Source organism: Klebsiella sp. CN_Kp106, from assembly GCF_040064575.1.
GTDB classification, from domain to species: domain Bacteria; phylum Pseudomonadota; class Gammaproteobacteria; order Enterobacterales; family Enterobacteriaceae; genus Klebsiella; species Klebsiella michiganensis.
In genome coordinates this window covers 1-48,596 of record NZ_JBEAIG010000059.1, presented here as the reverse complement: position 1 = coordinate 48,596, position 48,596 = coordinate 1, and the positions used below count along the sequence as shown (strand labels likewise).

41 protein-coding genes, 1 tRNA gene and 1 pseudogene are annotated in these 48,596 nt (G+C 55.4%); 18 read left to right on the top strand and 25 right to left on the bottom strand.

Annotated elements, in window-relative coordinates; translation table 11 throughout:
* Positions 1 to 66: 66 nt before the first annotated feature.
* A complete protein-coding gene (locus ABLU96_RS20615) occupies positions 67 to 924 on the bottom strand; it encodes a MurR/RpiR family transcriptional regulator (protein ID WP_004098142.1) in 858 nt (285 codons plus the stop codon).
* Positions 925 to 1,075: 151 nt separating this feature from the next.
* Positions 1,076 to 2,989, bottom strand: coding sequence for a 5-dehydro-2-deoxygluconokinase (iolC, locus tag ABLU96_RS20610; protein WP_014837227.1), 1,914 nt, complete (start codon positions 2,987 to 2,989; stop codon positions 1,076 to 1,078).
* Positions 2,990 to 3,514: 525 nt separating this feature from the next.
* Between iolC and iolD the strand changes: the two genes are divergently transcribed.
* From iolD to ABLU96_RS20585, 5 genes are all read left to right on the top strand, one after another.
* Positions 3,515 to 5,455 carry a 3D-(3,5/4)-trihydroxycyclohexane-1,2-dione acylhydrolase (decyclizing) gene (gene iolD / locus ABLU96_RS20605; protein WP_014227682.1) on the top strand — a complete coding sequence of 647 codons (1,941 nt, stop codon included), beginning with the start codon at positions 3,515 to 3,517 and terminating at the stop codon, positions 5,453 to 5,455.
* 48 nt (positions 5,456 to 5,503) lie between these two features.
* Positions 5,504 to 6,517: a Gfo/Idh/MocA family oxidoreductase gene (locus ABLU96_RS20600; protein WP_004098145.1), complete on the top strand. Its 1,014-nt coding sequence runs from the start codon at positions 5,504 to 5,506 to the stop codon at positions 6,515 to 6,517.
* A gap of 41 nt (positions 6,518 to 6,558) precedes the next feature.
* Positions 6,559 to 7,443: a sugar phosphate isomerase/epimerase gene (locus tag ABLU96_RS20595; protein WP_004098146.1), complete on the top strand. Its 885-nt coding sequence runs from the start codon at positions 6,559 to 6,561 to the stop codon at positions 7,441 to 7,443.
* Positions 7,444 to 7,468: 25 nt separating this feature from the next.
* The gene (iolE, locus tag ABLU96_RS20590) at positions 7,469 to 8,368 is read left to right on the top strand and encodes a myo-inosose-2 dehydratase (protein WP_004098147.1); all 900 of its coding nucleotides are present in this window, start codon (positions 7,469 to 7,471) and stop codon (positions 8,366 to 8,368) included.
* Between the two features lie 168 nt (positions 8,369 to 8,536).
* On the top strand, positions 8,537 to 10,036 hold the full coding sequence (locus ABLU96_RS20585) for a sugar porter family MFS transporter (protein WP_014837228.1): 1,500 nt from the start codon (positions 8,537 to 8,539) through the stop codon (positions 10,034 to 10,036).
* Positions 10,037 to 10,212: 176 nt separating this feature from the next.
* On the opposite strand, the gene ABLU96_RS20580 is transcribed toward ABLU96_RS20585, so the two are convergent.
* The 6 genes from ABLU96_RS20580 to ABLU96_RS20555 all read right to left on the bottom strand — a co-directional run bounded on the left by ABLU96_RS20580 (position 10,213) and on the right by ABLU96_RS20555 (position 16,592).
* Positions 10,213 to 11,523 (bottom strand): ABC transporter substrate-binding protein, encoded by a 1,311-nt coding sequence (locus ABLU96_RS20580; RefSeq protein ID WP_032747685.1) that lies wholly within the window; start codon positions 11,521 to 11,523, stop codon positions 10,213 to 10,215.
* A 199-nt stretch (positions 11,524 to 11,722) separates the two neighbouring features.
* The gene (locus ABLU96_RS20575; protein WP_064405946.1) at positions 11,723 to 12,793 is read right to left on the bottom strand and encodes an ABC transporter ATP-binding protein; all 1,071 of its coding nucleotides are present in this window, start codon (positions 12,791 to 12,793) and stop codon (positions 11,723 to 11,725) included.
* Between the two features lie 5 nt (positions 12,794 to 12,798).
* Positions 12,799 to 13,623, bottom strand: a complete 825-nt coding sequence (locus tag ABLU96_RS20570; protein WP_025107467.1) for a phosphodiesterase — start codon at positions 13,621 to 13,623, stop codon at positions 12,799 to 12,801.
* 10 nt (positions 13,624 to 13,633) lie between these two features.
* The gene (locus ABLU96_RS20565; protein WP_004108826.1) at positions 13,634 to 14,521 is read right to left on the bottom strand and encodes a carbohydrate ABC transporter permease; all 888 of its coding nucleotides are present in this window, start codon (positions 14,519 to 14,521) and stop codon (positions 13,634 to 13,636) included.
* Positions 14,511 to 15,383 (bottom strand): sugar ABC transporter permease, encoded by an 873-nt coding sequence (locus ABLU96_RS20560; protein ID WP_014227687.1) that lies wholly within the window; start codon positions 15,381 to 15,383, stop codon positions 14,511 to 14,513. The genes ABLU96_RS20565 and ABLU96_RS20560 overlap by 11 nt, the downstream gene beginning before the upstream one ends.
* A 189-nt stretch (positions 15,384 to 15,572) precedes the next feature.
* Entirely contained in the window at positions 15,573 to 16,592 is a 1,020-nt protein-coding gene (locus ABLU96_RS20555) for an NAD(P)-dependent alcohol dehydrogenase (RefSeq protein ID WP_004108819.1), read from the bottom strand.
* A gap of 234 nt (positions 16,593 to 16,826) precedes the next feature.
* On the opposite strand from ABLU96_RS20555, the gene ABLU96_RS20550 reads away from it, so the two are divergent.
* Together ABLU96_RS20550 and ABLU96_RS20545 are read left to right on the top strand one after the other, a co-directional pair.
* Positions 16,827 to 16,911, top strand: a tRNA-Leu gene (locus ABLU96_RS20550).
* Positions 16,912 to 17,075: 164 nt separating this feature from the next.
* Positions 17,076 to 18,329, top strand: a complete 1,254-nt coding sequence (locus ABLU96_RS20545) for an integrase arm-type DNA-binding domain-containing protein (RefSeq protein ID WP_100681667.1) — start codon at positions 17,076 to 17,078, stop codon at positions 18,327 to 18,329.
* 51 nt (positions 18,330 to 18,380) lie between these two features.
* Here the strand turns inward: ABLU96_RS20545 and ABLU96_RS20540 are convergent, their stop codons facing one another.
* The 4 genes from ABLU96_RS20540 to ABLU96_RS20525 form a co-directional block, all read right to left on the bottom strand.
* Positions 18,381 to 20,915: an ATP-binding protein gene (locus ABLU96_RS20540; RefSeq protein ID WP_348862774.1), complete on the bottom strand. Its 2,535-nt coding sequence runs from the start codon at positions 20,913 to 20,915 to the stop codon at positions 18,381 to 18,383.
* Positions 20,916 to 21,573: 658 nt separating this feature from the next.
* Complete coding sequence (locus ABLU96_RS20535) at positions 21,574 to 22,140, bottom strand: phage polarity suppression protein (RefSeq protein ID WP_348862772.1); 567 nt, start codon at positions 22,138 to 22,140, stop codon at positions 21,574 to 21,576.
* 17 nt (positions 22,141 to 22,157) lie between these two features.
* Positions 22,158 to 22,403, bottom strand: a complete 246-nt coding sequence (locus tag ABLU96_RS20530) for an ogr/Delta-like zinc finger family protein (RefSeq protein ID WP_004136116.1) — start codon at positions 22,401 to 22,403, stop codon at positions 22,158 to 22,160.
* Positions 22,400 to 23,137 (bottom strand): glycoprotein 3, encoded by a 738-nt coding sequence (locus ABLU96_RS20525; protein WP_100681663.1) that lies wholly within the window; start codon positions 23,135 to 23,137, stop codon positions 22,400 to 22,402. Before ABLU96_RS20525 ends, ABLU96_RS20530 begins: the two co-directional genes overlap by 4 nt.
* Positions 23,138 to 23,675: 538 nt before the next feature.
* On the opposite strand from ABLU96_RS20525, the gene ABLU96_RS20520 reads away from it, so the two are divergent.
* From ABLU96_RS20520 to ABLU96_RS20490, 7 genes and pseudogenes are all read left to right on the top strand, one after another.
* A complete protein-coding gene (locus ABLU96_RS20520; protein ID WP_044613203.1) occupies positions 23,676 to 23,942 on the top strand; it encodes an AlpA family transcriptional regulator in 267 nt (88 codons plus the stop codon).
* Positions 23,939 to 24,277 (top strand): annotated as a pseudogene (locus ABLU96_RS20515) (ash family protein); the annotation flags it as partial. The gene ABLU96_RS20520 and the pseudogene ABLU96_RS20515, both read left to right, overlap by 4 nt.
* 24 nt (positions 24,278 to 24,301) lie before the next feature.
* The gene (locus tag ABLU96_RS20510; RefSeq protein ID WP_257964679.1) at positions 24,302 to 24,496 is read left to right on the top strand and encodes a host cell division inhibitor Icd-like protein; all 195 of its coding nucleotides are present in this window, start codon (positions 24,302 to 24,304) and stop codon (positions 24,494 to 24,496) included.
* Positions 24,493 to 24,720, top strand: coding sequence for a hypothetical protein (locus ABLU96_RS20505; protein WP_004098168.1), 228 nt, complete (start codon positions 24,493 to 24,495; stop codon positions 24,718 to 24,720). The genes ABLU96_RS20510 and ABLU96_RS20505 overlap by 4 nt, the downstream gene beginning before the upstream one ends.
* Positions 24,717 to 25,037: a DUF5375 domain-containing protein gene (locus ABLU96_RS20500; RefSeq protein ID WP_002889897.1), complete on the top strand. Its 321-nt coding sequence runs from the start codon at positions 24,717 to 24,719 to the stop codon at positions 25,035 to 25,037. The genes ABLU96_RS20505 and ABLU96_RS20500 overlap by 4 nt, the downstream gene beginning before the upstream one ends.
* Positions 25,038 to 25,050: 13 nt before the next feature.
* On the top strand, positions 25,051 to 27,393 hold the full coding sequence (locus ABLU96_RS20495) for a primase-like DNA-binding domain-containing protein (RefSeq protein ID WP_100681662.1): 2,343 nt from the start codon (positions 25,051 to 25,053) through the stop codon (positions 27,391 to 27,393).
* A 461-nt stretch (positions 27,394 to 27,854) separates the two neighbouring features.
* Positions 27,855 to 28,589, top strand: a complete 735-nt coding sequence (locus ABLU96_RS20490) for a hypothetical protein (RefSeq protein ID WP_074440718.1) — start codon at positions 27,855 to 27,857, stop codon at positions 28,587 to 28,589.
* Between the two features lie 658 nt (positions 28,590 to 29,247).
* Here ABLU96_RS20490 and ABLU96_RS20485 read toward each other — a convergent pair.
* The 4 genes from ABLU96_RS20485 to ABLU96_RS20470 all read right to left on the bottom strand — a co-directional run bounded on the left by ABLU96_RS20485 (position 29,248) and on the right by ABLU96_RS20470 (position 32,145).
* Positions 29,248 to 29,991, bottom strand: coding sequence for a hypothetical protein (locus ABLU96_RS20485; RefSeq protein ID WP_064406598.1), 744 nt, complete (start codon positions 29,989 to 29,991; stop codon positions 29,248 to 29,250).
* Positions 29,992 to 30,156: 165 nt separating this feature from the next.
* Positions 30,157 to 30,591, bottom strand: coding sequence for a VOC family protein (locus tag ABLU96_RS20480; protein WP_004098173.1), 435 nt, complete (start codon positions 30,589 to 30,591; stop codon positions 30,157 to 30,159).
* A gap of 146 nt (positions 30,592 to 30,737) precedes the next feature.
* On the bottom strand, positions 30,738 to 31,061 hold the full coding sequence (gene symE / locus ABLU96_RS20475; protein WP_233933048.1) for an endoribonuclease SymE: 324 nt from the start codon (positions 31,059 to 31,061) through the stop codon (positions 30,738 to 30,740).
* Between the two features lie 289 nt (positions 31,062 to 31,350).
* Positions 31,351 to 32,145 (bottom strand): DNA/RNA non-specific endonuclease, encoded by a 795-nt coding sequence (locus ABLU96_RS20470; protein ID WP_064406599.1) that lies wholly within the window; start codon positions 32,143 to 32,145, stop codon positions 31,351 to 31,353.
* Between the two features lie 384 nt (positions 32,146 to 32,529).
* Here ABLU96_RS20470 and ABLU96_RS20465 point away from each other — a divergent pair, with 384 nt between their 5' ends.
* Together ABLU96_RS20465 and ABLU96_RS20460 are read left to right on the top strand one after the other, a co-directional pair.
* Positions 32,530 to 33,561 (top strand): DUF1176 domain-containing protein, encoded by a 1,032-nt coding sequence (locus tag ABLU96_RS20465; protein WP_064406602.1) that lies wholly within the window; start codon positions 32,530 to 32,532, stop codon positions 33,559 to 33,561.
* A gap of 210 nt (positions 33,562 to 33,771) precedes the next feature.
* Positions 33,772 to 34,785: a LacI family DNA-binding transcriptional regulator gene (locus ABLU96_RS20460; RefSeq protein WP_004117622.1), complete on the top strand. Its 1,014-nt coding sequence runs from the start codon at positions 33,772 to 33,774 to the stop codon at positions 34,783 to 34,785.
* Between the two features lie 136 nt (positions 34,786 to 34,921).
* On the opposite strand, the gene ABLU96_RS20455 is transcribed toward ABLU96_RS20460, so the two are convergent.
* The 6 genes from ABLU96_RS20455 to ABLU96_RS20430 form a co-directional block, all read right to left on the bottom strand.
* Positions 34,922 to 35,353: a heme-binding protein gene (locus ABLU96_RS20455; RefSeq protein WP_064406604.1), complete on the bottom strand. Its 432-nt coding sequence runs from the start codon at positions 35,351 to 35,353 to the stop codon at positions 34,922 to 34,924.
* Complete coding sequence (locus ABLU96_RS20450; protein WP_042944200.1) at positions 35,340 to 36,251, bottom strand: dihydrodipicolinate synthase family protein; 912 nt, start codon at positions 36,249 to 36,251, stop codon at positions 35,340 to 35,342. Before ABLU96_RS20450 ends, ABLU96_RS20455 begins: the two co-directional genes overlap by 14 nt.
* A complete protein-coding gene (locus tag ABLU96_RS20445) occupies positions 36,245 to 37,072 on the bottom strand; it encodes an SDR family oxidoreductase (protein WP_016809991.1) in 828 nt (275 codons plus the stop codon). Before ABLU96_RS20445 ends, ABLU96_RS20450 begins: the two co-directional genes overlap by 7 nt.
* A gap of 23 nt (positions 37,073 to 37,095) precedes the next feature.
* Positions 37,096 to 38,199 carry a mandelate racemase/muconate lactonizing enzyme family protein gene (locus tag ABLU96_RS20440; protein WP_064406606.1) on the bottom strand — a complete coding sequence of 368 codons (1,104 nt, stop codon included), beginning with the start codon at positions 38,197 to 38,199 and terminating at the stop codon, positions 37,096 to 37,098.
* Positions 38,200 to 38,251: 52 nt separating this feature from the next.
* Complete coding sequence (locus ABLU96_RS20435; protein ID WP_233933049.1) at positions 38,252 to 39,703, bottom strand: MFS transporter; 1,452 nt, start codon at positions 39,701 to 39,703, stop codon at positions 38,252 to 38,254.
* A 144-nt stretch (positions 39,704 to 39,847) separates the two neighbouring features.
* Positions 39,848 to 41,497: a hypothetical protein gene (locus ABLU96_RS20430; protein ID WP_064406609.1), complete on the bottom strand. Its 1,650-nt coding sequence runs from the start codon at positions 41,495 to 41,497 to the stop codon at positions 39,848 to 39,850.
* 565 nt (positions 41,498 to 42,062) lie between these two features.
* On the opposite strand from ABLU96_RS20430, the gene ABLU96_RS20425 reads away from it, so the two are divergent.
* A complete protein-coding gene (locus ABLU96_RS20425; RefSeq protein ID WP_042944202.1) occupies positions 42,063 to 43,427 on the top strand; it encodes an MFS transporter in 1,365 nt (454 codons plus the stop codon).
* Between the two features lie 41 nt (positions 43,428 to 43,468).
* Here ABLU96_RS20425 and ABLU96_RS20420 read toward each other — a convergent pair whose 3' ends face one another.
* Both ABLU96_RS20420 and ABLU96_RS20415 read right to left on the bottom strand, forming a co-directional pair.
* A complete protein-coding gene (locus ABLU96_RS20420; RefSeq protein ID WP_046878216.1) occupies positions 43,469 to 44,812 on the bottom strand; it encodes an OprD family outer membrane porin in 1,344 nt (447 codons plus the stop codon).
* An 84-nt stretch (positions 44,813 to 44,896) separates the two neighbouring features.
* Positions 44,897 to 45,676, bottom strand: a complete 780-nt coding sequence (locus ABLU96_RS20415) for a histidine phosphatase family protein (protein ID WP_038422856.1) — start codon at positions 45,674 to 45,676, stop codon at positions 44,897 to 44,899.
* Between the two features lie 496 nt (positions 45,677 to 46,172).
* Between ABLU96_RS20415 and surE the strand changes: the two genes are divergently transcribed.
* Positions 46,173 to 47,048 carry a 5'/3'-nucleotidase SurE gene (gene surE, locus ABLU96_RS20410; protein ID WP_064406610.1) on the top strand — a complete coding sequence of 292 codons (876 nt, stop codon included), beginning with the start codon at positions 46,173 to 46,175 and terminating at the stop codon, positions 47,046 to 47,048.
* Between the two features lie 68 nt (positions 47,049 to 47,116).
* Here the strand turns inward: surE and ABLU96_RS20405 are convergent, their stop codons facing one another.
* Positions 47,117 to 48,241 (bottom strand): cupin domain-containing protein, encoded by a 1,125-nt coding sequence (locus tag ABLU96_RS20405; RefSeq protein WP_025107488.1) that lies wholly within the window; start codon positions 48,239 to 48,241, stop codon positions 47,117 to 47,119.
* Between the last annotated feature and the right edge of the window lie 355 nt (positions 48,242 to 48,596).

The window sequence follows — 48,596 nt, the reverse complement described above, 5'->3', positions numbered from 1 at the left end:
ACCGTCGTCTGCGGACAAGTAGCCCGGATAAGACGTTTACGTCGCCATCCGGGAGGCATGAAAAATTTAAGCCAGCTGCTTCGTCTCTGCATCTTTGCTGCTGTTCAGCGCCAGCGAGACCGCCAGCGTCTGGGCCAGGCACAGCGAGGCCACCTGCGAGCGGAAACCATCAACCTGCGCCTCGCGCACCACAAAGCAGACGTCGCTGAAGGCCGCCAGCGGGCTGACCTGGCTGTCGGTAATCGCTATCTGTCGTGCTTTACGCTGCGCGCCGAGCTCCACCAGTTCAACCACTTCCCGCGCATACGGAGAGAAGCTCACCGCCACCACGACATCTTTCGGCCCGACCAGGCTCAGCTGCTCGGTAAACATGCCGCCCAGACCGTCAATCAGGAACGCTTTACGGTCCAGATGGCGCAGGGCGTAGGTCAGATAGGAGGCGACGCTAAAGGAGCGGCGCAGGCCAATAACGTAGATATTCTCCGCTTCCGCCAGCAGCGCGACCGCGCGCTGCAGATCGTCGCCGGAGGTCTGCATCGCCAGCTGCTGCAGCGCCTGGGTATTGACCATGGTGAACATATTCAGGATTTCGGTCGGCGTTTCCGGCGGGGTTGCGTCATCCGTCGTGGTCTGGCGGAACAGACGCGCGCGCTCGGTATAGTTAGCCGTCTCTTCCATCAGATGCTGCTTGAACATCTGCTTCATTTCGTTGAAGCCGCTAAAACCAAAGGCGTTAGCGAAGCGGATTAGCGTGGAAGGGGGGACGTCAGCTTGTTGCGCGATAGAGGCCACGGTGTCGAAAGCCACGCTATTGCTGTTATCGAGAATATAGCGGGCTACCTGTTTCAGGCGTTTGCTTAACGTGTCGTAGCGACGCCTGATTTCATCCTGCAAGATGGTAAGTTGGGTCGGATTATTGGCCATAGATTGCGCTCTGAGAAAATGAAAGGAATATAATTTCCAGTGTATCAAATGAAGCGAATTTTTCATTTACTACGATGAAATACGCGATTCATTTCACGAAGATCCAGAAAAAAGCCCGCATCTTCTGAAGAGGATGCGGGCCTGGGCGGAATCAGCCGCGGGCTTCTCGCCAGTAGCCGATGAGCGTGAGGTAGTTGCGTTTCACTTCGTTAATCAGCGCCTCGTCGCTGAGCTCTCCCTGCATCCAGCGCCGTGAAGGCTGGCCAAAAATGGTGCGTCCTACGGCAAAACCTTTGATCATCGGATGCTTCGCCGCTTCGGCAAAACCGGCGCGCAGACGGTCCGAAGGGGCGTCCAGGCCGAGGATTAAGATCCCGCGGCACCAGCTATCTTCGCGCGCGATCAGTTTGCCAATCCTTTCCCATTCCGCGCTCGACAGCGGCGGCAGCTTCCACCAGTCCGGCTGGATGCCCAGCTGATAGAAGTGCTCCAGCATGTCGTGGTAGTGGCGTTCATCTTTATCCGGGCCGTTTTCCGGCAGGATGATTTCCAGCAGCAGCTCATGCCCGGACTTGTTGCACGCCTGCCAGACCTCCAGCAGCAGCGCATCCTGTTCGGCGCGCAGCTCGGCCGGATCGGCCGGATGATAGAAGACCAGGCATTTCACCACGTGCTCCAGCGGCCAGTCGATCAGCTGGGAACCGATGTTGCCATGTTCCAGACGCAGCGGGCGAGAGCTCGGCATTTCAATCGGTCGACCAATCCACCAGCCCTTGCCGGTGATGGCATTGAGCGAGCGCTGGCCGTAGGTGCCATCGGCGAGGATGCCGCTGCGACCGTCAAGACCGGCTTCGTCTGCGGCGGCTTCCGCGGCCGCCAGCAGCAGCAGCTTCAACTGCGGAATGCAGGATTCATCACGCCCGGTTTCCAGCGCCAGATCTGCCAGCTGTTTACGGTGGTCAAAGGCGAAAATGCACAGCTCCGGCCATGCCTGGCGGCGGCTGGTGACGCGATGGAGATGGTTGAGACGATCGTCGATATCCGGACGCGGCACCGATTCTGCCCGCGACAGATAGTCGTCAAGCTCGGCTTTGGTCGGCATTGCGGGTGCGCAGCCGTGGCGTGAAACCACCAGCGCGCCGCAGGCGTTAGCGTAGCGGCAGGCCTGCTCCCAGCCTTCATCGTTAAGCCAGCCGCGCAGCAGGCCGGACATAAAGGCATCGCCCGCGCCCAGGACGTTAAGCACGTCTACGCGTACGCCCTGCTGCAGCGGCACGCTATCCCAGCTGTCGGGAATAGCGCCTTCCAGCACCACGCAGCCCATCGGACCGCGCTTGCAAACCAGCGTCGCTTTCGTGGCGTTACGCACGTTTTTCAGCGCGGTCAGGGTATCGGTGCTGCCGCCGGCAATATGAAACTCCTCTTCTGTCCCCACCACTAAATCGAACAGATGCAGGACTTCCTGCAGCTGGCTGGTCACCTGGCCGGATTCAATGAAACGCGTTTCACCGTCGCCTAAAGACGTTAACCCCCAAAGCACCGGACGATAGTCGATATCCAGTGCGGTACGCAGGCCGTGGCGGCGGGCGTACTCCAGCGCCTTCAGCACCGCTTCGCGCGTGTTAGAGTGCGAAAGGTGGGTGCCGGTTACCGCCAGCGCCCGGGAAGAGGCGATGTACTCTTCCTTAATATCTTCTGGCGAAAGGGCCATGTCGGCGCAGTTATCGCGGTAAAAAATCAGCGGAAACGTCTCCTGATCTTTAATCCCCAGCATCACTAACGCCGTCAGGCGCTGCTTATCGGTGATCAGATATTCGGTATCGACGCCGGCGCGGCTCAGGGTTTCGCGTAGAAAACGACCATTATGCTCATCGCCCACGCGAGCGAGCATTGCCGATTTTAATCCCTGAATGGCGGTGCCGAAGGCGACGTTGCCGGAAGAGCCACCCAGGTATTTAGAAAAACTGGCGACATCTTCCAGCCTCGCGCCAATCTGCTGGGCATAGAGATCGACTGCCACCCGGCCAATACAGATGACGTCGAGTCGCTTTACTGCTGCATTCATAGCTAGGGTTTCCTTTTGCATTTCTGCTGTACGGAAGAGTCGGGATACCGACAGCGTCTCCGAAAACAGCCTGAGGGTTATTGGTTATCTCTAGTTTGAGAAATAAATATTTCATTTGCAAACTAGATCGAAATTAAAAAACCAAAAATGTGAGGGATATACCACTATGCCGCGCTGAGCCTCATTCTGCCTCGGATCCTGGGCTGCGGCTGAAAGTTGAACTAAAGCCCGCTTAGATGCGGTCTTTACCTATGATTTTTAAGGGGATATTAAGAGGTGGGCCGCGTAATTTGCGCGTTATCCCGTATACAGGATGCGAATGAAACAGGTGAAATGCATAGAGAGTTTGATCGCTCTCGCAAAATGAAATATTTCTTCTGTATTTCTATTTAATGAAAAAAATGTTTGCCTATAATCCAGAAGTATTCCAGTGACGTTAACGATTTCCCTGACTCATCGCTGTATCGCTGCGCAGGGCAAAACGCGAACCCACACGCAAATACTGAACAATAAGGATTGGGCAACATGGGCAAACTGAGACTGACAATGGCGCAGGCGCTGGTGAAGTTCCTGGATAACCAGTACCTGGAAGTCGATGGCGAAGAGCATAAGTTCGTCAAAGGCATCTTTGCTATCTTTGGCCACGGCAACGTGCTGGGAATGGGCCAGGCCCTTGAACAAGATAGCGGTGAAATGCGGGTCTATCAGGGGCGTAACGAGCAAGGGATGGCGCATGTCGCCACCGGTTTTGCCAGACAGTCCCTGCGTCGTCAGATTATTGCCTGCACCTCCTCCATTGGCCCCGGCGCGGCGAATATGATTACCGCTGCCGCCACCGCGACCGCCAACCGCATCCCGCTGCTGCTGCTACCGGGCGATGTGTTTGCGACCCGCCAGCCTGACCCGGTGCTGCAGCAAATCGAACAGAGCCACGATCTCAGCATTACCACTAACGACGCGTTTCGCGCGGTGAGTAAATACTGGGATCGCATCACCCGTCCGGAACAGCTGATGAGCGCCTGCATCAACGCCATGCGCGTGTTGACCGACCCGGCGGAAACCGGTGCGGTCACGCTCTGTTTGCCGCAGGATGTCCAGGGCGAAGCCTGGGATTATCCGGAATCCTTCTTTACCCGCCGGGTACACCGCCTTGATCGCCGTCCGGCCAGCGCCGCGCAGCTGGCGGATGCCGTGGCGGCGATTAAAGCCAGCCGTAAGCCGCTGATCGTCTGCGGCGGCGGGGTGAAATACTCCGGCGCCGGCGAGGCGTTGACCCGTTTTGCCGAGCGCTACGGCGTGCCGTTTGCCGAAACTCAGGCGGGTAAAGGCAGCGTTGTCTCTTCGCATCCGTATAACGTGGGCGGCGTCGGCGAAACCGGCTGCCTGGCGGCGAACCTGCTGGCGAAAGAGGCGGATCTGGTCATCGGTCTCGGCACGCGTTTCAGCGATTTCACCACCTCGTCAAAATGGATTTTCCAGCACCCGGGCGTGCGCTTCCTCAATATTAACGTCAGCAACTTCGACGCCTGGAAGCTGGATGGCATCCCGATGCTGGCGGATGCCCGCGAAGCCCTCACCGCCCTGGACGACGCCCTGTCCGGCGAATCCTGGCAGGCTGGCTGGGGCGAGCAGATTGAAAGCGTACAGAGCCGCCAGCTGAAAGAGACCCAGCGCGTTTACCAGGCGGTGTGGCAGGAAACCGCTTTCGTCCCGGAAATCGACGACCATCTGGATCGGGAATCGGTGTATCGCGAATTTCGTCAGATAACCGACTCCACCCTGACGCAAAGCAGCGTCCTTGGCGTACTCAACGAAACGCTGCCGGCGGATGCGGTGATTGTGGCGGCGGCGGGTAGCCTGCCGGGAGACCTGCAGCGCGTCTGGCGCAACCGGGCCACCAACACCTATCACGTGGAATACGGCTACTCCTGCATGGGGTACGAAGTCAGCGCCGCGCTGGGCGTGAAGTTAGCCCAACCGCAAAGCGAGGTCTATTCGCTGGTCGGCGACGGCTCGTTCATGATGCTGCACTCCGAGCTGGTGACCTCCCTGCAGGAGCGCGCGAAGATCAATATCGTGCTGCTCGACAACATGGCCAACGGCTGCATTAACAACCTGCAAATGGAGCACGGTATGGACAGCTTCGGCACCGAGTTCCGCTTCCGCTGCGCCGAATCGGGCCAGCTGCAGGGCGGCCTGGTGCCGGTAGATTTCGCCACCGTCGCTGCCGGCTACGGCTGCAAAACCTGGCGCGTCACGACGCTAGAAGAACTACGCCACGCGCTGGACGCCGCGCGCCGCGAAACCGTCAGCACCCTGATAGACATTAAAGTGCTGCCGAAAACCATGGTGCACAAATACGGCAGCTGGTGGAACGTCGGCGTCGCGCAGTCTGCGCTCTCCGAGCGGATCCGCAAGGTGGCGCAAATGATCAATGAAAAACGCGCTCAGGCGCGGGATTACTAAAACAGAACACAAACCCTGAACCCTACAAATCTCGGGAGAAAACCAACTATGTCACTCAAATTAGGTGTCATCGGTGCCGGCGCTATCGGTAAAGAGCATATCCGTCGTTGCACTCAGGTACTGCAGGGAGCCACGGTAGTGGCGGTTTCGGATATCAACGAAGAGAACGCCCGCGCCGCGGTTGCGCTGCCGGGCGTACATGCCGAAGTGTACGCCGACGGTCATGACGTGATTAAGGCCAGCGACGTGGACGCTATTCTGGTCACCTCATGGGACCCCACCCACGAAGAGTACACCCTGGCCGCCATCGCCGCCGGGAAGCCGGTGTTCTGCGAGAAGCCGCTGGCGATGAGCGCGGAAGGCTGCCGCCGCATCGTTGATGCGGAAATGAAGGCCGGTCGCCGCCTGGTGCAGGTTGGATTTATGCGCCCTTACGACGAAGGCTATCTGGCGCTCAAAAAAGTGATCGATGACGGCGACATCGGCGCGCCGCTGATGCTGCGCTGCGCGCACCGCAACCAGTCGGTGGGCGAGGATTACATCACCAACATGGCGATCACCAACACCCTGATTCACGAACTGGACGTTCTGCGCTGGCTGCTGAATGACGACTATGTTTCCGTGCAGGTGCGCTTCCCGCGCTCCACGTCCCACACCCACGCGCGCCTGAAAGACCCGCAGATCGTGTCGTTTGAAACCAAAAAAGGCACGCTGATCGACGTGGAAGTCTTCGTGAACTGCCAGTACGGCTACGACATCCAGTGTGAAGTGGTAGGGGAAACCGGGATTGCCCGCCTGCCTGAGCCGTCGGCTGTGCAGATGCGCAAAGCCGCTAACCTGTCGACCGCTATCCTGACCGACTGGAAGGATCGCTTTATCAAAGCGTATGACGTTGAACTACAGGCCTTTATCAATGATGTTCAGGCCGGCCAGCTGCACGGCCCATCGGCGTGGGATGGCTACGCGGCGTCCGTTGCTGCCGACGCCTGTATCAAAGCCCAGGAAACCAGCGAGCCGGTTGAGGTGACGCTGCCGGAATGCCCGGCATTCTACAAACGCTAATCCCGCTTTGCTGACGGAACTTCTTTGCACAGGTAACGACGATGAAAATTGCTTTTGACGTTGATGTCATTAAAGACCTCGGGGTAACCCGAATGGTCCATCAGGTGGCGGAGTGGGGCTACAAGTACATTGAGCAATCGCCGCATCCGCAGATCAACCCGTTCTACAAGCACCCGCGCGCCAGCCGGGAAATTATGGCTGAGTACAAGCAGGCGCTGCGCGATACCGGCGTGGAGCTCTCCTCGTTTATCTGCGTCTACCGCTGGTCCGGTCCGGATGAGCTGCGCCGTCAGGCGGCAGTGAAAAACTGGAAACGGCTGATCGAAATCGCGGTTGAAATGGGTGTACAGGTGATCAACACCGAGTTCTCCGGCGATCCTAACCAGCCGGAGATTTGCGATGAGATGTTCTATCGCTCCATGGAAGAGCTGCTGCCGATTTTTGAGCGCGAAGGCATCCGTGTTGAAATTCAGGCACATCCGTGGGACTTCTGCGAAGAGAACAACGAAACCGTCGATATCGTGAAGTCGTTCCGCAGCGATAACGTTAAGTACGTTTACAGCGTCCCGCATACCTTTTTCTATGACAAAGGCGTGGGCGACGTTGAGAAGATGCTGCGCTACGCGGGAAGCGATCTCTCCCATGTGCTGATCGCGGATACCCGCAACCATACAAAACACTGCCGCTATATCGTTAACCCACCGGGCGTAGATGCCGTCGTTCACCAGCACGTGGGCGTCGGAGAAGGGGATGTTGATTTCGACGCGCTGTTCCGCACCCTGCGCGATATGAAATTTGCCGAGCAGACCTTCAAGGTCGGCGGTGAGCCGATTGTGGCCACCTCGCTGTTCGGCTACCCGGAAAAGATGAAATACCAGGCAGTGGAAACCCGTGAACTCATCGAACGTGAATTGCTGCGCCGGTAAGGCGCAGCGGCAGGAGCCCCCTACTATGAACAAAGATAACGTAAAACTGGCTATCGCCCCGATTGGCTGGACTAACGACGATATGCCGGAGCTGGGCAGCGAGAATACTTTCCAGCAAATCGTCAGCGAAATGGCGCTGGCGGGCTTTACCGGCAGCGAAGTCGGCAGCAAATATCCACGCGATCCGGCGGTTCTCAAGCCGATGCTGGATATCCGCGGCATTCAGATTTGCAACGCCTGGTTCAGCACCTTTTTTGCTAACGGCCAGCGGGAAAAGACCATTGATGAATTCGTTAACCACATGAATTTCCTGCATGCTATGGGCGCGAAAGTGATCGGCTGCTCCGAGCAGAGCGGCAGCATCCAGGGGCTGGAAAAGCCCATCCTGGAGAATGCGAAACCGTGCTTTAGCGAAGAAGAGTGGCAGCGGGTGGCGGAAGGCTATAACACCCTCGGTCGCCTGGCGGCGGAAAAGGGCATGCAGGTTTGTCTGCACCACCATATGGGCACCGGTATCCAGACGACGGCAGAGATCGACAAGTTTATGTCGCTAGTGGATGACAAAGTCTTCCTGCTCTACGACACCGGACACGCCTGGTATTCCGAAGGCGGCGAAGAGCCGATGCTGGCGATTCTGAAAAAATATCTGCCGCGCATTAACCACGTGCACCTGAAAGACGTGCGTCCGCCGGTGATCGAGCAGGTGCGTCGCGAAGGGCTCTCCTTCCTGGACGGCGTGAAGAAGGGGACCTTCACCGTGCCGGGCGACGGCGTCATTGATTTCCGTCCGGTGTTCAAGCTGCTGGACGAGCATGGCTATAAAGGCTGGATGGTGGTTGAGGCCGAGCAGGATCCGGCGCTGGCCAACCCATTCGAATACGCCGTAAAAGCGCGCAAATATATCCGCGAGACGGCAGGAATCTAATCGTTGTTTTATTTTCAGGCCATACGTCGTATGGCCTGCTTTTTTTACCCCATCACTCAGCAGTAGCTCAAGACGTAGAACGAAAACAACACGTCGGTGAGGCCTCGGCCTCTGCATTCAGACTAGAGCAAATCTTCCCTCAAACAAGGCGGGTTACTGGAGTCTATTATGTCTAAGGAACAATATCTTACACTCAATAAAGCGTCGGGACCGAATAGCGAGACCCCGACAACGCCCTTTGTAAAAGTTGTCGCCCTGATCGCGACGCTTGGCGGTTTACTTTTTGGCTATGATACCGGGGTGATTTCCGGTGCCTTACTCTTTATGGGCACCGAGCTTCATCTTACTCCCTTTACCACCGGTCTGGTCACCAGCTCGCTGCTATTCGGCGCCGCCTTTGGCGCGCTGCTTTCTGGCAATCTGGCGAATGCGGCGGGCAGAAAGAAAATTATTCTGTGGCTGGCGGTGCTTTTTGCCATCGGCGCGATAGGCACCTCTATGGCGCCGGACGTTAACTGGATGATTTTCTTTCGTCTTATTCTCGGCGTGGCGGTCGGCGGGGCGGCGGCCACCGTACCGGTCTATATTGCCGAGATAGCTCCCGCGAATAAGCGCGGACAGCTGGTTACTTTGCAGGAGCTGATGATCGTATCCGGTCAGCTGCTGGCCTATATTTCTAATGCCACGTTCCATGAAGTCTGGGGCGGGGAAAGCACCTGGCGCTGGATGCTGGCGGTGGCGACGCTACCCGCCGTGCTGCTCTGGTTTGGCATGATGTTTATGCCGGATTCACCGCGCTGGTACGCGATGAAAGGGCGCCTGGCGGAAGCCCGTCGCGTGCTTGAGCGCACCCGGCATAAAGATGATGTTGAGTGGGAGCTGCTGGAGATCACCGAAACGCTGGATGAGCAGCGCAATCTCGGTAAGCCCCGGTTCAGCGAGATTATGACCCCGTGGTTGTTCAAGCTGTTTATGATCGGTATTGGTATAGCGGTTATCCAACAGCTTACCGGTGTAAATACCATTATGTACTATGCCCCCACGGTACTGACCTCGGTTGGTATGACTGATAATGCCGCGCTGTTTGCCACTATTGCCAATGGCGTAGTCTCAGTATTGATGACATTCGTTGGCATCTGGATGCTTGGCAAAATTGGCCGTCGCCCGATGACCATGATTGGTCAGTTCGGCTGCACCGCCTGCCTGGTCTTTATCGGTGCGGTCAGCTATCTGCTGCCGGAGACGGTTAACGGCCAGCCTGATGCGCTGCGTGCCTATATGGTTCTGGCAGGGATGTTACTGTTTCTGAGCTTTCAGCAGGGGGCGCTATCGCCAGTGACCTGGCTGCTCATGTCGGAAATATTTCCAACCCGCCTGCGCGGTATTTTTATGGGGGGGGCGGTATTTTCAATGTGGATTGCCAACTTCCTGATCTCCCTGTTCTTCCCGATACTGCTGGCGTGGTTAGGGCTTTCAGGCACCTTCTTTATCTTCGCCGGTATTGGCGTATTCGGTGCGATATTCGTGATTAAATGCGTACCGGAAACCCGCCACCGTAGTCTTGAACAAATCGAGCACTATCTGCGGGATAAGCTGGACACCAGTGAAGAAGGGCAGGCCGCCAGGGCCCGGCGAATAGTGGCTGAATCGCAGGCGGATAAAGTGTAACGCTGATTGCCAACGGTATCTGCAATGCTGGAGCGGTGCTCAGCGGTCTGCACGGACCGGGCTAACGAGCCGTATCGAACGATCCCCTCCCCTTGAAAAGGGGGAGGGGGCACACTGCTTCCGTACGGTATTGCAGAAGATACCTCAGCTATCTGCAGAGATAGTGAGGGAAAGGCCTACTTCACTTCCGCCAGCGCGGTCTTATCGACGTAGGGCTTCATCAGCGCATCGGCCTCCTTCTGTGCCGCCTGCACCGCGGCTTCCGGGGTGATTTTGGCATCGTTGACCACCGCGGCCAGCTGGTTTTCCATCGCTTTACGCACGGCAACGGTCTCCCAGGTGGAGTACCACGGATGGGCATACTTCAGCTGTTCGAGGGCGATAGCCGCGCGCGGATCCTGCTGCAGATACGCCTTCATTTCCGGCGTATCGTAGGCGGCCTTACGCGGGGAGAAGTAGCCGGTAAAGCGGCTCCAGGCGCCGTTGACCTGCGGGCTCACCAGATACGTCAGGAACTGATACGCCGCTTTTTTCTGCGCGTCGTTGATGCCCTTGAAGCTGACCAGGCTGGCGCCGCCGATCGGTACCGCGCGCTGCTCTTTGGCCGGCAGCATCGCCACGCCCAGCTCAAAATCTTTGCTGTTCTCGCGCATAAAGCCCAGCGCGCCGGTGCTCAGCATCGCCATTCCGACTTTGCCGGAGAAGAAGCTGGCGCCGATCTGTTTCGAATTCAGCACGCCGGAAGGCATGACTTTGTCTTTATAGACCAGGTTCTGCCAGAAGCGCAGGGCGCCGATGGTGGTTGGCGTGTTGTAATAGACTTCGCCCGGATAGTCCTCGTTAAAGTATTTCCCGCCGTTGGCGCGCACCAGCGCCGAGAAGATCCAGCCGCCGTAATCATCGTTGGTCGACGGCAGCATGATCCCCCACTGGCCTTTGCTTTCGTCGGTCAGCTTTCTGGCGTCCGCCAGCAGCTCGGCCCAGGTTTGCGGCGGCTGTTTGATCCCGGCCCGATCGAACATCGTTTTGTTGTAGTAGAGGATCGGCGTCGAGTTATGGAACGGGATCGCATAGGTGGTGCCCATCACCTGGGCGTTTTTATGCATTGCGGGCCAGAACGCCTTCACCAGAAAATCCCCCGCTTTTTGATCGCCATACTGGAACAGCTCGTCCATCGGCAGGATCTCACCCTTCAGCGCCAGATCGGTGGTGAAGTTAGCGGACATAATCACCAGCGCGGGCGGCTGCCCGGCCTTCTGCGCCGATTCGGCTTTGATCTTGGTGGTGTCGTAGTTGCCGGTAAAGATCCCGCGCACTTCGACATCCTGCTGCGACTCGTTGAATTGCTTAATGACGCGGGTCATCTCCATGGTCAGCTTGCCGTCCACCGGCGCCGGAAACATGAAGTCGATCTTCTCTTTCGCCAGCGCCGCGCCGCTCAGGGCAAGGCTGAGCCCAACCGCGAGAGCGGTGAGAGGTTTAAACATAGTTTGTCTCCATCAGTAAGCACCTGTCCACAGGCTATTTTATTTGCCAGTTTGGCCCTGGGCAGTGCTCAGACAAAACTCGTAGAGTTTTGAACACCCTTCAGGGTGGCCCGAAGGGGGAGCGTAGCGAATCATCCTCACGTACTACACGTACGCTCCGGTTCTTCCGCGCTGTCCGTGTCCAAACTGACTGCAACAATTACGCCTGATGTACCGACGCTAAATTATGCTGTTTCTCAGCATGAAAAAGATGCACATCGGCAGGTGAAAAGCCGAGGATCAGCGAATCGCCTTTCTCCGGCACCGCGCCGCGATGGCGACGGCTAAAGCGTAGGGTGCCGATGGGGGTGCTGACTTGGAGCAGATAATCGGCTCCCATCAGTTCTCGTTGCAGCACGGTGGCGGGCAGGCGCAGATGGCTCTCCTCCACGCGGTCGCTGATATGTTCCGGGCGAATGCCTAACCACACCCGGGATTCTTCACGGTAGCGCGGCGGCAGCGGATAGCGCAGCTCACCCAGTAATACCTCACCATCAGCGCAGGGCAGTGAGAGCAGATTCATCGCCGGAGATCCGATAAACCCGGCGACAAACAGGTTGGCCGGGTTGGCGTACAGATACTCCGGTCGCCCGACCTGCTGTACGTGGCCGCCGTTCATCACCACGATGCGGTCGGCCATCGACATCGCTTCCGTCTGGTCATGGGTGACGTAGACGGTGCTGGTTCTGAGCTGCTGGTGGAGGTCCATAATGCTGTCGCGCACTTCGCTACGCAGGCGGGCGTCGAGGTTGGAGAGCGGCTCATCCATCAGGAACAGGCGCGGATTGCGCACTATCGCCCGCGCCATCGCCACCCGCTGCCGCTGGCCGCCGGAGAGCTTCGCCGGTTTGCGATCGAGCAGGGTATCCAGCTGCAGCATCTGCGCGACTTTATCCACCCGCGGCTGCCAGCTGGTCTTCTCCTCTTTGCGCACCTTCATGCCGAAGGTGATGTTGTCGCGCACCGACAGGTGCGGAAACAGCGCATAGTTCTGGAAGATCATCGCGAAGTTGCGCTCTCTGGGCGACATTTCTGTGATGTTCTCATCGTGCAGCCAGATCTCCCCCTCGCTGACCGGCTCCAGCCCGGCGAGCAGGCGCAGCAGGGTGCTTTTACCGCAGCCGGACGGGCCCACCAGCACCACGAACTCCCCTTCGCGAATATCCAGCGACAGGGCGCTGAGGGCCGGTTTACCGTCAAACTGTTTACTGATGTTTTGCAGACTAAGCATGGCGTTTAGCAATCTTCCGTTGGGCAGCTGATATTTTCGTCGTACATCCACGGTCCGGCGTAGTGGGTCAGAGGATGCTGATAGCTCACCCACTGCTCGTCGACCTGGCGATGCATCAGGCACGACGCCGGAGAGAGGTCGTAATACGGACGGGTATCTTCATGAAAGTAGGGCACCTGGTGGACGGTTCCCGGGATGGTGGAGATGATGGCCTGGCGATACTGGGTCATGGTCAGGCTGTGGTTATGGCCGCAGAAAATGCGCGTCAGCGACGGGAAACGCTCAACCAGCGCCAGCAGACGATGGCCGTTTTCGCAGGCGATAGGGTCCATCTGCGCGTTGCCCAGCGGCAGCGGCGGATGATGCATAAACACCGTCGCCGGTTTATCGCCGCCATCAAACAGCTGAGCCTCCAGCCACTTGATGGTTTCCTCGGTCAGCCAGCCTTTCGACGTACCCGCCCGGCTGGAGTCGATAAACAGCAGGCGAGTGGCAAAATCGTCTACCGCGTAGTGCATGTTTTGCGCATCGCTGCCGAGCTGCGGGCACAGCGGATGCAGATATTCCAGAAACAGCGCTTTATCGTCGTGGTTGCCGGGAATGAGATACAGCGGATAGTTCAGGCTGCCGAGGATCTGGCGGGCGACCTCATACTCTTCCGGGCGGCCGCAGTTGACGATATCGCCGCTCACCACCACTGCGTCCGGACGCTCCTGCAGGGCATTCAGCTGGGAGACGACGTCGGCATTGGCGGCGTTGACGTCAATAAAGCCGTACAGCTTCTGGCCGCGGCTGCGGAAATGGGTATCGGAAATTTGCGCTAACAGCATGAAGAGCTCCTTATTTGATCCCGGAGAAGCCGAAGCTTCGCAGGAACTGTTTCTGGAAGAGGATGAACGCCAGCATCAGCGGCAGGCAGACCATCAGCGTGCCGGCGCCGATGATGCCCCACTGACCGCCGGATTCGGCGCCCATGGCGAACGAGACCAGCCCCACGGTCAGCACCTGTTTGTCCGGGTCGTTCAGCATCATCAGCGGCCACAGATACTCGTTCCAGTGGTAGGTAATGCTGACGGTGGCGAAGGCCAGCACCGACGGCCAGGACATCGGCAGCAGCACGCGGAACAGCACCTGCCACCAGCGACATCCCTCCATCAGCGCCGCCTCTTCCAGCTCTTTGGGTATGGCCAGAAACGCCTGACGCATCAGGAACACGCCGAACGCCGAGGTGAAGTAGGGCATCATCACCCCGGTGAGGGTGTTGAGCAGGCCGAAGGTTTTCAGGGTCAGCATGTTCGGCACCATCATCACCACCGGCATGATCATCAGCTGGACGAGGAACATCAGGAACAGCGTCTTCTTGCCGCGAAACTCGTGGCAGGCGAAGACGTAGCCGGCGGTGGTGATGGTCAACAGCTGCACGAAGAAGGTGCCGAAGGTAAAGATAAGGGTGTTGGCGTAGAGGCTCAGCCAGTCGGCGCTGGCCCAGGCATCGCGGAAGTTATCCAGCGTCAGCGGCATACGGGGCAGCAGCGAGGCCATATCCTCGCCGAAGGTCGTAGCGCTGAACGAGGTCGCCAGCATCCATAAAAACGGGCTCATCCACAGCAGCGCCAGGCAGCACATTAATACCGTGAGCGTAAAGGGCTGCGAGCGGCGCAGGCGCAGCCAGAGCGGGCGCGACGCGCTGTGCGATCGCAGCGCCAGCGGCGAGATTTCAGCGCTCATAGTGCGCTCCTTTCTCCAGCAGTTTGAGGTTAATCAGCGAGAAGGCAAACAGCCCGGCCAGCGTCAGGAAGGTGGCGGCGGAAGCTTTACCTAAATCATGGGTGTCCCAGGCAAGGTTCTGGATGTAGTAGAGCAGCACGGTAGTGGCGTTATCCGGCCCGCCGCGGGTCATCACCGCCACGTGGTCGATCTGGGTGATGGAGTAGATCAGCGCCGTGGTTATCACGAAGCTCAGGGTCGGGCGCAGCAGCGGCAGCGTCACCTTAAAGAACACCTGCGTGCGGGTGGCGCCTTCCACGATCGCCGCTTCGCGCGTGGAGGCCGGAATGCTTTGCAGCCCGGCGAGGAAAAACAGCATGTAGTAACCGGCGAACTTCCACACCCCAATCAGCGCCAGCGCCAGCAGCGCGCTGTTGCTGCGCCCCAGCCAGTTGTTGTTCATCGGGCCAAACAGCTTCGCCAGATAGTGGTCGAGCAGGCCAAGGCCGGGCATAAAGATAAACAGCCACAGCGCGGCGGCGCTGACCATCGGGATAATCATCGGGAAGAAGAAGGCGGTGCGCAGCCAGCGGTTGACGCGGTGATTCTCGGTCAGGGCGACCGCCAGCAGCAGGGCGAGCGTCACGCCCGGTACCACCGTCAGCAGGATATAAAGCAGGTTATTCACCAGCGACTGCCAGAAGACGCTGTCGGCGAACAGACGACTGAAGTTCTCCAGCCCGACATACTGGCCGCCGTCGCTGACCATGCGGGTATCGAACAGGCTGTCATAAATCGATCGCCCGAGGGGAAACCAGGTAAACAGTAATAAAAACAGCAGGGAAGGCGACAGTATCAGCCAAGGGAGCCAGGTTTTTCTCATGGTGGCGGACGTCTCATTCAGGCGTTTGTAGAAGCCCGGATTGTGAGAAGGATTGACTGCAAACGTATGGCGGGGAGATGACGGTTTAATGACCAGGGAAAAAGCGCCGGGCAGACGGGCCGCCCGGCATCACCCCGGTCAGTGGCGTTCAGGCCGCGCGGCTGCGGCCTGAAGCATGACGAGGAACGATCAGAAGTCGGCTTTCAGCACCACGCGGTAACGGGCCTTGCCCTCGCGAACGTGCTTCAGCGCCTCGTTGATCTGCGACATCGGGAACAGCTCGGTGGTCGGCGCGACTTTGCTGCGTCCGGCGAATTTCATCAGCTTGCGCAGCTCGGACGGGTTGCCGGTGGCCGAGCCGGAGATGCTGCGGTCGCCGCCAATCAGGGTAAAAGCGGGGACCGGGAACGGCTTCATTACCGCGCCGACGGTGTGGAAGTTGCCGCCGTACGCCAGCGCTTCAAAGTACGGCTGCCAGTCGAGGTCGACGGCGACGGTGTTGATAATCAGGTCGAACTGGCCGGCCAGCGCCTTTAAGGCTTCGGGATCGCGGCTGTTCACTACGCGATCGGCGCCCATTGCCAGCACTTCCTGCTCTTTCGCCGGATTGGAGCTAAAGGCGGTGACTTCCGCGCCCATCGCGTGCAGCAGCTTGATGGCGATATGGCCGAGGCCGCCAATGCCGATGACGCCGACGCGGCTGTTCGCCGTGACGTGATGCATCAGCAGCGGTTTGAAGACGGTAATGCCGCCGCAGAGCATCGGCCCGGCGGATTCGAGATCGACGTTTTCCGGCAGCGGGATCACCCATTGCCAGTCGGCGCGCAGCTTATCGGCGAAGCCGCCGCGGTTGATGATGGTGGGCACCGAGCCTTCCAGACAGTTCACGTGGTTGCCGCTGATACAGGCGTCGCAGTGGCCGCAGCTGCGCGCCGTCCAGCCAATGCCGACCTTCTGGCCAACCTTCAGCCCTTTATCCTGCGCCGCGCTGCCCAGCGCCGCCACCCGGCCAATCACCTCGTGACCGGCCACCAGCGGATAGCTCGACATGCCCCATTCGTTGTCGATCATCGACAGGTCGGAGTGGCAGATCCCGCAGTACTCCACCTGCACTTCGACATCTTCCGGCTTAAGGTCGCCGGCATCGTATTCCCACAGCGACAGATCGGCGCCCGCTTCTTTGGCGGCGTAACTTTTAATAGTGCTCATGACAGTTTCCTTGGGTTTGGCGTAGTTAAGAAGGAAGTGTAGAGCATGGGGCGAGGGGACGCTTGGCAGAAGGAGGGGGGGATGGGGGTTATAGAGGAGGGCAAAATGTACCCTGAAGAGGCTAACACACTGAGCCGATGAAAAATTCATCACTTGGTGGCAGGTGAATGCAACGTTGCTTGCATGGCAGCGTGCGACAGGTATAATCCAGAACGTTTTCCGTATCCTTTCCGTGCCGGAGTGGCGAAATCGGTAGACGCAGTTGATTCAAAATCAACCGTAGAAATACGTGCCGGTTCGAGTCCGGCCTTCGGCACCATTAGTACTTCCAAGACCATCCGAGAAAGTCCAATTATCCCTTAAAAATCAATGCTTGCAGCGATTTTTACGTCCTGAGTTGTCCGAGGTTGTCCGTTGAAATCCGGATGTCATTGGGGGCATAATTGGGGGCATCTTAACTTCGATTAGAAATGTGCCCCCAAAATGAAGCTCAACGCCAGGCAGGTAGAGACCGCAAAGCCCAAAGACAAAACCTACAAAATGGCCGATGGCGGCGGTTTGTATCTCGAAGTTTCGGCTAAGGGGTCTAAATACTGGCGCATGAAATACAGACGCCCCTCTGACAAAAAAGAGGATCGCCTTGCTTTTGGTGTTTGGCCTACCGTGACGCTTGCTCAGGCAAGGGCCAAGCGCGACGAAGCTAAAAAGCTGTTAGTACAGGGCATTGACCCAAAAGCCGAACAGAAAGAAGCTCAGGCCGAAAACGCGGGAGCATATACTTTTGAAACCATTGCTCGCGAATGGCATGCCAGTAACAAGCGATGGAGTGAAGACCATCGATCGCGCGTTCTTCGCTATCTTGAGCTTTATATCTTCCCTCATATCGGTTCGTCTGACATTCGCCAGCTCAAAACCAGCCACCTGTTAGCCCCGATTAAAAAGGTTGATGCTAGTGGCAAGCATGACGTTGCCCAGCGTCTTCAGCAGCGTGTCACGGCCATTATGCGTTATGCTGTTCAGAACGATTACATCGACTCTAATCCCGCTAGCGATATGGCCGGTGCTTTATCAACAACCAAAGCACGACACTATCCTGCTTTACCCTCTAGCCGATTCCCTGAGTTTCTTGCTCGTCTTGCTGCATATCGTGGCCGTGTAATGACGCGGATCGCGGTTGAGCTTTCTCTGCTAACTTTTGTACGTTCCAGCGAGTTACGCTTTGCGCGTTGGGATGAATTCGACTTCGATAAATCTCTATGGCGAGTACCTGCAAAACGAGAAGAAATTAAAGGTGTGCGTTACTCGTATCGTGGCATGAAGATGAAAGAGGAGCATATTGTTCCTCTCAGTCGACAGGCGATGATTTTGTTAGAGCAGCTTAAGCAGATTAGTGGTGATAAAGAGCTGCTGTTCCCAGGGGATCACGACGCGGCCAAAGTTATGAGTGAAAACACGGTGAATAGTGCGTTGCGTGCCATGGGGTATGACACGAAAACCGAGGTTTGCGGGCATGGATTCAGGACGATGGCGCGAGGTGCGCTCGGTGAGTCAGGGTTATGGAGCGATGACGCGATAGAACGGCAGTTGAGCCATTCGGAGCGTAATAATGTACGTGCAGCGTATATTCATACATCTGAACATTTAGATGAGCGCCGACTGATGGTTCAATGGTGGGCTGATTACCTTGAAATAAATAGACTTAGACTAGTAACTCCGTTTGATTTTGCTAAATTATAATAGTCAAAAGCATTGCAACGATTTTTTAACTTTTCGCTGCAATGCTTTTTGTTACTTAGAGGTAAATTTAGAATATTTTGTCACAGACCTTATTATTTCAGTGCCGTTAACTAACCCAATTGTTTCGTAGTCACTTTTTTCTTCAAAATCCCCCCAAATCTCTTTAATCAAACCTTCTAGTTTTTCTACATAACTAATACTAGGAAGATTAAATTTTTCAATTAATTTCTCAAATGTGAATTCGCTGTGTAAATAATAGCTTAAATTTGAATTTATGATTAAAATATTATTTACGAGCGTTAAGTCACCTTCGAAATCTGATCTTCTTACGCCATCATCGTCATCGTAATCGATAGATCCGTCATGAAAGAGAATTTCATCTGAAACAACCAGCATATTTTTAATCTCTGCTAACGAACATCTTTTATGACTGTCTAACCAAACATTTAGATCATCATTTGGCAAGAGAACGTGAAGTTTAAGTAAAGATTGAATCGAGAGCATTGGTTCTGAATTGACAATTTCTTTAGCCCAATCAACCCAGCTTTCAAGAGGATAGTTCGGTAATGCATCATTTCTCTCTGCTTTTCCGTTATTTTCAAACGATAAGCATAAACCATCGAGACCATAAATTTTTCCTGCACGAGCGCCTTTGAAGGATACAATCAAAGGTGAATGTTCATCACTAAAATAATAAGAATGGTTAGTGATTCTTACACGTCCGACAGTACGCCCATCAATCTTCAATGGATAAAGTTTGCTATCTGTTCTTTTATTGTTTATTCTTATAAGTAGATCTTTGTCAGATATTGTCAGCCAATCATTTGCGGATATTATTTTTTCTCTTTTTTCTTTAGTGATTAGATGCAAGTCTATTTCACAAGCAGGAAATATCCACATTATTAGTTTTTTGAGTTCGTCATGTGCTTCCTCTTCACTAATTATTTCTCCTTCCTTTTTTTTTAATAAATCATTTAGAGTGTCATTTTCAATGCGAAGTGAGATAGTAGTACCATGTTTTTTTAATTCCTCTTGGCTATTTGGTTTTGAAATGAATGGTCTTTCTTCAAGGCCGTTAGGGAAGGTTAATTTCCAATGGGAATTGGATTCATCAGGTTTCAACTTATATCGGTGCGTTATGATTTTTACATAGTTAGATATCATGAATGCCGAGTAAAAACCAATTCCAAATTGACCAATGGAACTAAAACCAGTCTGCGCAAGTTTTGGGTGTTCATACCTGACAGTATCATGGTTCCATAATGATTTACCAAAATCGAGCAGGACATCAGATAACACATATCTACTCATTCCCAAGCCATTATCAGTTATATTTAACATCCAACTCTTGTTGTCAATTTTATTTAGTTGGATGGTTATATGACCTTCAAAACTTTCAAGATAGCCAAGGTTTCGAGCTGCAGTGATAGCGTCAAACCCATTTTGGATTAATTCTCTTAGAGCTACGTATTTATTTTCCCCATATAGTGCTTTCCCTCCTAATGTTGAAATTAGCCTTGGAAGATTACTCACATGAACTGAAATGTCTTCAGGTTCCCAATTATTTGCTAGTACATATTTTGAAAAAGACTTTGGTGATTCTGCGCCTAATACTGATTTAGCTGCTAAAGGAGGGCGGCCTGATTCGATTAAAAAACTATTAGCATCTTTAAGCTCTCTATTGATCATTCGTGCTGTATCGAATGCTAACCACCATGCGTTACGTTCATCCTCGTTAAATGAGGAACCCGATGATATTCTAAGGTTTTCTCCATCAACCAATTTAGCTCTACCAAGTTTATTTTGGAAATGCCAATGATCCTTGGAAAGGCCTTGCGGGGTAAGGATATTGTATGCATAGGTAGGTGCTCTTCTCGAATCTATATGCGATGCATCAGTTGTACGCAGAATAAATGCAATTTTGAGAGGATCGACTTCCCAATTTGTACTTTTGAAGAATGCAGGGGGGTTAATTATTCTTCCTGAGAAATTGTCATTGACTTTTTTTGCTGACCAATGGTGGCTTTCAGCTATTTCCCCAATTATTTCTGAGTAATAGTCTCTAATCTCTTCATCAGCTATAAGAAAGTAATAGTTCTGGTTTGTTTCAGATTTCCAAGAATGTTGAATTAAATTTCTTGCTTGTTTTGCATGTAATTGTCTAACGACTTCAAATAAAGCCATTTTTTCTGATTCGGAATTTTTTTCTGGCTCAGTATTATTGTATTTTAGTGAGATAAGATCTTTCCATTCATCTCTTTCTTTTAAAGCAGTGAAACCACCATTGTATGCTGCACTTACATGAGCTGCATCGTGTAACAGGAATGCGCCCCCTAAAACATATGATTCAATGGGGTTTAAATAAAGAGTTTCACCTATTATTTGATCGGCCACTTCCCAAAGTGAATCTATGTGAGATATATCATGGATGGTTAGCCCAGGGATTTCAAATTCAATGTTTTTTACTAAGGGTTCAATTTTTCTTCTAAAGTCAAAATAGCTATTCCTCAATCTTTCAATATCTTCATTGTCGTCCAAGCCCAAAGTTAATTGCCAAAGGTTGGATTTTTCAAAAGCATTTATCATATTAGTTCCTTTCTAATGCAAATAATTTCTATTTGGTTGTTTCCGATGAATAGAGATGGATTCGCCATTTGTGATTTTTGTTGGCTTTTCGAGCTTATAACATATGTTTGTTTTTATTACTAAATAAATCACTTGGATATTTGCGCGCAATGCTCTCCCCATCTCGCTTGTCCGCTTCGTGGGGCGGTTTTCATGCAGGTACATGGCGAGGCTCAGGCTGCCACAGGCCCGGATACGTCAGGGAAATGGCAGCTTTAGAAACGATATAAATAACGCCGGAATGACTAGTTTCGTCCACCGCCGGGCGACCTTTTCCTGCACTTCTCCTGACCGCCTCAGAGGCTCGCCACGCCCCCGAACAGCACCGCACCACCCATCGATACTCCCGTGAACCCGTGCAGCGCAGCGACGCGCTCAGGCCGCGAAATTAAATATCATTAAATAAATACTTTACCGCTGGCGCGCAGTGCTTTCCCCGCCTCGCCTGCACGCTTCGTGGGTCGGTTTTCATGCAGGTGCATGGGCAGGCTCAGGCCGCGCCGGGACAGGGCTGCGAAGGGAGTGACGGGACGGAGGAACGCATGCAAAACCATGCACCCTGTGGATGCATGGCTTAATTCGGGAAAAATAGCGGTATTTTCGGGGATTTTTTGCGGGGCTACATGCTGGCCAGTTCCGTGCGCCGGCGGGCATAAATCAGACTCTGTGCGGGGGTGTATTTTTCCTGATTATCCACCCGCGAAGCCGCGTCAGGCCTGAATCCGATGGCCGTTAAAATATCGCTGTCTTCTGCCGAATAATTAATTTCTTCACCGGTACTCAGCCACACGGACAGCGCTTCGCGCAGGTAATGCGCCGAACGGTCGAGCGCATGGCCGGTCAGGAGTGCGGGCTGCTGGCTGAGTCCCATCAGCTCCGGGGCAAGCGTGGCGGCCAGCTCTGTCCCGTGTGCCTGCATAAAGTCATTCAGCCGGTTGCGGATACTGATGCGCTGTACCGCTTCATGGGAGCGGATATAGCGCCCGGCGGCCTGATTTATCTCCCATTTTTTGACATCGATAATGTCGCGTAATTTCTGCATTCTGCCCGGTATACGGTCATCCCCGGCCAGCACCTGTTCCCGGTATTCCTGCTCTGCGGCCGCCAGTTCGGCTTTACAGTTCAGCCAGGCGGTTTCGTTCTTCTGACAGGCCTCAAAAGCCTGCTGTAGAGTAAGGCTGGTCATGGTCAGTTCTCCCCTGATTAATGACGGTATGGCGAGCTGTAGCAGCCCTGAACTTTACGGGGTGCCGGGGGTGTGACCGGCTCCGCGACAGGCGGCGTTTTCTCCGCCGGGGGCCGGATAACCTCGTCGATGGCTTCAGTGGTGCGGAACGTCGCCGAGCACTCAATATTGGTGCACTGGTGATAGCGCTGTTTGACGTTCTCCGACAGATAGCGGGAGGTGCGGGCATGCGCCGACTTTTTGCAGAACGGACAGTGCATCATGGCAGCAGCCCCCGCGCTTTCAGGTCAGCCTCGCGCTGACGGATTTTCTCCTGCCAGACTTTTAGCTGGCCAGGTGTGCTGGCGGCGTCGTGGTCCATGTGCGGAAGCGCGACGGCCGGGAAGCCGGTCAGGGAGAGCACCGGCTCATCGGCTGGCGTGACGGAGAAGGCGCTCACTTTCCCGGTCAGGAAGGTCACCACCTGATGCATGACCTCTTTCTCCGGCTCGATGTAGCCCTGATGGCCAATGGTGTTGGCGAGCGGGTTTGCCATCACATCCGCTTTCAGCACCATCGCCCGGACCAGTGGCCCGAGGGTGTCGTTCAGCGCGCGGTTAAGCTCTTCCTTCGCATATTCAGACAGTACAGCATGATGCGCCTGGCGGAATGCCCGCGCGGTGCTGTTGCAGGCGACTTTCAGCAGGTCACGTTCAAAGGCCAGCACTTCGGTCAGGTTGTCACATTCCTGCGCCAGCTCCCGGCGGGCCACGCGTTCGATATGGCCGCTTTTCAGCTCATCGGTCAGCATGGCACCCCCGGCACGGAAAGCGGCGCGCCAGGTGCGGGTATCGCTGCCGTTGTCCTGCTCCAGCGCCGCTTTCTGCTCCTCCGCACGGGTGATGGCCGTCAGGGTGTCTTCCATCCGGCGGGCCTGTTCAAGATGGGCCGCTCTGGCGGCGGCCAGTCGCTCCAGCGCCGGTTTCAGGTAATCAGGGATAAAGGTGGTGTCGGTCATGGCAGGTTTCCTCGTGGTTTCAACTTGAGGTGATTCTGCCGGGGCACACACAACAACACGACCTGTTGCGGTTGTGGCAGTTCTGGCACAAACAGGACGTTAAAACCCGGCTTGCCAGAGAAAGGTCTCAGGAAAAGCATACTCACCGTTTGTTTTTTTACTGTTAACTATTCACCACTGTTCACCATAAGAAAAAATATAAGTAATACAGTAAGATAATGGGTGAACAGTTGAGGGGGTGACTGTTCACCCACTGTTCACCACTGTTCACCCTCGGTTTTCGCAGTGACGATATCACTTAGACTTTATTTCGATTAATAGATAAATATTTATAACTAAAAGTAATAGATATTGTTGTAATGTAATGCAGTGATTTGCATCTGTTTGCCAACGTTTGCCACTGTTTGAGTCTGAGAAAAGTCAATGTTTGTTTTCCCGAAAATCTCACATGACCCGAGAGAAAATATAAACATAATAGGGAGCTACCCGAGGCCGGACGGACACGACCGGCACTGTATGGACTTTATGAGGTAGCCCGATGCACACCGCTTTTTCTTCCCCGTCTTCTGCCCCTGCCGCGCCGCTGATGCCGGTTTCTGATGCCGTTCAGGAGCGCTTTATCCGTCTGCCCGAAGTGATACATCTGTGCGGGCTGTCCCGCTCCACGATTTACGACCTCATCAGCCGGGAGGCTTTCCCGAAACAAATCTCCCTCGGCGGAAAAAACGTGGCGTGGGCGCAGTCAGAAATCACCGGGTGGATGGCCGACCGCATCGCCGAACGCAACCGGGGCTATGACGCATGATGATGCCCGTTCCGCAAAAAGCCCCTTTTTCTGGCTTGCTTCCCTTCGCCGTTTCCAGGTATAGTTTTGCCGCTGTCGCAAAATCGACAGCCGGAATTGGCGTTCCGAATAACTTCAAGGCGACACGACACGCGCCATGCGTGTTTTTTTATGTCGTTGCTCAGGCACACCCATTTTCAGGGCTGTGGTGTTTATTCGTGCACCAGGGTTCTTTTCTGATAATGGTAGTCCGGGCGGGGCAGCCTTCGGGCTGGCCGGTTCCCTTGAAGGCCGGTTACGCCAACCCCGCTCGGGCTGCCACCAGTGAAATTGGCGTTTCCGGTGGTAGTTTTTCAAACTACTTCAAGGAGGCTGCCGTCATGGCTACTATCCTCACCCCGTCACACCCGCAATTTGTCTTTGTGTTTGCCGCCGTCCGTCGCGCAGACCGTCAGCCCCGTATCTGCATGCTCCGCGCTGTCGCCGGGGATGAACACACCGCACGCCTTTCCCTCGTCCGCGATTACGTCCTCTCGTTTGCCGGTCGTCTGCCGGTGGCGGAGGTGCGCGCATGAAACAGCCCGCCATCACCGTCAAAGACCTCGAATGCCTGGAGCACCTGCGTAACGTCGGTCAGTTCGTCGGCGAGCTGATGCAGGTGCAGGACTGTACTTCCCTGCGTCGTGACCCGACCCAGCAGTTACAGCTCACTTCCGTGATTTACCTCATGACCGCCCAGCTCGACGGCGTGGTCGAGCGCTGCAACCACCGCTGGTTCACCGGGGAGGGCAACGTATGAAAACGCCTCTGCCGCCTGTATTGCGTGCTGCCCTGTATCGCCGCGCCGTGGCCTGTGCCTGGCTGACCCTGTGCGAACGCCAGCACCGCTATCCTCACCTCACCCTCGACGCGCTGGAAAGTGCCATCGCCGCCGAGCTGGAGGGCTTCTACCTGCGCCAGCATGGCGAGGAAAAAGGCCGTCTGATTGCCTGTGCATTACTGGAAGATTTGATGCAGGCCGGGCCGCTGAAAGCCGCCCCGTCGCTGTCCTTCCTCGGGCTCGCCGTGATGGATGAGCTCTGCGCCCGCCATCTGACATCGCCTGTACTGCACTGAGGGAGAAAAAACCATGAAAATGAACGTAACGGACACCGTAAAACAGGCGTGCGGCCACTGGCCGCGCATTCTCTCGGCGCTGGGCATGAAAGTGATAAAAAACCGGCCTCAGGCGTGCCCGATTTGTGGCGGTGATGCCCGTAGTGACCGCTTTCGCTTTGATGACCAGGAAGGGCGCGGCACATGGTACTGCAACCGGTGCGGCGCCGGTGACGGCCTGAAACTGGTTGAGAAGGTGTTCGGCATATCGGCACCTGAGGCCGCCCGGAAGGTGAACGCCGTCACCGGCCACCTGCCGCCGGTAGCCCCGGAGATGATTGCAGCCGCAGACGCCGGAACGGAGGCCGACCGTAAAGCAGCGGCCGCGCTGGCCGTCAGACTGCTGGAGAAAACGCGCCCGGCCACCGGCAACGCCTACCTGACCCGCAAGGGCTTTGCCGGTCGTGAGTGTCTGACGCTGACCGCGTCGCACAAAACCGGCGGCGTGGCCTACCGCGCCGGTGATGTGGTGGTGCCGCTGTATGACGGGACCGGCGCGCTGGTTAACCTCCAGCTTATTAATGCTGAGGGGCTCAAGCGCACCCTGAAGGGCGGGCAGGTCAAAGGGGCATGCCATCTCATCGACGGGCAGAAACAGGCCGGGAAACGCCTGTGGATAGCGGAGGGTTATGCGACCGCGCTTACCGTGCATCACCTGACCGGAGAAACCGTCATGGTGGCGCTGTCGTCCGTGAACCTCCTTTCTCTGGCGAGCCTGGCCCGCAGCAAGCACCCGGCCTGTCAGATTATCCTCGCCGCTGACCGTGACCTGAACGGCACCGGCCAGAACAAAGCCACCGCAGCCGCTCAGGCCTGTGAGGGCATTGTCGCCCTGCCGCCGGTGTACGGTGACTGGAATGATGCGGTGATGCTGAAAGGCGAAGACGCCACGCGGAAAGCCATTTATGCCGTCATCCGGCCAGCGGCCCAAAGCCCGTTCGATACCATGAGCGAGGCGGAATTTACCGCCATGAGCGCCAGCGATAAGGCGATGCGGGTGCATGAGCATTACGGTGAAGCGCTGGCCGTGGACGCCAACGGCCAGCTTCTGTCCCGCTATGAAAACGGCATCTGGAAGGTGATAACGCCGTCTGATTTTGCCCGCGATGTGGCCGGGCTGTTCCAGCGGCTGCGCGCCCCGTTCTCATCGGGGAGAATTGCCTCGGTGGTGGAGACCCTGAAACTGATTATTCCCCAGCAGGATGCACCGGCACGCCGTCTGATTGGTTTTCGCAACGGGGTGCTCGATACCAGCTCAGGTATATTCAGCCCGCACAGTAAATCGCACTGGCTGCGCACCCTGTGTGACGTGGATTTCACCCCGCCGGTGGAGGGCGAAACGCTGGAGACCCACGCGCCGAACTTCTGGCGCTGGCTCAACCGGGCGGCCAGTGGCAACCCGACAAAACGTAACGTGATTCTGGCCGCACTGTTTATGGTGCTGGCGAACCGCTACGACTGGCAGCTCTTTCTCGAAGTCACCGGCCCCGGCGGCAGCGGGAAAAGTATCCTGGCTGAAATCGCCACGATGCTGGCCGGAGAGGATAACGCCACGTCAGCGGACATCGACACGCTGGAAGACCCGCGCAAGCGTGCCTCCCTGATTGGCTTCTCGCTCATTCGTCTGCCTGACCAGGAGAAATGGAGCGGTGACGGTGCCGGGCTCAAGGCCATCACCGGCGGTGATGCGGTCTCCGTTGACCCGAAATACCAGAATCCGTACTCGACGCATATTCCGGCGGTGATTCTGGCCGTGAACAACAATCCGATGCGCTTCACCGACCGCAGCGGCGGCGTGTCACGTCGCCGGGTAATCATCCACTTTCCGGAGCAGATAGCCCCGGAGGAGCGCGACCCGCAGCTCAGGGATAAAATCGCCCGCGAGCTGGCCGTGATCGTGCGCCAGTTGATGCAGCAGTTCAGCGACCCGATGAGTGCCCGCGCGCTGCTCCAGTCGCAGCAGAACTCCAATGAGGCGCTCAGCATCAAGCGCGACGCTGACCCGACCTTTGATTTTTGTGGCTATCTGGAGGCGCTGCCGCAGACCAACGGGATGTTTATTGGTAATGCCAGTATCATCCCGCGTAATTACCGTAAATATCTCTATCACGCGTATCTGGCCTATATGGAGGCCAACGGGTACAGGAATGTGCTCAGCCTGAAAATGTTCGGACTGGGACTGCCCATGATGCTGAAAGAGTACGGGATGAATTATGAGAAGCGGCACACAAAGCAGGGGATACAAACCAACCTGTCGCTGAAAGAGGAAAGCTACGGCGACTGGCTGCCGAAGTGCGACGAACCCACCGCTACATAACCTATCCGGACCGGCAACAGCCGGTCTTTTTGTATCTGCCCCTCCCTCAAGGGTGAACAATCCACTGTTCACCCTTCACCGTATGTTCACCCTGTATCACTATGAAAGTATTAATAAAAAACAAAAGGTGAACAGTGTGAACAGTTAAACCCAAAAAAACTTTTTACCCCCCTCATCACCATCATATTGCGGTGATGGTCGCCGGAAACAGGCCAGGAACGCGCTGAGGTGAAGAGTTGACTGTTCACTCTTCACCAACTGATCACCATCTATCATTATGATATTAAAAAGAAAAATAAGAAGGTGAACAGTGTGAACAGTTAAATGCAAAAAAACTTTTTATCATCCTCAACACTCTGCTCACTACCATATAATTCTGTACTGTGGTCACGGTATTATTTTGAAGGTAATTTTTAAAATATTAAGGGCGGACAAATCGTCCGCATTCAGTGAGGTTAACAATGGCGCAGGATGCCTGGATTGTGCAATTGCAGATGCTATTAAATCATATACCCGTCAAGGATATTATGGTTAATGCGGTTGGAAGTTTTGTTGGTGGTATAGCACTCATTTGGCTCGCAATGAGTAAGCATGGAGTTCGTGTTTTAAGGTCAAAGTTAGCAAGACCTAATGTTCGTATCGAACGACGTAGAACACCTGAAAATATATTCACAGGGATAGAGCTTGGTGCTCCATCTCGCTGGGTTGAGCAGCAACTAGGTGTTCCTAACCGCATAGGTGATAAATGGTGGGGATACAGGTATTCAGACTCACTGGTTTCTCTGACATTCAACACAAATGATTCTATCGAAACCATTGCAGTGGCATTGATTGACCCTGATACAACTTTCGAATTTCCATCTTGGCACCTTTGCTTCCCACCGCTGGGAAGATTAACCCTAAAAGACCTTATGGAAGAGGAACACTTAACTTTGGAGTATAGGGAATCCTCACGGCATCAAGAACTCGTAGTTTCAGGAAGAGAAGGGCCACCAGGAGCATGGAATTATGTTGCCTTTGGGGCATTGTCGCCTCATGTCCCTGGGCAGTTGTTACCGAGTGATTTCGAATGGGATAGGGAGAGTGAAACTCTTCTGAGCAACTCACAAAACGTAAAAATCAACTGGGCAGCAGTTTCAAGCACCTCATACATCTATACTTTTCCATGGGACTTAGGTTTAAAGCTTCAAGCTTGATAGCATTGATTTGGCGTATCTGCTTATGTTGATAAGTGAGGTAGATATGAAGGCTAACGGGTACAGAAACGTGCTCAGCCTGAAATGTTCGGGCCGGGGCTAACCGTGATACTGAAAGAGTACGGGATGAATTACGAGAAGCGGCAGATAAAACAGGGGACACAGACTAACCTGAAGCTCAGGGGCAGCAACGGCGACGGGCTGCCGAAGTGCGACGAACCCGCAGCGACATAACCCACCATCAGACCGGCACCCGCCGGTCTTTTATGCCTGATTATCCCAACGGATGAACAATCGACTGTTCACCCTTCACCGTCTGGTCATCACTTAATACCATGAAATAATTATATAAAAGTCAGAGGTGAACAGTGTGAGTAGTTAAATGCAAAAAAACTTTTTTATAGCATCTTTGTCCCGGTTAGGTTCCGAGTTACGGATCCTAACCAAAAGAAGCTTTCAAAATTTTTTTTGTAAGTCATATCAGATAGCTAAGGTGAATGGTGGTGAAAAAATGGTTGGGGGCACAAATGGGGGCATAAATCATGTTGTTAATTATTTATCTGTTGTTTTTCATTGTGTTGAGTTGATGTTTGAGTCCGGCCTTCGCACCAAATCCCCCAATCAGACCACTAAAATACTTTTTTGTATCTGCATTTCATCATTTGAAAACCTCCTGTTGAGGCATCTGTTCTTCTGGCCCCGATGCGGCTAGCACAGCATGCTCCCCACTTTCCACCCGCGCTTCATCCTCACACCACCTTTCAAACAGCCTGGCGAATCTGGCGCTTTGCCAGGTTTCTCCAACCTGGCTAAAGATAAAGCCAGTGACCACAATAGCGGAAATAAAGTAAAACAGTGAAAATGCGATAGCTGAATTTACAGCCCCGCTGGCCAGTAACGATTGTATTGTTGTCCACCAGGCGCAGGCAAAAATGACGATTGAAATTAGCCAGAAACCTCCACTAACGATGTGAAATTTTTTTATTTTTTCAGCATCGACAGAAAAATGATTTTCTTCACAACGATATAAGGATGGGTTTTTAAGGAAACTCATTAATCGTACATCATATGAGCCGATATTTTTATCAGCGATAAACGCGATCAGCTGATGGGCGTGCCAGACAGGAAGAGTAATCCCGATCTGCTCATATAAAAATTTCATTTGTACCGTCTGATGCGTCCTCGAGAGTTTAGTGTCGGGTATCTCAGCGTTCGCTATCTCAGCGATTTTATTCAGCACCTCTATTTTTGTTTCAATAGGTACCTTTTCGAAGCGGATTTTTCGCTTTGCTGGCGGGCTGGACATCACTTTTCCCGCCCAGTCGATGATCTTTTTAGCCACATATAAAATCGCGGGTAGCAAAACCAGCTTTGCAATATCTATCTCGTTAATAGCTCCCATCGTTATTCCTTTATAAAATGAATACGCAATGAATTTACAACACTGAATTTATTTTATGTAGCCCTCATTATTATGAGGGCTTTGATATAGCTAATTCCTGGGCTGGTTCCTGGTCTGACTTAATGCCATCCGCCCAATACGGCCCCTGCCCGGAGGCCGTTATACTTAAAGACTGAAGCCAATCTCCACCGATGCCGCACTGCGTTCCCCCTCGCCATGGTAAACCGCTTCGATGTTGTTACCATCGGGATCGAGTACAAACGCCGCGTAGTATCCCGGGTGATAAGTTCGCTCACCGGGCGCGCCGTTATCACTGCCGCCGTGTGCCAGCGCTGCCTGGTAAAAAGCATCCACCGTCTCACGATCCCTGGCCTGGAAAGCCAGGTGATGGCGCCCTGTCGGCTTACCTGCGGAACCGGGGCTATTAATGGATGAAACAACAAGCTCATCAGCCCAAAAATAATCGTCGTAGGTATTCACGACAGGGATCTCAAGGACCGCCAGCACGGCTGTATAAAACGCTTTGCTGGCCTCGAAATCATTTACCACAAGCTGGATATGGTCGATAAGCCTGCCGCGATGTAATCGGTAAGTCTCCATGATGGTTTCCTCATTCAGTCGTATTAACAGGTACTTATCCGTTATCTAAAAGGAACGTTGTACGGATTTGATGGATGAGTACAGGTCCGGAGTGGCGATATAGAGCATGGCATTAAAATCCTGTCTGTCACCGCAATCCTGACCCCTCAACCCCGTCCCCCAATCACCCCGATAAACTCTCTGACCTGCTTCTGCTTCCTGGCCGACAGCTTCTCCACCCCGCGCATCGCGGCTTCCAGCTCCGGTTCCGGCTCAACCGCCGTCAGCACAATACAGCCCTCCATCACCCGCACCTCCACCCGGGTACCGGTCGAAAACCCTGCCGCCGCCAGCCACTCGCCCTTCATGATCAGCGCCGGAACAAGACGACGATCTGGCAAACGTCTCACATAACTCACCGTCAACTGACGCTTATTTTTCGGCGACACTTCTGGATCAAACGAATCTACAATACAATCAGCATTAGTCATGGTTGCTATTCTCTCGAAATAGTAATTGTGATCAGCGGTGCGGGTGTGCGCCAACACATTCGCACCGCGCTAAATAACACCTGTAAACCTAACCAGTAATAAAAATAAAGTCCAGACTTTAATCGGACATAATAAACGTCTTTAACCGCAAATTAAGAATTAACAAAATGCATGATGCTATTAATTAGCGCCTGTGGAAAATGCCTTTCCTGATATTGCTGAAATAACCGCAAAGCAGATTCAAAAAATAAAAGCGAGATAATGCGCGCAACAGGATGCCCATGCCCAATTACGGGCACCCCATCTCTTTAGCCAGCGTCCCCTTCCGGGACTTCAGGCGGCGGGCGATAACTGCCGGCAGGGCGGACCAGAACGAGAGCGCCGGATGAGTCCGCCGCTCAATCTCCTCCACCGTAACCTGATAATCACAAAAACTGGCGCTTTTGGGAGTCGCCTGATCCAGCAAAAACGCCGCGTATTCGCCTTTATCCGGACTGGAGCCGATAAAAATAATCTTCCAGTAGCCGCTGGGGATCTCCACCTCGGGCGCGGCGGGCAGGGTGGCGATATGCCGTTCGAACAGCGGCCCGGTAACGGACCACACCGCCGCCACGTCGCGGCGCTCGGCGAGGGCGCGCTCCTTATCCTCAAGCCGCGCCCACGCCCCCTGATTCAGGGCGGACACCTGCGGGGTGATATTGGAAAGATAGTTTAACGCCTGCCAGTCTGCGCTGGCGCCGAGCCCGGCGAGCGGCGCCTGATGCCCGCGATCGACCGCCAATGCTGCGCTGGCTCCTTTGTATGCCGCGGGGGCAAGGGTATCCGTAGCGGGTAAATCCGGATCGCGCTTCCAGCTGCGCGAACGCCCGCTGGCCAGGCTGGCTTTGGTGATTTTATACGCCACCCAATTAGCGAATTTGCGCTGGCTGTTGTTATTGAGCGTATAGGCTTCGCGAACCAGCGTCTGCGCGCTTCCGCCGGTCGGGCAGCCCACTTCACAATGATCCTCGCCGGATGATGCGGCAGCGCACGCGACGGCAAAAAATAGCGACGGCAGAACGCTGAATACTCGGGATAGTTTCATAATATTGATGACGTCAAAGAAAAGATGAACCGATGCATAAAAGAAGCCCCTGAATAACCAGAGCGGAATTCAGCTATGAATCGCAAAGATGAATTGAGAGCGTAAAAAGAGTTAGCCGGTCGCAGCCGCGCGGAATATCACAAGATGATTTAACATCACGGCGGATGTTATTTTGTGACTCTGGAAATGATGTTGAATGAGGTGACCAGACTCTCAAACCCGCTATTTTCAGCCGGGCTGAACGGGCGGGAATATGTCCAGCGAAGCATAAAGCGGTGCGGCATCCATGTCGTTGTCCGAAAAAATGTCGCGGCAGGGGAAAACGCTTCTCTCTGCGAGGAGGATTACTCAGACTACGCGGATGACCGATTAAGGAGAGAAGATATGAAAAAGGAACTCTGGAGAGGCGTGCTGGCACTGGCCGTCCTTAGTCTCCCCGCGCTGGCGAAAATAGGCGTTTCATTCAGCCACAAAGACTGGGAAGTGGTATGCGATAACACGCTGACCTGCCGGGCGGCGGGATACAGCGCTGAAGAAGGAAGCGGAGGTTCGGTGCTGCTGACCCGGCAGGCCGGTGCGGGCACCGCCGTCTCGGGAGAGCTGATGCTGGCGGAGGTGACCGACAGCGATGTTCTGCCGGGCAAACTGACGCTGTGGATCAACGGCCAGCCGGCAGGCGATGTGAAGCCCGCAAAAGAGAGCTGGCCGCTGTCGGAGAAACAGGCCCGGGCGATCGTTAACGCCATCAAAGGCAGCGGGAAGGTCGAATTTACAGGCGGGGAGGCGTCGTTTGAGCTTTCCGGCGAAGGTGCTTATGCGGTACTGCTGAAAATGGACGATGTTCAGGGGCGAATCGGCACGCCGGGCGCGTTGACCAAAAAAGGTGACAGGCCGGAAAGCAGCGTCCGGGCGGCGATTCCTGCCCCGGTCATTCACCGGGTCATACCTGAGAAGGCGCAGGAGAGAGCGTTAACCGCGCCTGAGCTGGCGGTGCTCAAGCCGAAGCTTCTGGCCACGCTAAATAACGATGATTGGTGCGATCGCCTCCAGCCTGAGGAGGGGGAGGAGGCTGAAACCATCAGCCTGACGCCGCTGGATAACGCGCATTCCCTGATTTCGGCCTTGTGCTGGCGGGCGGCCTATAACGAGGGATACGGCTATTGGGTTGTGGATAGCAAACTTGAGGATAATCCAACGCTTATTACGGTTTCCGGTTCTGAGTATGGTGACGGCGAGATTTTTATGAGCCAGAAAGGGCGAGGGCTCGGCGATTGCTGGGGGACGGCGAGCTGGCTCTGGGATGGCACAACGTTCCGCAAAAGCCGTGAAGCGACCACGGGGATGTGCCGCTATCTTCGCCTCGGCGGGACATGGGATCTCCCCACCTGGGTGACCGAGGTTAAACCGGCAAAATGAAATCACGCGGCCAGAATCTCTCCCGGCACACATGCCGACAGAGAGGACAGGGAAGGATCTTAACGATCGTCCGCGTAGCGGGATCGCGATCGACAGCGCCAGTGGCGTCAGAAAACTGACGCCTTGTTCAAAATAACAGCGCGGCTAATGTATTGCTAACTCGAATTAGTTTATGATTAAGCCGTTCTGTTCGTTATGGAAAATGAGTTTATGGCCAAAACCGTTGAGCAAGTCGCCAGGGCGCTGGAAATCTCGATTACCACCGTGCGCCTGGTGCTGGGTGGCAAAGCTGAGCAGTATCGCATCAGCGCCAAAACGCAGCAGCGTATTAATGATTACATCGCCGAGAACGGGCTGGTCGTTAACCATATCGCCCGCAGCCTGAAGCTCAATAAAACCGAGACCTTAGGGCTGGTGATCCCGCGTTTATCCAACCTGTTTTTCTCCACCCTGGCGGAAAAGCTCGAAGCCTGCTGCCGTCAGGCGGGGTATCAGCTAATGATTGCCTGCACCTACAGCGACAGCGAGCATGAAAACAGTCTGGTTGAAGGACTGCTGGCGCGCAACGTTGACGGGCTCTTCGTGGTGCCCTCTACCCGGGAAACGCAGCTGCATCACCAGAAGGTAGCGCGCAAGCGGCCGCTGGTGCTGCTCGACCGCGATTTTGGCGAGAGCGACGTGTCGCTGGTGGTGAGCGATAACTACAATGGCAGCAAAAAGCTGGTGCAGGCGATGACCCAGGCGGTGGACGTCTCGCCGATTTTTTTTATCGCCGGGGATACCCAGCAGCCGTCGATCCAGCGTCGTCTGCAGGGCTACCTGAGCGAGCTGCCCGCCGGCAAGGAGTGGATATTGTCCGCCAGCCATAACCGTCAGGAAGAGGGCAAACAGCTGATGCTCGATTTTCTCCGTCAGCACCGTGAGCCGCCGAAGGCGTTTATCGCCTCCTCTCTGCCCATTCTGGAAGGGACGCTGAGCGCGCTGCGGGAAACCTACGGCTTTATTCCGTCGGATATTCCCATCGGCACCTTCGATGAGCATCAGATGCTGGGATTTCTGCCGAACGCGGTGTGGTCGATGCGCCAGGATGAGGACGCCTGGGCGCAGCACGCGTTTCATCTGATGCAGCAGAAGCTGCAGGGGGAAAATGCCGATGTGAAGATCACCGTGCCGATGACCCTGATTCACCGCCCGCTGTCGGTGGAGAAGCAGCGGAGCCAGTAAATGACACGGCTTGTGTGAACACGTCAATCCCCGGCTGCGCTATGCTGGCCGGGGCTACAGATACCGCATCCTGCGCGCGCTGGTAGCCCGGATAAGGCGCGGGCGCCGCAATCCGGGAACCCTTAACGATCCCTCATCAAGTCAATCGCTGAACAAACCGCGCCGCCAGCCCGGCGTCCAGCTCCGGCGGCAGGCCGCTGATCCCGACGCCGGCAATGGCCAGCCCGTCGACGATCACCGGCTCACCGCCCGGCATCGCCAGCAGCTGCGGGTCGTTAAATACCGCCAGCTGCAGGGCGCCGGCGCTGACCTCTTGCGCCAGCGTTGCCGTCGGACGGCGAAAGCGCAGGGCGCTCCAGGCCTTGCGCTGCGCCAGCTGGCGCGGTAGCGGTGGGCAGCGAGCGTGCGCGCCAAAGGCGATGAGCTCGCCCTCCGGCCCGACAACCGCCACCGCCAGCCCCCGGGTTCGCGCATCGCTTTCCGTCTCCTGTAAAAACCGCGCGACCTGCTGGCACACGACGCTATCGTTCAGACGGATCTGGGGACAGAGCGCGTCATTGTCCGGCATCGGCGATATACCCCCTTAAGCGCAGATAGAGGTCATCCAGCTCGCCTTTCTGCGCCGCCGTCAGCGCCACAAACGGCTCGCGGGTGGGGCCGGTATCGACGGTCTCTTTCGCGGCAAGATACTTCGCCGACTGGAACACGCCGCGCGCGACCAGCTGCTCCACCACCTCGTTGATCTGCTGCTGCAGGCGCTGCGCCCGGGCGATGTCGCCCTGCTGAAAAGCGCTGCGCAGGGCGAGAAACAACTCCGGCTGCAGGTTAACCGTGGTGCCAACCGTGGCCGTTGCGCCCGCCGCGAGGCTGGAAAGGAAGATCTCATCGAAACCGTTAAAAAAGACTTTCTCCGGGTAGCGGGCGATCATCCGTTCCAGCGAATAGAGGTTATGCGAAGTATGCTTCACCCCCAGAACCTGCTCATCGCCGAGCAGCGCGTCGGCGCTCTGGGCATCCAGCTCGACGCCGGTAAACTGCGGAATATTATACAAAATCACCGGAATCGAAATGGCGTCCAGCACTCGACGGTAGTAGGCGATAATCTCCTCGCGGCTATATTTGTAGTAGTAGGGCGGCACCAGCGACACCGCGCTGGCGCCGTCCTGCTCGGCGTGCTTCGCCAGCTCGACGGCATCCCGGGTGCGCGGCGTCCCCACGTGGGCGATCACCGGCACGCGACCGCCCGCCGACTGCACCAGCGTTGCCAGCACCTGCCGGCGCTCATCGAAACGCAGCAACGGCCCCTCCCCGGAGGAGCCGCAGCAGTAAAAGCCCTCAACCCCGCGCGCCAGCTGGGCGCGGGCGATCGCGTCCAGCGCCGCGTAGTTCACCGACTCATCGGCGTGCATCGGCGTCACCACGGCGGAGATAATGCCGCGAAAAACCTGCCATTTATCGCTTACCATGCGGTCCAGCCTCCATCCACCACCACGTTGGAACCGGTCATATAGACCGAGGCGTCGGAGAGCAAAAACACCACCGCGCCGTTGTACTCGTGGGCTTTCGCCATCCGCCCGATGGGGATACGGTTGGTGTAGTTTTTCTGGAAGCGCGGGTCCTGATCGCTGCGCTCGACGCCGGAGAGGGTCAGAGTATTGACGCGAATGCCGTCGCGCCCCCAGTAGGTGGCGCAGTAGCGGGTAAAGTTATACAGCCCGGACTTTGCCGCCGAATAGGCCACCGGTTTGACGAACGGAATGCCGGTGTCCTCTTTTTTGTAGCTATAGATATCCTGCACAGGGGAGACCACGCCGTAGATCGAACCGACGTTGATGATCGAGCCGCCTTTGCCGGCCTGTTTCATGCGCTTGCCGACCTGCTGGGTCATCAGGAAGGTGCCGACCAGGTTCACTTCCACCACCTCGCGGAACACCTCTTCCGGAAACTCTTCAAAGGGGCCGGAGACTTCCGGCGGCGCGCTGGGCTGGGTGTCGACGCCCGCGTTGTTGACCAGGCCATCCGGGACGCCCCACTTCGCTTCAATGCTATCCAGCACCCGGTTAATGCTGGCTTTATCGGTAATATTCACTTCCGCGCACAGCAGGCGGTCGGAGTCCTTGATCGCCCCCAGCACGCGGTCGACGCGCGCGGCATCGACGCGGGTGGCCAGCGCCGCCACCTTCGCGCCGCGGTCGTGTAACGTCTTCACGTACTGCGCCCCCAGCTGTCCCAGGCCGCCGGTCACGATGATGACCTTGTCTTTAACCGAGAATAACGTGTCTTCCATTGTCCTTTCCCCTCACTGCGTGGTTAGATTTTGTGGGTTGCGAGGTAATCACGATCGAGAATAATGCCGTGGCCCGGCCTTTCGCTCGGCACGTAGTAGCCGTCCACCTCTTCGCCCGCTTCGGCGATGATGCGCAGATCTTTCCAGCGCCCGCCGTCGGTCATCTCGGCGTATGAGATATTCGGCACCGTTGCCAGCAGGCTGGCGCTGAGCTCCATGACAAAATGCGGCGTCATTGGCAGGTTGTGCGCGCGGGCGACGGCGGCGATATCCAGATAGCCGGTGATCCCGCCGACGCGGCCGAGATCCGCCTGGATGTAATCCGCGCTGCCGCTCTCGATGTACTGCGTAAACTGGTTTAAGTTATAGACGTTTTCTCCCAGCGCGATAGGCGTGGCGCTGCGTTCGCGCAGCCGCAGGTGGCCGGCGATATCGTCGGAGGGCAGCGGCTCCTCAATCCACAGCAGGTTGAGCGGTTCGAACAGCTTGAACGCGCGCAGCGCCTGCGGGAAGTTCCAGCCCTGGTTGGCGTCCACCGCCAGCGGGAAGCCCGGCACTGCTTCCTGAATTTTACGCAGCCGCTCCACGTCCTCCTCCAGCGTCGGTTTGCCCACTTTCACTTTCGCCGCCAGGTAGCCGGTGCTTTTCCAGCGTTTGACCTGGTCAATCACTTCCTCAATGGACAGATGCAGGTTAATGCCGCTGCCGTACAGCGGAACGCGATCGCGTACGCGGCCAAGAATGTCGATAATCGGCGCATTGAGGGTTTTACCTAACAGATCCCAGTAGGCAATATCCAGCGCCGCCAGGGCATGGGTGGTGACGCCCGCGCCGCCGACGTCGTGTACGTGTTTATACGAGCGATGCCACAGGCCGCGCGGGGAGAGCGGCTGGCCAATAACGTCCGGGATAATCTCGGCAATCAGCGCGGAGATGGTTTTCCCGCACCAGCCGGAAGTGTGGCTAAAGCCGGTGCCGACGTGGCCGTTAGAACCGTAGACGTCAACAATCGCCACTTCGATATCGGTGACGTGGTGAATCTGATCCCCCCACGGGCCTTCCGGCAGCGGAACGCGGGCGGTCATCAGTTCGATATTGTCAATCACGGGCATTTTTGTGCTGTTCATCTGATTCCTTCCTTTATGGGTTCAGCGGGGGCCGCCCCTGCGGCCCGGGCGGTTAATGTTTGGAGGCCGGGGATTCATGCCCCTCCAGGGCAATTGCCGGGCTGGCGTCATGTTCTCGATCGTTCTCGTCGCCCACCGCATGGCCGAAGACTTCCGGCAGCAGGAAGATGGAGGCGAGGAAGGCGCAGAACGGCGCGATAGCGATAATCAGCGAGGCGACCGGTACGCCGACCGCTTCAAACAGGGCCGGGAAGACCAGGGTGGTAACGAAGGCGGTGACCTTGACGATGGTGTAGCCGATGCCGGAGGCTACCCCGCGATAGCGCGGTTTTGCCACCAGCGAGATCACCGTCATGCCGCTTTCGGAATCCCAGTAGTGGCCCCACAGCATTAGCGCCGCGCCGAAGATGATAAATGCGAAGCTGCTGCTGTAGACGCCCCACGCCGATATCGAAATACCGATGGTGACCAGCAGGAAGCCGTATTTGCTCAGCCCCTTATGCCCGAGCTTCGGCAACAGCAGCGGGCCGACAAACGCCGAGAGCGCGGCGATACAGTTCACCGCCAGCAGGGCGAGGTTATTCTGGATCTGCCCGGAAATCCCGATGGTGACGAGGATTAGCGGCAGGAAGAAGGAGAAGGCGTAGTTTTCAAACGACTGTACGGCGCAGGAGAACCAGCCGAACAGGGTGGTGCGGCGGGTAAAGGGACGACGGAACAGATCGTGCAGCGTCTCTTTGAGCGTCGGGTCGGCGATGGTGACGTTTTCGTTGGGCAGAATGTCGTCCAGCAGACGGCCATCCTGTTCGCCGTAATAGTCACGGGAGGCTTGTTTCGCTTCGATAAAGCGGCCGCGTTCGACGAACCACGCCGGCGTCTCCGGCAGCTCCCGACGCATAAACAGCAGCAGGCAGGCCGGGATCGCCGGGACCGCCAGCACGATGCGCCAGATCATATCCGGGTGAACATCAAGCGCCACCAGCGTGGTGACCAGCAGAATAGCGGCGATAATCCCCAGCGCGAACATAAACTGCCAGCGGTTAGCCATCACTTCGCGCTTGCCCTTTGGCATCACCTCCATGATGTAGGTAAAGCCGTTAGCCACGTCCGCGCCCACCGGGATCCCGGCGAGGCAGCGAATAATCGCCAGCCAGTACATATTGGGCGCCAGGCCCTGAAGAACGGCGAAGATCGCGAACAGGATCATCGACCAGAGGAAAATTTTACGCCGTCCGAGCTTATCGGTCAGCCAGCCGCCGAGCAGCGCGCCGACCACCGCGCCAAGCTGGGTGCCGGCGGCGGTAAAACCGAGCAGCCAGCTGCTGGGCTCATAAATATCTTTCAGGGCGAATAAAATAAACGCCATGGAATAAATATCCCATGACTCAATTAATAATGCGGTGATCATTAGCCATCCCGCTTTGGTGCAGCCGGGGGCCTCCTGCTGATCGAGCCGTTTCTTTGCCTTCTGGATAATAAATTCAATATGTTGCTGCTGATACATATAATCCTCTCTTATCCGGGCAGGCGGAGAGCCCGCCCGGACAGATGCGCGTTGATCCGCTCTTTATGGGCGATAAAGAGACGAATGAAGCGGATGTTTGCCAGGATCGCTAACAACGTAAAAATTACATAAGCGAATCAGTTGTTATTTCATTAATAAATGCGCATCGCCTGCGATAAAGACTTTCATATTTTGCGTCAGCGCCTGGGCAATAAAGGCGTTCAGCACTTCGGATAACCCCTCCTCTTCTACGTAAGCCAGACTGAGATGGTTGCTCTGGTGGCCCGCCATTAAATCGTCGCGCGAAACCCCGTCGAGAACGGCGTTGAGTAACGGCCACTCGTAGTTGGTCGCCCGGCGGCGGCGTTCGAATTCGTCTTGCGGCAGTTCGACGGCGGTGCCGGTGCCGATATGCAGGATCACCTGGGTGCCTTCGTAATGCGCTCGCGCCCAGATAAAGCGTCCGGCTTTGCCCTGACCGGCAATGGTCGAGCCGCCATAGGGGAAGAACATCGCCGGCTGGCGATAGCCGGTGGCCCCGGCGATCCCGCCTTTCAGATGGGCGAACGGCACAGCGCCGGAGATCTCCAGATCCCAGTAGAACGTGCCGTTGTATTCGCTACCCCAGCGGATATCGTGAAGGGTGGTTTCGCTCGCCATACCCAGCGCGCCGAGCAGCTTCGCCAGCATCACCTGCGGGATGGCGCTGCCCATATCCACCTCGTTGATGCAGGGGATCGGCGCGTCCGGACAGACGATCTCGCCGTTCTCATCCGGGATCGGGAAACGTTCCGCGTTGCCGATGGCGCCTTCGGCAAAATCTGAGGCGGCGCAGCTGTCTTTGAGCCCCTGCTGATACTGCACGCCCACTGCCGTCAGCCCGAAGCGCTTCACGAAGCGCGCCATGGCGATCATCATTGCGCACTGTTCCAGTACCTGCTCCCGGGTCAGATCCTTCGCGCCGTCGGTGCCGAACCGGAAGCGCATGCCGCGGGTCTCATACCAGTCGAGACAGGCTTCGCGCAGGGCGATCGGCACCTTGTTCATTTCAACCAGAAGCGCCGATTGCGACAGCGACTCCACCGGCATCCCTACGTCGATCATCGCTTTTTGCGGGAACACGCCGTTGATCATCCCCATACAGAAGGTATCGAACAGCCCGACAATGGCCTTGTGTTTGAGGATCGACTGCCCAACCTTCACGCCAATCTGCCCGGCTTCGCTGGCCAGCAGCGGCGCGCTGGGTGCAACCGGATGCAGATAGCCGAGCTTATGGCTGAGATGGCCGTCGCGCAGCCAGGTGTCCAGGCCACGAATAAACGCCTCGTCGGCGAAGGTTTCCGACCAAAGCCGCGAGTAGCTGCGCTCCAGGCTGGTGAGGCAGCCTGCCATACAGAGCATGCCGACGAGGCCCGGCCAGGTACCGTCAAAATTGGCGAGCAGCAAAATAGGGCCGCGATGATGTACCAGCGAAGGAGCAAGGTGATGGGAGTATTGCCAGGCGGTCAGCAGGACAATAACCGGCGCATCCGGATCGATCCCGGCGAACAGCTCGCTACCCTCTTTCTGGCTGCTGATAAACCCGTGACCGCGCTGCTCGTTGACCGGATGGGCGCGGCGCAGGCGATAGCCTAATGTTTCCAGCGCCGTTTCCAGACGCTGTTCAAACAGCTTCTGCGTGGGCCAGCAGGTGACGTTAGCCGGTTCGCGGAGATCCGCATTGGTCACCATCAACACTTCGCCTGGCTGCGGGGTAATAAGCCCGGCTTCCGCGGGTAACGTTAAATTCAGCATGTGAATTTCTCCTGTAGGGGATAGGTCGCTTGGTTATCGTTGAGCGTGCTGCGCCGGGGTAAGCGCCGCATCAATCGTTCTGTTGCTGGCTAATTTCTTAGGCTAACTCGAATTAGCAAATTAGGATAAAAAAAAGACAGGAACAAACTCTTTACCGGGGATTTGTGATGGCTATCAATGTGCAATTATTAACTTATTAATATTTAACTCTTTATTTTAAACGGTGGGTCGAGGTGACAGGGAGCGCTTGCTGAGGCGGCATAAAGGCGGGCAGAAAAGCGGACGGGAAGCGCAGCGGGGACGGTAAATCAGCGTTAAATATATAATTAATTGAATTTAATAAATTATTTACGGTATGCCGTAAGCGATTTGTCTCGCGGCGCTGGCGCGGGTGTTAAAATTTAACCGATCCTGGTCACACTCTTTTAGCATTTACGTTGTGAATCTCCGTATCTTGTTATAATTAGCTAATTCGAGTTAGCTTGCGGACGATTTTCCCTCGCGACCGCGGTTAGCCAGGCGCTGCCCGACTTAACAATAATGATTCAGGACAGAGGATTTAATGATGACTATGCTTACCTCGCCCGCCATGACCCCTGCAAAAAATGAACAAATATCGCAACAAACGCATGAAAGAAGAAAGCTGCTCACCGTGCTGGGCTCCGGTCTTTCCGGCACAACGATTGAGTTCTATGACTTTTTTATCTACGGCACCGCCGCCGCGCTGGTGTTTCCGTCGCTGTTTTTTCCTAACCTCTCGCCGCTGATGGCGCTGCTGGTGTCCTTCCTGACGCTGTCGATTACCTTCGTCAGCCGGCCCATCGGGGCCATCGTATTTGGCCACTATGGCGATAAGATCGGCCGCAAAAAATCGCTGGTTCTGTCGCTGATGATTATGGGTATTTCGACTTTTTTCATAGGCTTAATCCCCAGCTACGACACCATAGGCAACGCCGCGCCGCTGATACTTATCTTTTTGCGCCTCTGCCAGGGCTTTGCCATCGGCGGCGAATGGGGTGGGGCGACGACGCTGATCACCGAGTATGCGCCGCGCCATCGCCGGGGCTTTTTCGGCACTTTTGTTCAATTGGGCAACGTGCTTGGCCTGTTTATCGCCACCGGCGTTTTTGCGCTGGTGGTGATGCTGCCGGAGGATGACCTGATGTCCTGGGGCTGGCGCGTGCCTTTCCTGTTAAGCATCGCGCTGCTGTTTGTCGGGATGTTTATCCGCTCAAGGATCGAAGAGACGCCGGTGTTCCAGGAGAATCAGAAACAGCAGCAGAACGCGCCGAAAGCGGCGGAGCAGAAGTTTCCCATTCTCACCGTACTCAAGCATCACCGTAAAGCGGTGTTCCTGGCGATGGGCATGCGCATGGGGGAGATTGTTCTGGGCTGGCTGACGGTGGCGTTCTTTATGTCCTATGTGACAAGGGAACTCAACTTTACTCGCGAAACGGCGCTGAACGGGCTGCTGCTGGCCAGCTTTGTCGGCATTTTTACCTTTCCGTTCTTCGGCTGGCTTTCCGATAAAATTGGCCGCCGACCGGTCTATCTGGCCGGCGCCGCTATCACGCTGATCTTTGCCTTCCCGCTATTCTGGATGATCGACTCCGGCTCGGTGAAGATGTTTATGTTCGCCACCACCTTCTGCTATTCCGTGGGGCTGGGCATGATGTTCAGCGTTCAGCCGGCCTTCTTTTCGGAGCTTTTTGACACCAGCGTGCGCTATACCGGCGTCTCGCTCGGCTTCCAGCTGGCGAACATCGTCGGCGGCCTAACGCCGATGATTGGTACCTTGCTGCTGGTGTGGTCCGGCGGCGCATCGTGGCCCATCTCGCTGTTTCTCGCCTGCATGGCGCTGATTACCATCCTGTGCGTCTGCGTGACGCGGGAAAGCTATAACGATGAGCTTAATGAGGTGAAGAAGTAGCCGGGGAGGGTTGCCCCGCCATGACCTGCGGGGCGGGCGTATCAGAACAGATTAAATTTATATTCGATAATCACTTCCGAAGAGAGCGAGTTGGCCCGGCTGTAATGGCCGTCGGTAAGCACCGGCGTTTTGCCATTCATCTTATAGGACCAGCCCGGCCCGAACATCGCCCAGACGGTGAGATTTTTCAGTCTTGGGTGCGTCGGCACCCAGCGGCTGAAGGCGTTAATTTCTCCGGTACGGACGTGGTTGCCGCGGTAGTTAAACTGGGCGATGTTGCCGGCGAGACCGATCGCCAGCTCCGGCGTCAGGTTATAGTCCGACATATTAGAGAGAACCAGCTCACCGTCGCGCATATAGTCGTTGCCGGCATAGGCCATTGAGATAAAGGTCCCGCGCGAGTTTTTACTCATATGGCGCGGGTAGAAGCCCACTTCATTGGCCTTGTTCGCATCGGTATAGCCCAGACCCCACTTGGTGCTCCAGTTGTCCGCCTGCCACTTCACATCCATGGCGATGTGCCAGGCGTCGTCGTCAAAGTCACGCTTATTCGCTGGCATCGCTTTATACTCGTCCAGCGCGTGAGTGGCGTAGACCTGAGTACCGATGTTCAGCGCTTTTATCGGCTTAATATTGGTAAACAGAATATGGCGGCGCAGATAGTTATCGCTTTCACCATAGCCGTACTGCATGTTCAGGTGCTCGCTTTGCCACAGAATATCGCCGCTGGCGATATGGTTAATGTACTGTCCGCTGTTGGTCTGGAAGCGTTTCTTATCCGGCGAGTTACGATCCATCGCGCTTTCGATGTACGCGCCGCGCAGCGTGAAGGGGCCGTAGTTCACCGCGCCGGTCCAGCCCAAATAGGTGGTCGGGGAGAGGCGGGTGGAGTTGGAGATGACGCCAAAGTTTTTCATCGTCTGCCAGCCCCAGCGGGCGTTCAGATGAGTGTCCGCCAGGCGATACTGTAGCTTGATGTTGCGTTGACCAAATTTAGAAAAGCCTTCAGCGTTGCTCTTTTTATTCCCGCTGCCGTTGTTATACAGCACGCCGCGGGAGTTAAAGTAATCGCTGGCGCCGAGCTTGACCGCTCCGTAGTAAGTGGCATCAAAGCCAATAATATCGGCAAAATAGCCGGACTGATAATCGACGGCGACGCCCTGACCCCAGGCATTATGGACTTTCTTTGGCTCGGTCTCTTCTTCCTTAAGATATTTCCAGTAGTTTTTAAACGATAAATTCATATGGGACTGGCTGAATAACGGATCGTCGAGCACGGTATCGATATAATCGTGCTCCTTCAGGCTGTTAGTGGTCGAAGCTGACCAGGCGCTGGCGGGAATAGCCAGCAGCATAATGGCGACTGTTGTAGTATTGATTTTCATAATAAACCCCAGAGTAGGGACGCAGCGATCCAGGCGAGGTGTTTTCGCCTGAAGTCTGCCGTAATAAATAATTAAGCGTGGGTATTATTTTTTATCGAGAGCCTGTTTTCCGGCTTCAACATATTTCATGGTGCCAATTTCTGGAACGGTATATTTGCCGTCTTTATAAACAATTTTAACCACCGCGGCATTGGCAAGCGGCTTGTTTTTCGCGTTATCGTCGGTTAAATCGGAAATCATAATCTGCATGGCGGTACCGGATGAAATTGCCAGCACGTTTTTATCGCCCCGGGCCTGCGCGTTTTCAACGATAGTATGCAGCGCTGCCTGGGTACGGGTTTTTACCTGCTGATAGTTTTCCGCCATACCCTTTGGGTCGGCCGCTGCCAGCGCGTTCTGGTTGGTATCGACGGCCAGGGTGCCCGCTTTCATTTGGCTGAACAGCGCAGCGCCGTCTTTAAGCCCCAGCTGTCTGGCGCCGGCGTCGGCCATATCTTTGTTATAGCCGCCTTCGAAACCGCCGAAGAAGGCTTCTCGCAGGCCGCTGAGTTCAGTAAGTTTGTAATCACTTACTCCGGCTTGCTTAAGGATCACCTGCATGGTTTCACGCTGACGTCCGGCATCGCTGGAATAGAAGCTATCAAACGGAATACCTTTAAGCCCCTCGCCGAGATAACGAGCGACGCGAATGCCGTCTTCGGTAAGCGGTGAGTCCGCCCAACCCTGCACGCGGTCAAACGTATTCAGCAGCGTTTTGCCATGGCGGGCGAAATAGATATTCACGCCGTCATCGTTTTTAACTTCCGCCGCAGAGCAGGTTGCCGCACCTGCCGCCATCATTAATGCTATTAGCCACTTCTTCATATAACGCTCCACCTGAATGGTCTTTTTATAAGCAAAAAAAAACCTACGTCAGATATTCGACGCGAAGCATAAATAAGATTATGTTCGCTCGAACGTCTATAACGTAGGTTTCGCCTGTTCTAAACAGTAACAATCCAACAAGGGCGACGTTAGCACTAATTATGAGAAAAGACACCCTCTATTTATTATAAATGTCAGTAAATGTGATCGTCTTCATGGAGGTAATTTTGTCGATTGAGTTGTATCTTAAGTTTAATTTTCAGATTAATTGGCAGTTTTCGGCTTAAATAATTTTAGAGGATTGATCTCCGTCACAGAATAATGTTGTCCGGGCTGGACTCTTTTACGCTCTGGCGTTATTTTCGCAGCACTCTGGGATTGTTACTGACCACAGGCAAAACCTAAGACCCCTGTCCGCCAATTTGGCGTGCGGCAGGAGTCTTAGGTTTTTTTTTTGCGCCTAAGAAATACCTCTGCTACCCAACAAGGAGTGATGATGAGAACGAAAATCCTGACTGCCGCCATTCTGGCGTTATCTGCCGCTGGCGTACAGGCTGCTGAAAAACCGCTGAAAATACTGCTGGTTAACGATGATGGCTGCCAGTCTGTGGGGACCACTTCGCTGCAGGAAAAACTGACGGCCAAAGGGTATGACGTCTGGATGGTGGCGCCGGCAACGAATCAGAGCGGTATCGGGTCGGCAATTACCTTTAAAACGGGTAAAGTTTTTGATGTCAAAAAAGCCGCTGACAAACGCTACTGCTTCCCTGGAACTCCTGCCGATGCGCTGGATTTTGGCCTGTGGGGCGTACTGAAAGACGCGCCGCCGGATCTGGTGATTTCGGGCGTCAACGATGGTCCCAATACCGGTATGGCGCAGGTTAACTCCGGCACCGTGAGCGCCGCGGCCCGCGCCGTACGCTACGGTTTCCCGGCGATTGCCGCCAGCATTGGCTACCGCTTCACGGAAGAAGAGATGAAGAACAAATGGCCGAGCACGCATAAGTACTGGCCTGATTCGGTGGATTATGTCGTCTCGTTGGTGGATAAACTTAACGCCGCGCATAAACCGGGAAGCCCGATTATGCCGCAGGGGGCCGGGTTAAGCATTAACTATCCGCCGCTGCCGTCGGCTGAAATTAAGGGCGTTCATTATATTGAGAATGAACAATTCCCTGTGCCGCAGATTGGTTATGAACTTCTGGCGGACGGTACCGCCAAACAGACGATGAATCCGGAGGCGATGAAACCGGCGGAAGGGGATAATGACTCGGGCTGGCTCAACAAAGGATATATTACTTACACCCTGTTTGATGGTTCATGGAACGCGCCGCACTACCAGGCGCAGTTTGAGGCGCTGCTCGGTAAATGATGCTGTAGCGATAGTAAAGAAGAAGGCGCGGGCTCCGCGCCTTCTTTATATGAACCGATGATGAAGTGCTATTCGTCGAAGAACCAGTAGCCCTGGTTAATCAGGCGGGTCAGATCGGCGATAAAAGCCGGATTGCGCAGCGCGGCCTCGCCTAGCTCCTCTTTACCCAGCAGGGTATAGCGGCACAGCGCGTCCAGAGCCGCGGGATCGGTTGGCTCCAGCTGTTCGCTATTCACAAAGAAGCTGTCGCCGATGTGCAGTACACGCAGGCCGCTCAGACGAGTCAGCATTTCACCGCCCGCCAGCGCGTCGACAATCTCCTCTTCTTCAAAAGGCGGTTCAGCGGGCGCAATATCCAGCTCGTGGCGCGGCGTGGTGGCAAAACGCCCAAACCAGCGGCGGAAATCTTCCGGCTGGCTAATCATCTCGATCATCATGCCGCGCAGGCGTTCCAGTTCATACTCTTCTACCCGTCCCGGATGTTCGCGGCAGGTCAAATCCGGATCGCTGTAGTGCTCGCCGCCGAGATCGTTTTCCAGCGCGTAATCGGCAAAGCTGCTGATCAAATCGCGGCCGTTTGGCCCACGGAAGCCGACGGAGTAGTTCAGCGCCGTTTCGTGAGTGATTCCGTCGTGCGGGAATCCGGGCGGAATGTACAGAATATCGCCAGGTTCCAGATCTTCATCAATGATCGGCGGGAACGGGTCGACGTGCAGCAGCGCCGGATGCGGGCAGAACTGACGCATCGGTAGCTTATCGCCCACGCGCCAGCGGCGGCTGCCCATGCCCTGAATAATAAAGACGTCGTACTGGTCGATATGCGGGCCCACGCCGCCGCCCGGTACGGAAAAGGAGATCATCAGATCGTCTAAACGCCAGTCCGGCAGCACGCGGAAGGGGCGCACCAGTTCAGCGGCGGGCATATGCCAGTGGTTTACCGCCTGAGCCAGGAGCGACCAGCCGGTTTCGCCCAGGCCATCAAAATGTTCAAACGGCCCGTTGCTGGCCTGCCATTGACCGTTCTTGAGGCTCACCAGTCGACTATCGACTTCCGGTTCCATGGCCAGCCCGGCCAGCTCATCCGGCGTAATCGGATCGACGAAATTCGCGAAAGCCTTCTTTAATACGACCGGCTGCTTTTGCCAGTACTTTTCTAAAAACTCGGGCCAGTTAATGTTGAGTTGATAAGCCATAGGTTCATACCAATAAGAAGAAACGGGCCTGATTATAGAAATATGCACCCTCAAGCCGCTTTGTCATGGGTCAAGGCTGGTGCTTAATTCATCATCTGAAGTCACGACGCGGTAAGAGAGGGGGAAACGTAAAGCGGATAACGTTGATTTTCGCAAAATGTCGCTTTTGCCTGAATTCGCTGCAGCCCGCGTGGCATCTGGCTTTCCCCCATTTTTTCTGGCGTGGAGGGAGGGTGAGAAGTTTAAATTATGAGCGTTTGATAAGTTTTTTGTATTTTAAGGGTTGCTATATCCCGGCAGCTCCCTATAATGCGCTCCCACTGACACGGCAGATGTGAATCACTTCACAAACAAC

Coding starts and splice junctions, on each gene's coding strand:
- ABLU96_RS20615 (WP_004098142.1), bottom strand. CDS start 924: ATGGCCAATAATCCGACCCAACTTACCATCTTGCAGGATGAAATCAGG.
- iolC (WP_014837227.1), bottom strand. CDS start 2,989: ATGAATGCAGCAGTAAAGCGACTCGACGTCATCTGTATTGGCCGGGTG.
- iolD (WP_014227682.1), top strand. CDS start 3,515: ATGGGCAAACTGAGACTGACAATGGCGCAGGCGCTGGTGAAGTTCCTG.
- ABLU96_RS20600 (WP_004098145.1), top strand. CDS start 5,504: ATGTCACTCAAATTAGGTGTCATCGGTGCCGGCGCTATCGGTAAAGAG.
- ABLU96_RS20595 (WP_004098146.1), top strand. CDS start 6,559: ATGAAAATTGCTTTTGACGTTGATGTCATTAAAGACCTCGGGGTAACC.
- iolE (WP_004098147.1), top strand. CDS start 7,469: ATGAACAAAGATAACGTAAAACTGGCTATCGCCCCGATTGGCTGGACT.
- ABLU96_RS20585 (WP_014837228.1), top strand. CDS start 8,537: ATGTCTAAGGAACAATATCTTACACTCAATAAAGCGTCGGGACCGAAT.
- ABLU96_RS20580 (WP_032747685.1), bottom strand. CDS start 11,523: ATGTTTAAACCTCTCACCGCTCTCGCGGTTGGGCTCAGCCTTGCCCTG.
- ABLU96_RS20575 (WP_064405946.1), bottom strand. CDS start 12,793: ATGCTTAGTCTGCAAAACATCAGTAAACAGTTTGACGGTAAACCGGCC.
- ABLU96_RS20570 (WP_025107467.1), bottom strand. CDS start 13,623: ATGCTGTTAGCGCAAATTTCCGATACCCATTTCCGCAGCCGCGGCCAG.
- ABLU96_RS20565 (WP_004108826.1), bottom strand. CDS start 14,521: ATGAGCGCTGAAATCTCGCCGCTGGCGCTGCGATCGCACAGCGCGTCG.
- ABLU96_RS20560 (WP_014227687.1), bottom strand. CDS start 15,383: ATGAGAAAAACCTGGCTCCCTTGGCTGATACTGTCGCCTTCCCTGCTG.
- ABLU96_RS20555 (WP_004108819.1), bottom strand. CDS start 16,592: ATGAGCACTATTAAAAGTTACGCCGCCAAAGAAGCGGGCGCCGATCTG.
- ABLU96_RS20545 (WP_100681667.1), top strand. CDS start 17,076: ATGAAGCTCAACGCCAGGCAGGTAGAGACCGCAAAGCCCAAAGACAAA.
- ABLU96_RS20540 (WP_348862774.1), bottom strand. CDS start 20,915: ATGATAAATGCTTTTGAAAAATCCAACCTTTGGCAATTAACTTTGGGC.
- ABLU96_RS20535 (WP_348862772.1), bottom strand. CDS start 22,140: ATGACCAGCCTTACTCTACAGCAGGCTTTTGAGGCCTGTCAGAAGAAC.
- ABLU96_RS20530 (WP_004136116.1), bottom strand. CDS start 22,403: ATGATGCACTGTCCGTTCTGCAAAAAGTCGGCGCATGCCCGCACCTCC.
- ABLU96_RS20525 (WP_100681663.1), bottom strand. CDS start 23,137: ATGACCGACACCACCTTTATCCCTGATTACCTGAAACCGGCGCTGGAG.
- ABLU96_RS20520 (WP_044613203.1), top strand. CDS start 23,676: ATGCACACCGCTTTTTCTTCCCCGTCTTCTGCCCCTGCCGCGCCGCTG.
- ABLU96_RS20510 (WP_257964679.1), top strand. CDS start 24,302: ATGGCTACTATCCTCACCCCGTCACACCCGCAATTTGTCTTTGTGTTT.
- ABLU96_RS20505 (WP_004098168.1), top strand. CDS start 24,493: ATGAAACAGCCCGCCATCACCGTCAAAGACCTCGAATGCCTGGAGCAC.
- ABLU96_RS20500 (WP_002889897.1), top strand. CDS start 24,717: ATGAAAACGCCTCTGCCGCCTGTATTGCGTGCTGCCCTGTATCGCCGC.
- ABLU96_RS20495 (WP_100681662.1), top strand. CDS start 25,051: ATGAAAATGAACGTAACGGACACCGTAAAACAGGCGTGCGGCCACTGG.
- ABLU96_RS20490 (WP_074440718.1), top strand. CDS start 27,855: ATGGCGCAGGATGCCTGGATTGTGCAATTGCAGATGCTATTAAATCAT.
- ABLU96_RS20485 (WP_064406598.1), bottom strand. CDS start 29,991: ATGGGAGCTATTAACGAGATAGATATTGCAAAGCTGGTTTTGCTACCC.
- ABLU96_RS20480 (WP_004098173.1), bottom strand. CDS start 30,591: ATGGAGACTTACCGATTACATCGCGGCAGGCTTATCGACCATATCCAG.
- symE (WP_233933048.1), bottom strand. CDS start 31,061: ATGACTAATGCTGATTGTATTGTAGATTCGTTTGATCCAGAAGTGTCG.
- ABLU96_RS20470 (WP_064406599.1), bottom strand. CDS start 32,145: ATGAAACTATCCCGAGTATTCAGCGTTCTGCCGTCGCTATTTTTTGCC.
- ABLU96_RS20465 (WP_064406602.1), top strand. CDS start 32,530: ATGAAAAAGGAACTCTGGAGAGGCGTGCTGGCACTGGCCGTCCTTAGT.
- ABLU96_RS20460 (WP_004117622.1), top strand. CDS start 33,772: ATGGCCAAAACCGTTGAGCAAGTCGCCAGGGCGCTGGAAATCTCGATT.
- ABLU96_RS20455 (WP_064406604.1), bottom strand. CDS start 35,353: ATGCCGGACAATGACGCGCTCTGTCCCCAGATCCGTCTGAACGATAGC.
- ABLU96_RS20450 (WP_042944200.1), bottom strand. CDS start 36,251: ATGGTAAGCGATAAATGGCAGGTTTTTCGCGGCATTATCTCCGCCGTG.
- ABLU96_RS20445 (WP_016809991.1), bottom strand. CDS start 37,072: ATGGAAGACACGTTATTCTCGGTTAAAGACAAGGTCATCATCGTGACC.
- ABLU96_RS20440 (WP_064406606.1), bottom strand. CDS start 38,199: ATGAACAGCACAAAAATGCCCGTGATTGACAATATCGAACTGATGACC.
- ABLU96_RS20435 (WP_233933049.1), bottom strand. CDS start 39,703: ATGTATCAGCAGCAACATATTGAATTTATTATCCAGAAGGCAAAGAAA.
- ABLU96_RS20430 (WP_064406609.1), bottom strand. CDS start 41,497: ATGCTGAATTTAACGTTACCCGCGGAAGCCGGGCTTATTACCCCGCAG.
- ABLU96_RS20425 (WP_042944202.1), top strand. CDS start 42,063: ATGACTATGCTTACCTCGCCCGCCATGACCCCTGCAAAAAATGAACAA.
- ABLU96_RS20420 (WP_046878216.1), bottom strand. CDS start 44,812: ATGAAAATCAATACTACAACAGTCGCCATTATGCTGCTGGCTATTCCC.
- ABLU96_RS20415 (WP_038422856.1), bottom strand. CDS start 45,676: ATGAAGAAGTGGCTAATAGCATTAATGATGGCGGCAGGTGCGGCAACC.
- surE (WP_064406610.1), top strand. CDS start 46,173: ATGAGAACGAAAATCCTGACTGCCGCCATTCTGGCGTTATCTGCCGCT.
- ABLU96_RS20405 (WP_025107488.1), bottom strand. CDS start 48,241: ATGGCTTATCAACTCAACATTAACTGGCCCGAGTTTTTAGAAAAGTAC.